Genomic DNA, 55,617 nt, shown 5'->3' on the forward strand with positions numbered 1-55,617 from the left:
ACGTAGCCGGCGTCCTCCAGCAATCCCGCCATGCGCTCCGAATCATGGACGTTCATCTGGCAGCCGAAGGTGCGGACCTGGTAGGTCCTGGGCTCAACGGAAGGGCTGGCGGGCGCTGTTGGGGAAGGAATGGTCAAACTCACTACTCAAGGGTACCGGCTTCGGCAAGCACCTCACCCACGATCCTGAACGCCAATGAGGGGGAGTAGCCCTTGCGCGCCAACATGGACGCCAGCCTGCGCGTGTGCTTGTCCCGCTCAGCCCGATCCGAAAGGTTCATGCCCGGGCGAAGCTTGCGCTCCACAAGATCGCGGGCAGTCGATTCTTCGTCCTGGTCACTGAGCTGCGAGAGCGCATCTTCTGCCGACTCGAGGCCGATGCCCTTGTCTGCCAATTCGCGACGAAGCGCACTCTTGGCGAGCTTCTTGCTCTGCGAGCGGCTTCGAACCCACATTCGGGCGAACTCAGCGTCATCAATCAGCTGAACCTCCTCAAAGCGGTCCAGCACTGCTTCCGCGACATCTTCGGGAACGTTGCGCTCGGCCAGTTTGCGGGACAGCTGCAGCCGGCTCCGTGGCGCCATCGTCAACTGCCGAAGGACGATGGCGCGCGCCACGGATTCGGGGTCGGGCTCGGAATCTGCAGCTATTGCAGATTCCGGGTCCGGCCCGGTTCTAGCCGTCAACGGCCTTCAGCTTCGGGGAGTCTTCCTCCGGCTTGACGCCGACGCCAAGCTTCTCCTTGATCAGGCGCTCCAGCTCCTGGGCGAGCTCAGGGTTGTCCCGCAGGAATCGCCGGGAGTTTTCCATGCCTTGGCCAAGCTGGTCGCCGTCGTAGGTGAACCATGAACCCGACTTCTTGATGATGCCGTGCTCAACGCCCATGTCGATGATGCCGCCCTCGCGGGAGATGCCTTGACCGTAGATGATGTCGAACTCAGCGATCTTGAAGGGCGGAGCCATCTTGTTTTTGACGATCTTGGCCTTGGTGCGGTTACCAACGGAATCCGCGCCCTCTTTCAGGGTCTGGATACGGCGGACGTCGATGCGGACGGATGCGTAGAACTTCAAGGCCTTACCACCGGTGGTGGTCTCCGGCGATCCGAAGAAGACGCCGATCTTCTCACGCAGCTGGTTGATGAAGATCGCGGTGGTCTTCGTCTGGCTCAATCGGCCCGTGATCTTACGCAGAGCCTGGCTCATGAGACGGGCCTGAAGGCCAACGTGGGAGTCGCCCATCTCGCCTTCGATTTCGGCGCGGGGAACCAGGGCAGCCACGGAGTCGATGACGATGATGTCCAGCGAACCGGAACCCACCAACATGTCCATGATTTCCAATGCCTGCTCACCGGTATCCGGCTGTGAGACAAGCAGGGCGTCGGTGTCTACGCCGAGCTTGGCGGCGTAGTCCGGGTCAAGCGCGTGCTCGGCGTCAATGAACGCCGCAATGCCGCCGGCGCGCTGTGCATTGGCTACGGCGTGCAGCGCAACGGTTGTCTTACCCGAGGATTCCGGGCCGTAGATTTCCACGACGCGGCCACGAGGCAGGCCACCTATGCCAAGGGCCACGTCCAGCGCAATGGACCCGGTGGGAATGACCTCGATGGGCGCACGGGTGTCGTCACCCAGGCGCATGATGGAGCCTTTGCCGAACTGCTTGTCGATCTGGGCAAGCGCTGCTTCGAGCGCCTTCTCACGATCCGGGGTTGCCGCCATGGTTCACACCTCTGATGCTTTCTCGCTGTGGAGTGGCCCGATAGGCCGCTTTCCTGTCATCTCAGACGCTATTACGGCGGCCTGACATTTTTAGTTGCCGACTACGGCTATGTGGATAACCTGGCTGCCGGAAGCTGGGGAATGCGTCCTACGGAATCAATTTTCCTCTCAAAGGAGCATATCCCTATCCGAACAGATATTCGAACAACGGTGCGGCGTGTCACCGCTTCCTGCAGCGTCAGCGCCGGTAGCTGTTCAGTTCGAAGCGGGCTTGATGTCCCTGCCCAGCCTGCGTTCGGGAGGCACGTCCTGGACCTCGCACACGGCCAGCCAGACCTCACGGGGATGATATCCGGCGGCCAAAGCCTCCACGGCCGTACGGCCGCCAACCCCGGCCAGAACCAACGAACTGGCCAGGACCCGGGAGTAGCCGGCCCCGAATTCGTCGTCCATCAGTCGCCAAAAGTCACTTGCCCTCACGGATAGAGTCTCTCATGGCAGTGGACTCTAGAATGGTTGCCATGAGCAATCCTCTCCAGAGCACGCCAGGTTCGGCCGTGCCAGGCGACGACGTCGACGACGCCCTTCAGCAGGTGGAACACCAGCTGAGCCTGCTCTGGCGCCGCGCCCGTTCGATCTCCCACCAGTTGTCCCGCCAGGTTCATCCGGACATGGAACCGGCTGCCTACGGCCTCCTGACGGTCATCCGCAGGGAAGGCCCCATCCGGTTGACGGACTTGGCCACCTGCATCGGCGTGGGCAAGCCCTCCGTGAGCCGCCAGATCGCTTTCCTCGAGAGCATTGGCCTGGTCTACAAAGAAGCGGATCCCCAGGACGGCCGGGCACAGTCCATCCGCCTGACGGAGAAGGGCGAGGAAAAGATGCACCTCGTCCAGGACGCGCGCCGCCAGGTGTTTCGGGAGCGGCTCGGCGAGTGGCCATTGGAGGATGTCCAGACACTGGCCGATTACATGGGACGCCTCAATGCAATCTACGGTGACGGTGCCCTCAAGGACCTGGGCTCCAAGGAACCCGGAATCGACACCGAGGACACGTCGGCCAGCGCGTGACCGCGCGTTAACCACCAAGTGGTCAGCGCCAAGAGAAAAGGTCCCCAGCCTGAGGCTGGGGACCTTCTTCATTGCCTGTAAAGGGCCGTCTACCGGGCTCCGGAGAGCATTCCCTGGGGGAAGTCGTCCGTGAGGTCCAGATCGCGGCCGTAACGCTGCGAGAATTCCTGGGGGACGGTGTCCGGAACAGCAACGCCTTCTGCGACGGCCACGCGGTCGCTGACTTCACGCAACATGTGGGACAACGGAACGTCCAAGGCTGTGCAGATAGAGGACAGGAGCTCGGAGGAAGCCTCCTTCTGGCCACGTTCCACTTCACTCAAGTAACCAAGTGAGACGCGGGCGCTGTGCGAAACCTCGCGAAGGGTACGGCCCTGACGCTGGCGGACATCGCGCAGTACATCACCGATCTCGTGGCGTAGTACAACCATTTTGCGCTCCTTCTGTTCGCTCTGTGCCTGATCAGCCAAGCCCACATCCTTCCAGCGGACAACGCCGTTTACGGATACGGGCTGCTTTACCATCTGTATCGCCATGCTCCCTCGTTGATCCGGTTCGCTGGGTGGCGGACCGGGTATGTTTTTACATCCTAGGCGCCTCGGCTCTTCCGAAGCGACACAATGACACAACTATTGGCAATGAGTTTTTGTTCCCGACTACTTTACGAACGGTAACCAGCGTCACCAAGCGCGGCAAGCAGACGCGCCAAGGCAGCCTCCCGGGCCTGTTCGCGGATGGACTGTCTGTCGCCGGCAAAGCTGTACTCGAACGACGCCGCACCCCGGGAAGTGGCGACACCGACGAACACGGTGCCTACGGCCTTGCCGTCGTGCGGGTCGGGTCCGGCAACACCAGTGGTTGATATTCCGATGTCGGCACCGCAAGCCCTTCGCGCGCCGTCGGCCATCGCCTCGGCGACGCCGCCGTCAACGGAACCAACCTCCGCGAGAAGAGTTTCCGGAACCCCCAGAACCGCGGCCTTGACGGAGTTCTGGTAAGCGATGACGCCGCCCTGCAACATGGCTGACGCACCCGGAGTGTTGGCGAGCGTTGCCGCCACAAGCCCGGCCGTCAACGACTCCGCCGTGGCAACCGTCAAACGGTTGCGGACAGCGATCCCTACCGCCGTCGTCGCAATCCCGGCCGCGGCGTCCCGGGACGTCACGGGCGACGTCCCGCCGCACGCAGCCTCATGGCCTGTATGACATATTCGACGCCGGTCCACAGCGTGATGGCCAGGGCCACCATCATGACCCAAAACGCAATGTCACCCAGCCAGGGCGCAATGGCTTTGAGTGGCAGCACGTAGAGGAAGATTGCCACGGTTTGAACCACGGTTTTGAGTTTTCCGCCGCGGGAGGCGGGCATGACACCGTAACGGATCACGACGAAACGCAGCGCCGTGATACCCCATTCGCGAACCAGGATGAGAACGGTGACCCACCATGGCAGCTCCCCCAGGATGGACAGCAGCACCAGGGCTGAACCGATGAGCAGCTTGTCGGCTATCGGATCGGCGATCTTGCCGAAGTTTGTAATGAGGCCGCGCGCCCGGGCGATGTCGCCGTCGAGCTTGTCGGTGTAGATCGCCACCGCGAAGGCCAGCACCGCAGCCCAGCGCCAGATCCCATATTGGCCGTTATCGGCCACCAGGAACCATACGAAGAAGGGCACCAGGACGATGCGCAGCATCGTCAGGATGTTCGGCAGGTTCCAGACATCGGAACTGCTGGAAGTAGCGTTGTCGCCCTCGGCTGTAGTCACCCCTCTAGGCTACCGTCTCGGCGTGAAGCTCTTGGGGCTACCGCCCGGTGAGCGACCACGCGTCCTCGCCGCCCTCGTCATCATCATCCGAGGCATCTGCACCGTCGTAGTAGTCAATGGCCTGCGTCCGGTTGTCCAGGTCCGCCTGCACCAGGTCCTCCGCATAACCGCCGACGGCGATGTTGGAGTTCGCGTTGTCGCTCAGGGCCGCGGTGTGGGCGTCAGGAGCAGCCGGTGACTCTTGGCCCTTCATCGCAGCGAGAACTGCGGCCAGATCATCCGGTTTCACCAGGACGTCGCGGGCTTTGGACCCTTCGGACGGACCCACCACGCCGCGGGACTCCAACAAGTCCATGAGGCGGCCGGCCTTGGCGAAGCCAACGCGCAGCTTGCGTTGCAGCATGGAGGTCGAGCCGAACTGCGTGGTCACCACAAGCTCGGTGGCCTGCAGGAGGACTTCGAGATCGTCTCCAATGTCGTCGTCGATCTGTTTCTTGGGGGCTTCGGCCGCGACATCGTCACGGTAGACAGCCTGCAGCTGGCCCTTGACGTGCTCCACGACCTTGTGAATTTCCGATTCCGAAACCCACGCGCCCTGGACACGCATGGCCTTGGAGGCACCCATTGGCAGGAACAATGCGTCACCTTGGCCAATGAGCTTCTCAGCGCCCGGCTGGTCCAACACAACTCGCGAGTCCGTGACCGATGAGGTGGCGAAAGCCATGCGGGAGGGCACGTTCGCCTTGATGAGACCGGTGACGACGTCCACGGATGGTCGCTGGGTGGCCAGCACCAGGTGGATACCAGCGGCACGGGCCAACTGGGTAATGCGGACAATCGAATCTTCGACATCGCGCGGTGCCACCATCATGAGGTCGGCAAGTTCGTCCACGATCACCAGCAAGTACGGGTAAGGCTTGATGACCCTCTTCGAATCCACCGGAGGCGTTACTTTGCCCGCGCGGACGGCCTTGTTGAAGTCATCGATGTGTTTGTAGCCGTAGTTGGCGAGGTCGTCGTAGCGGGCATCCATCTCCCGGACAACCCACTGCAGTGCTTCGGCGGCCTTCTTCGGGTTGGTGATGATGGGCGTGATGAGGTGCGGAACACCCTCGTAGGCCGTCAGTTCCACACGTTTGGGGTCCACCATGACCATCCGCACTTCATCCGGCGTGGACCGCATGAGGATGGAGGTGATCATGGAGTTCACAAAGCTCGACTTACCTGCACCGGTAGCACCGGCAACCAGGAGGTGGGGCATCTTGGCAAGGTTGGCTACGACGTAGCCACCCTCGACGTCCTTGCCCACGCCCATGACCATGGGGTGGTCCGTGCGCCGTGCGTTCTGGCTCCGGAGGACGTCGCCGAGGGACACGGTTTCACGGTCGGTGTTGGGGATCTCGATACCGATGGCGGACTTGCCCGGGATGGGACTAAGGATGCGGACATCGCTGGAAGCCACTGCATAGGAAATGTTCTTCGACAACGCCGTGACGCGTTCGACCTTGGTGCCAGGGGAAAGCTCGATCTCGTACCGGGTCACGGTGGGACCACGGCTGAAGCCGGTCACTTGCGCGTCGACGTTGAACTGCGTGAGGGTGTCCGTCAGGGCGGCAACGACGGCGTCATTGGCTTCCGTGCGTTCCTTCGGAATGGAGCCCGGCGTCAGGTAGTCCGAGGCCGGCAGGGTGTACGTGACGTCGCCGGCGAGTGACAACTGCTCCGTACGCTGCGGAATCGGCGTGGGGGGCGGCGGCGGGGTCGCAGGGCGCGCCGGGACCTGGGCCGCCACGGGCGCGGTCATTTCCGGCGTCAGGACGGGGATGGCTTCGGTGGGGTTGTCGATGCCGGGGTTTGCTCCAGCAAGGCCTTGGGCAGCCTTGATCTTCTCCACCGCGATTTCAGCCTGCGTCGGGCGTCGCACGCCGGGCGGGACGCGGGGCGCGGACGCGGCCGGAGGTTCGTCGTCGTCAACAATGGCGTGCTCGAACGCCTCGTCACCGACGTAACCTTCCAAACCGGCGTCGGGTTCTTCGTCCTTGCCGAAGAGGCGCATGCGCTTCTTCTTTTTTGGTGCGGAGGCGGATTCGTTGCCGTAAAGGTAGCTGCGGTCGTGCTGGTCTTTGCCGGTCTCCTCCATGAGGTCCACGCCCATGAGGTGTTCGTAGGCGCCCCGGATCCGGGCCGGAATCGCACCGAAAGGAGTGGCTGTGACGATGAGCAGGGAAACAAAGCCCAGCAGGCTGTAGATGATGACCGGAACGGCAACGTGGATGGCGGCAAGCGGGGCCGCCGCGAGGAAGCCCAGCATCCCGCCCGCCCGGCGCAATCCGTCAAAACCGTCGGCAACGGTGGGTTGCCCGCCGATGACTTGGGCCAGTCCGGAACCGGCCAGGGTCATGATCATGAAGCCGATGCCGACGCGGTTGTTCCCGCGGCCGTCCTGCGGCTTCCGGAACAAGCGGAACGCGCAGACAAAAAGCATGAAGGGAAGGATCAGGGACATCCAGCCAAAGGTCCCGTTGACCACGCTGTAGACGATGTCTGGGAGCCAGCCTGTGAGGCCCCACCAGGCGAACGTGGCGATGGCGACGCCCAGCACGAGATTGAACAGGGCAGCGCCGTCCCGGCGGTCCGCGGGGTCGAGATCGCTGACGTCGTAGCCGATGCGCCGGACACCGGCACCCACTACATGCCCTATCCCCTGCCAGGCACCGGACAGCACGCGAAGCGGCAGCGGAGCGTGGGGCTCGACGGCGGCCGCTTGCTTGGTGCGGGCAGTGCTGCCCCTACCGGTTTTGCTGGCCGCGGCGCTGGATTTGGATGCGGCTCCGCCCCGGCCGTTGCCGCCGGATTTACTGCTTGAGCTGCCTCGTGGCGTGGAGGTAGTACGGGTCGCCATACGTGCCACGCTACCCCAAGGGGGTCTGAAATCCGCGGATTTCAGACCCCCTTGGGTATTCATGTTGCCGGCGGGCTACGCCTCGAGGACCACTGGAATGATCATCGGACGGCGGCGGAGCTTACGGTTCACCCAGGTGCCAATGACCCTGCGCACCACTTGCTGAAGCTGATGGTTGGTGTGGTCTGCGTGATTGAGCACAGCCTCTTCGAGAGCGGCATTGATCTTAGGGATGATCTCGTCGAAAACGGAGTCATCTTCAGCCACGCCACGGGCATGGATCTCAGGGCCGGACACGATTTTTCCCGTGGCCCGGTTGATGACTGTGATGACGGAGATGAAGCCTTCGTCTCCCAGGACGCGGCGGTCCTTCAGGTCGGCGTCGGTAATTTCGCCAACGCTGGAACCATCCACGTAAACGAAACCGACTTCCACCTGACCCACGATGTTGGCCACGTGGTCCTTGAGGTCGATCACCGTGCCGTTGTCGCTGAGGATGATGCCATCGGAGGGCACACCTGATTCCAGAGCGATGTTGCCGTTGGCGATCAGGTGCCGTGTTTCACCGTGCACAGGCATGGCGTTAAGCGGCTCAAGGATGTTGTAGCAGTAAAGCAATTCCCCGGCCGCAGCGTGTCCGGATACATGCACTTTTGCGGTGCCCTTATGTATGACATCGGCGCCGAGTTTGAGCAGGCCGTTGATGATGCGGAACACGGCATTCTCGTTGCCCGGGATCAGGCTGGAGGCCAGGATGACGGTGTCGCCCTTGCCAACAATGACCCGGTGGTCGCCGTTGGCCATCCGCGACAGGGCCGCCATCGGTTCACCCTGGGACCCGGTGGACATGAGGACCACGCGGTCATCCGGCAGGTTGTCGATGTTCTTGATGTCCACCAGGATGTTGGCCGGCACCTCCAGGTATCCCAGCTTGGCCGCTATGGCCATGTTACGGACCATGGAGCGGCCGACGAAGGCCACCTGGCGGCCGTGCTTGGCCGCAGCGTCGAGAACCTGCTGGACACGGTGCACATGGGAAGAGAACGAAGCAACGATGATGCGTTTCTTCGCCTGTCCGAACAACCGGTCCAGGGTGGGCCCGATTTCCTTTTCGGCTGTGGTGAACCCGGGGACATCGGCGTTGGTGGAGTCCGCCATGAAGAGGTCCACGCCTTCTTCACCCAGGCGGGCGAAGTGTCGGAGGTCCGTAATGCGGCCGTCCAACGGCAGCTGGTCCATCTTGAAGTCGCCGGTGTGCAGGACAGTGCCGCCCTCAGTGCGTATGAACACTGCCAAGGCATCCGGGATGGAGTGGTTGACGGCAACAAATTCGCACTCGAAAGGACCGAACTGCTCCACCTGCCCCTCAGTGACGGTGAGCGTGTACGGCTTGATCCTGTGTTCCTGCAGCTTCGCTTCCACCAGGGCAAGGGTGAGCTGCGAACCGATCAGCGGAATGTCAGCCTTGAGGCGCAGCAGGTAAGGAACTGCGCCGATGTGATCCTCATGGCCGTGGGTGAGGACCACGCCCACGACGTCGTCCAGCCGGTTCTCGATGTATGAGAAATCGGGCAGGATCAAGTCGACGCCAGGTTGTGTTTCCTCGGGGAACAGCACCCCGCAGTCCACAATGAGCAACTTGCCGTTGATTTCGAAGACCGCCATGTTGCGGCCGATCTCTCCCAGTCCACCGAGCGGAACGATCCGCAGCGTGCCTTTGGGCAGTTTCGGCGGCGTAACCAGTCCGGGAAGGGCGGTTTGGGTCATATTGTGCTACTTTCCGGCGGAACCATCCTGGACACTGAAGTCCATTCCGGCTTCCGCCAAATCCCCGCGGATGATTTCGATCTCGGCCGCGTCCGGCTCCACGAGGGGCAAACGGACAACCGAGTTGGGCAGGACTCCCTGCCACTTGAGAATCTGCTTGGCGGCTACTGCGCCCTGGACCCGGGTCATGGTTCCACGCACCACGGGTTCCAATTCAAAGTTGATGGACCGCGCCGTGGCGAGGTCGTTGTTGTTGACGGCGTCGATCAGCTCGCGGAAGCGACGCGTGGCCACGTGGGTGGTGACGCCCACAAGGCCGACGGCGCCGAGGGCCATCCACTGCAGGGTAAGGCCGTCATCACCGGAGTAGAAGAGGAGGTCGGTCTCGGCCATGACGCGCGTGGCGGCGGCGAAATCAGCCTTCGCATCCTTGACTGCCACGATGTTCTGGTGCTTGGCCAGTTCGATCATGGTCTCCGGGGCAATGGCAATGGAGGAACGCCCCGGGATGTCATAGAGCATGACGGGCAAATCGGTGGACGAGGCAATGGTTTCGAAGTGCGCGCGAACGCCGGCCTGGCTGGGCTTGTTGTAGTAAGGGGTGACGATCAGCAGACCATCGACGCCCAGCTCCGCGGCGCGCTGCGAAAGGTGGACCGAGTGGGCAGTGTCGTTGGTGCCCGTACCGGCGATGATGGCAGCCTTGCCACCCACGGCTTCTTTGACCGCACGGAACATGCCCAGGTTTTCATCGTCCGTCAGCGTGGATGTCTCGCCGGTGGTGCCGGTGACGACCAGGCCGTCACAGCCGTCCTGGACAAGCTTTTCCGCCAGTGCTGCGGCTTGGTCGTAGTCCACCTTGCCGTCCTCGGTGAACGGGGTGACCATGGCGGTCAGCAGGGTACCAAGGGCGGGAATGGGCGTGCGAACGTCAGACATAGGAAAAACGTTACCCTGTCACGGCCTTGTTACAAGAATGAAGCCCGCGTGACGGTCCTCATTCCCGCCCCCAATCCCGGGCAAAGGGCACGCGCAGCCCGGACGGTTGAGACTCCAGGCCGTAGGGCTACGCGCCCCCCGGCGACTTGGCCGGTTGGCCAGTGCAGTACCGCCCCACGGCACGCTCTTTGAGCTGCTCCGCCCAGGCGACCAACCGCTGGGAGGCCCGAACATATTCGAATAGCTCCAGCGGCGTCAGCGACTCCACATCCGTTTCCGACAACCGACGGGCCAACTCTGCGCCGGGAGCCTGCTCAGCCAGCACCGTGCCCTCCCTGCGCCATTGCGTGTCTTCGGGAGGTTCACCGGTCACAAGTTGCCTGAAAAGGAAGTCGACAACTCCCGGGCTCATCGCTTTCATGGGACCGCCCGGACCGCCCGGCTGCAGTGGAACTTCGTTCATGCCGCCATGGTATTCGAACATATATTCGAACACAAGGGCAGGTGGCATTGCGCTGATCCAGTCCCACGCGCCAGGCTGGGAGGCCGGCTGTGAGACGATCGCTGCATGACTTCGCAAGAGACGGCGCCTCCGCGGAAAGCACCAGGTCAGGGTACGGCAACTCCCCGGCTCATCGGCGTTGACGCTGCCCGCGGAGCGGCTCTGCTTGGCATGATGGCCACCCACTTGATGCCGACGTTCGGCCCCGCGCCCCAGTGGGAGCCAACGATGGTTGGCCTGGTGTTCTCAGGCCGTTCCGCTGCCCTGTTTGCTGTACTGGCCGGAATCGGCTTGGCCCTGACCACCGGCAAGCAGCAGCCACGCAGCGGAGCGGAGCTGTGGTCCGCCCGGGGCGGCGTGGCCATGCGCGCCCTGGTGATCGCCGTCGTCGGGCTGACGCTCGGCGGCCTGGACGTCAACGTCGCGGTGATCCTTGTGCACTACGCGGTGTTGTTCCTGTGCATCCTGCCGTTCCTCGGCTTGCAGCTGAGGGCCTTGTGCTTCTGGGCCGCGGGATGGATCGTCGGCTCACCGGTCCTTGCGTACCTGATCCGCCCCATGCTGTTGGACGCGGAGCCGCCACTGCAGTTGGGGCACAATCCTGGCTGGGAGGACCTGGAATCGCCCGGTCGCATCCTCGCAGACCTGTTCTTCACTGGCTATTACCCCGTTTGCCAGTGGATCTCCTACCTTCTGGTCGGCCTGGTGATCGGGCGGCTGGCCCTGACGACGGCGAAGGTGCAGCTGATGCTGCTGACGTGCGGAATTGTCGCAGCGAGTGTCGCAAAAGTGCTGGGGACCCTGGCCATGGAAGCGTGGGGCGGCCGCGCTGCCCTGTCCGTGTTGCCCGGAACCAGGGGTTACCCGCTGGAAAGCATGCTCCAGGTCAATCTCACAGGGCTGCAGCAAGTGGATTCGTGGTGGTGGCTGGCCACGGCGTCACCCCACGCGGGCACCACCCTGGACCTGGTGCACACCAGCGGTGTTGCTGCCGCTGTTGTGGGCTTCTTCCTGCTCCTGGGCGGGGTGTCCGAACGCGTCGGAGTCAATGTCCTGATACTGCTCAGCGGTCCGGGCGCCATGACCCTGAGCCTGTATTCGGCACATGTATGGGTGGTTTCCAGCTTTACCAACCAACCCCTGCCGGCCGGGTGGACCGCCGAGGGAATGTACTGGGCGCAAGCGCTGTGCGCCATCAGCATCGGGGTTTGTTTTGCCGTTCTCGGGCGGCGCGGGCCACTGGAATGGGTGGCCCACCTGGCCTCAAGGCTGGGCAGTTACCGCCCCGCTGCCGTGGGCTGAGAGCGGAAGAGCTTCACGGCGTCCCGCATGGATGCCCGCGCACGTTTGCGGTCACCCGAGGCGTCGTAGGCGCAGCTCAGACGGAACCAGGAACGCCAATCATTGGGCGCCGCCTCAGCTTCGGCGCGGTACTTCTCAAACTCGGCATCGGCTGCTGCTCGCACAATCCGGCCACCTGGTGTCCGGGGCAGGTTGTCTTCGGGCAGTCCGCCTTCGGCCTCCAGGACCTTGGCCATCTGCTCCGTGCGGGCGCCGAAGAGAAGTTCGCGGATCAATGCCCACGCACCAATGATCGGAAGCACCAGATAGGCCGCTCCGATCCCCTTCGCTACCAGGTTGGGGTCACCGAGCAGCAGGAAAGAGCGCTGCACTGAGACCACCAGGTACAACACCAGCAGCAGGGTGATGGCTCCTACCCAGATCTTGGTGCGGTTTTTCTTCAGGGCTGACAGGAAACTCGCCACGACCTAGAGCCCCAGGTCCAGGTAGCCGTCCAGGCCGACCGTCAGTCCGGGGTTTGCTGCGACCTTGCGCAGCCCCAACAGGACACCTGGCATGAACGACGCACGGTCGAAGGAGTCGTGGCGCAAGGTCAGCTGCTCGCCGGGGCCACCGAAGAGCACTTCCTGATGGGCCACCAGCCCGCGGAGCCTGACGCTGTGGACCCGGACACCGTCCACGTCGCAACCCCGCGCGCCGTCCAGCGATGTCTCGGTGGCGTCCGGGCTGGCCGGGACACCTGCTTCCTGGCGGGCCTCCGCGATCAGCTGAGCTGTACGCACTGCAGTTCCCGAAGGCGCGTCCACCTTGTTGGGGTGGTGCAGCTCGATGATTTCCACGGATTCGAAGTACTGGGATGCCTTGGCCGCGAAAGCACTGGCAAGCACCGATCCAAGGGCGAAGTTCGGAGCGATCAGGACACCGGTGTCCGGCTTCTGCTCCAAGAGGGTCCGCAAGGATTCCAGTCGCTGGGCATCCCAGCCGGTGGTACCCACAACAGCGTGGATCCCATGCTCGACGGCAAACCGCACATTGGTTTCGGTGATGTCCGGAACGGTGAGGTCGACAACGTACTGTGCACCGGCGTCGAGCAGTTTCTCCAGGGAATCACCACGGCCGAGAGCGGCCACCAGAGTCATGTCCCCGGCTGCTTCAACGGCCTTCACGGCTTCGATTCCCATGCGCCCATGGGCGCCCAGCACTGCAACAGCAAGTTGTTCGGTCATGCCATTAACCCTACCGCCGGGCCGGGCCCGGGCAGGAACCGTGACTCCCGCCTACTCCCCTGCACCAACCCACTCAACGGTGCCATCGGAGAAGAACTGTTCCTTCCAAATGGGAACCTGCTGCTTGACCCGGTCCACAAGTTCGGAGCACACGGCAAACGCCTGTCCGCGGTGGGCAGCTGCCACAGCGCATACCAATGCGGGATCACCGATCTCCAGCATGCCGATCCTGTGGGCGGCCCAAATGCGGACGGGCTGGTCTGCTTCGCCCGAGTGTTCAGCGACGAGCTGCGCGACGACGTCGGACATGGCCTGGTGAGCCGTGGGGTGTGCACTGTAGCTCAACCGGTCCACTGGCTTGCCGCCGTCGTGGTTCCGCACCACGCCGCTGAAACTGACCACCGCGCCGGCAGTGTCCGATTCCACTGCCCTGATGGCTTGTTCCACCGAGATCGGCTCGGAGCTCAAGACAGCGCTGACAACCTCGAAGTCCGTTTCAGTGTCCATGGTTTCCTTCCAATTGCTCGCAGAGATGGCCGATGACGGGGTCAAGGACGGCCAGTCCGTCCATGACTCCCTTGGGCGATCCCGGCAGGTTGATGATGAATGTCTTCCCGGCAGCGCCTGCGTGGCCGCGGCTCAGCATAGCCATGGGGGTCTTGGCGGCGCCCGCGCGTCGGATGCCTTCCATGATTCCCGGGATTTCCCGGTCCAGCAGTGGCAGCGTCATTTCAGGTGTCTTGTCGTCCGGACTGAGGCCCGTTCCTCCGCTGGTGATGACAACCGCCGGTTCCTGGGTCAGAAGTGCCCTGAGCGCGGCACCCACAGGTTCGCCGTCAGGGACAACCATGGTGGGGAAGGTGTCGAAACCGTGTTCTTTGAGCCAGTCGAGAATCACCGGCCCTGTTTCGTCGCTGTACAGACCGGCTGCCGCCCGGGTGGAGGCAATCACGACGCCGGCCTTCCGGGAACCGTGCGCGTGGGGCTCGCACGCGCTCATGCGCCCGCCTCCCCGTTAAGGGAATCCCCGGAAACATCCCAGCTACCACTCTTGCCGCCACTCTTGGACAGGACGCGTATGTCGCTGAGCACCGCGTGTTTATCCACGGCCTTGATCATGTCGTAGACGCTCAATGCAGCCACGGAGGCCGCCGTCAAGGCTTCCATCTCGACGCCGGTCACACCCCGGGTCTTGACGGTGGCCAGGATTCCTACCGAGTCGGTGGACAGTTCGAAGTCCACAGTGACCTTTGAAATGGGCAAAGGATGGCACAGCGGGATCAACTCGGGGGTCTTCTTTGCCGCCATGATTCCGGCGACCCGCGCGACGGCGAGCGCATCGCCCTTGGGCAGTTCGCCCGCGCCCAACAGGGCCAAGACTTCAGCAGTAGAGCGGACCGTGGCCGTAGCTGTGGCTTCGCGGGTGGTCACGGCTTTGTCGGAGACATCCACCATCTGGGCGGTGCCGTCCTGCCGGAGATGGGTCAGGCCCGTGGTGCCTGCCGGGTTTTCGGGAGTGTGGTTCACAGCATCCATACTTCCACTTCGTCACCTTCGGCGAGTTCCGTGACGTCTTCCGGGATCTGCACCAAGGCATTGGCACGGGCGAGGGCATGGACCAGGTGGGAGCCGGCACCGCCTTCCATGCGCACCACACCGTCCACGGCGCTCCCCCGGCGCACCTGATGTTTGCCGCGCGGAGATGCGAGGCCCTCAGCGAGGCGCGCCTTCAACACTGGCCGGGGTGCAGGGGCCCCGGTCACTTGGGACAGGGCGGGGCGCAGGAACATCTCAAAGGAGACCAGGCAGCTAACGGGATTTCCGGGGAAGCCAATGAACGGTACCCCGTTGCAGGTCCCCAGTCCCTGGGGTCCGCCCGGTTGCATGGCGACATGGAGGAAGTCCACCGGTTGCCCTGCCATGGCAAGCCGTACGACTTCGTAGGCTCCTTTGCTGACTCCCCCGGTGGTGACAATGACGTCAACCGCGGTGCCGCCGTCGTTCCCGCCTGCGAGGTGACGGTCCAGGACCGCCAGCAGACCCTCCGGTTTGTCGTCCGAGATACCGGTGCGGACCACCTCCAGGCCGGCCTGCCGCATCGAGGTTTCCAGCAAAGTGCCGTTGGAGTCATAGATCTTGCCCGGTGACAGTTCCGCGCCCGGCTCGACGACCTCGTCCCCGGTAGTGAGCAGCAGGACACGTACGGGCTCGCGGACCTCCACCTCCACCATCCCCAAGGCTGCCAGCAGACCCAGCTGACCGGGACCCAGCAAAGTGCCGGCAGCAAGCGCCAGCGCACCCTTGTCGATGTCACTGCCACGTTGGCGGACGTACGTCCCGGGTTCGACCACCGGCAGCCCGACTTCCGCGTCCTGCACGGTCGGCGCCGGGAAGGTACTCGGCGTCGCCTTCTCAACAGGTACGACGGCGTCAGCGCCCTCAGGCATCATGGCTCCGGTCATGATGGGGACGGCATGGCCCGGCTTCAGGGGCGCAGGGGCGGCACCTGCCGGAACGGGCGCTGACACCGGGAGCTTCGCGCCGCCGTCGGGAATGTCCGCGGAACGGACGGCAAAGCCATCCATTTGGGAGTTGTCGAACGGCGGCAGGGACAGCGGTGCGTTGACGTCGACGGCGAGCGCCTTTCCGAGCGCGTCCACCAGCCGAAGCCGCAGTGTTCCCTTCCTGGCGGTGACGGCCGTCAGCAGTTCCACCACTGCCTGGCGATGGGCTGCAACAGATCGGGGCACGGGAATCCTCCTGGGGCACGTGGGGTTCCGGCAAACATCCGGACGTTCCCAGAGTAGATGCTCAGGCCACTTTGACGTTGATGGTGTGGTAGCCCGTGGCGCCGTCAGGGGCAACCGGAGCTTTGTCTTCGGTTTGGGGCTGGCCGCTCGAGTCCGTGGCCCGGACCTGGACTTCGTAATCGCCGGCGGTGAGATCGATCCCGATCTGCCACTGGTACCACGTGTCGGCGGAGATGGCGCTTGCCAGCTGTGCTTTCTGCCATGGCCCACGGTTGACGCGCACTTCAACCCGTTCCACGCCGCGATGCTGCGCCCAGGCAACGCCGCCGAACTGCACCTTTCCCGCTTGGACAGTCCGTCCATTCCGTGGCACGTCGATGCGGGACTGCGTCTTGATGGGCCCGTGGTCGCTCCACCCCCGCGTGGTCCAATACCCGGTATCGTCGGCAAAGCGGGTCACTTTGAGTTCAGTCAACCACTTCGTGGCGGAAACGAACCCGTAAAGTCCGGGCACGATCATCCGGACCGGGAAGCCGTGCTCCAAGGGCAGCGGTTCTCCGTTCATGCCGACTACCAGCAGCGCGTCACGGTCGTCGGTCAGCGCCTCCAACGGCGTGCTGGCGGTCCAGCCGTCATTGCTGGTGGACAGCACCATGTCCGCACCGGCCTTGGGCCCCGCCATGGCGAGCAGCTCACGCACTGGCCACCCCAGCCACAAGGCGTTGCCGATGAGGTCCCCACCCACGTTGTTCGAGACGCAGGCGATGGTGATGTGGCGTTCTGTCATGGGTTTGGCCAAAAGCCCGGCAAAATCCAGTTCGACTTCCCGTTCCACCATCCCCGTGACTTTCAGCTTCCACGCCGGCGGATCGATGGCAGGAACCGTCAGGGCGGTGTCGATCCTGTAGAAGTCGGCGTTCGGGGTCACCAAGGGACTGATACCCGGCACGGAAAGCGAGGCCCCCGCCGGAACGGTTTGTGGCGGTGTTGCCGGTGCCGGCAGCTTCAGTGAGCTACGAAACCCCGCGGCCACAGCGGTGGCCCGGGTGAATATCGCCGTCACCGTTCCTCCCACCACAGCGGCAAGTGCCGTTCCGGTCATGGCATTGAGGAAACTCCTTCTGGCCAGGGGCGCCTGCCCGCCCTCGCTCTCTGGAGCCGTGTTGCTCGCTCCCCGGGGAAACCAAGTGTTGAGCCGCCGGTTGAGCATCCTCAACAGCAGCATGGTGATGGCGGCGGCGACGATCGGCGCCAGTGCCGCCTGCGGGCTGGTTTGGGCACGGGTCACGACGGCGGTCAGTCCCGCGGCGCCCGCAAGTCCCGCCAGTGCCAGGCCAAGTCCGGGGCGTCGTCGTTCAAGGATGCCCGCGAGCGCGGCCAGGAACCCGGCGACCAGCACGATGGAGGCTACCAGGACAACTTTGTCGGCCGTACCGAAGAGCTGAACAGCAAGATCCTTCACCCCCGGGGGCACGGCGTCGATTACAGCCCCGCCGAGGGCCGTCACCGGGGAAACCAAGGGGCTGAGAAGCCCGGCAGTGAGCTCCCCTGCCGCAATCCCTGCCGCGCCTGCAACCAGCCCTGCCAGAGGCGCCCACAGCCGTGGGACGCCCTTAGGGCGCCCGGTTTTCATCGTGTTGCGTACCGGCGTACTCATGATGTGCCTCCACGGACAATGTTCGGTTCGGTCGTGCCCACGGTTTGACTCGTCACGGCAGCATTCGGAACTGAATCCGCCGGAAGTGATCCCGTCGGAAGGGATCCGGCCGGAAGCGTGAGCGCGAAGCGGCAACCGCCGTTGACATTGCCCACAGTCACCTCGCCGCCGTGCGCGGTGACGATGCCCGCCACCATGCTCAGTCCTATGCCGGCGCCGCTGTAGCTTCCCTGCAGGGCCGCCGCCGAGCCCCTGGACGGGTCTTTCTGCCACCCTGTTTCGAAAAGGTGCGGGAGGTCCTCTTCAGGGATACCCCCACATTGGTCCTGGACCGCGATAACGGCATTGCCGTTATCCCGGCCGACGCTGACATGGACATCGGTGTCCGGCCGGCTGTAGATAATGGCGTTGAGGAGGATGTTCCGGACTGCCCGCGCCAGGCTGGGTCCGTCGGCCACCGCCATGCACTCACGGGCGCCACCGCCGTCGAGCTTGATGCCCCGCTTCGCTGCCAAAGGTGCCAGATCGGACAGGGCGTCGCTGACGAGGTCGTAAAGATCAAGCGCTTCAGCCCGCAGCCGAAGGCTTCCTGCCTGGATCTTCGACAGTTCCAGGAGGTCGTTGACCATCGCGGTCATCTGCTCGGTCTGCCCGATGATTTTCCGGTAGTAGCCCTGGACGTCCGGGGCCATGCCGTCTTCGAGGGCCTCGGTCATGGCGCGCATGCTGGCCAGCGGTGTCCTTAGGTCATGCGAAATCCAGGACACCAGCTCACGCCTGGCCTTCTCGATGGCGGCTTCGCGTTCGCGGGATTCGGCGAGGCTCCGGCTGCTTGCCTCAAGTTCCTGCGCCAGTTCAGCCAGCTCCGATGTCATGGCCGGAGCGGCCCTCCGGCCCTCAGCACGGGAGTGCTCCAGCGTTTCGCCACGACCGATCCTTCGGGCCGCATCCACCAACCGTGCCGCGTTCCTGGACACGCCAGCCCCGAGCACGAGGGAAAGTGCGACAGCGACCGCCGACGCGGTCGCGAGGATGTACCACATGACTTCGAGGTCCCTGGCAGAGATGAACATCGCGTTGAAGGCGCTGACCATACCTGCCACCAACACGGCCACCGTGGCGACCACGACCAGGCAGATCTGAGCCAAAACTGAGGCCCGGCGAAGCATCCGCAGCAGGGCGAGGGTCGCGGCGCCGATGAGAACGGCCCAGAACAGGACCCAGGCCAGGATGGTCCAGAGTTCACTACCCTCCATGCCCGGCCTCCCGCCTACCTTCCGGGGACACGTCGAAGCGGTAGCCGACACCCCACACCGTCTTGATGAGTTCCGGCTTGGTGGGATTGATATCGATTTTCTCGCGCAGCCGGCGGACATGGACGGTAACGGTCGAGAGATCCCCGAAGTCCCATCCCCACACGGCCTTGATGAGTTCCTCCCGGCTGAACACCTGGTTTGGCCTGCGCATCAGAAAGGCAAGGAGGTCGAATTCACGGGCCGTCAGCGAGAGCAATTGCCCGTCCAGTGTGACGGTCCGCGACGCTGGATCAAGTTCAAGACCGGCTGCTTCGACCGATGGTTCCGGGGCGTATTCCTTGATGCTTCGCCGCAGCACCGATTTGACGCGCAGGACCAGCTCCCGGGGAGAGAAGGGCTTGGTCACGTAGTCGTCTGCCCCCATCTCCAGCCCGAGGATCCGGTCATCTTCGGTTCCCAGCGCTGTGACCATGATGACCGGCACGGTCATGGTTTGGCGCAGCCTTCGGCACACTTCGACCCCGTCCAGTCCCGGCAGCATGCGGTCCAGGATGACGAGGTCCGGCCTGCGCTGTGCCGCGAGGGTCAGGGCTTTGAAGCCATCGCCTGCCGTGTCCACCTGGAACCCCGCCATCACCAGGTAATCGCGGACGACATCGGCGATCGTCTGTTCGTCCTCGACCAGGAGGATACGCCGGTTTCCGGTTTCCGTTGATGATGCCGTATTCGTGGTCACGCTTTCAGCATAGATTTGCCAACGGTGCGCGGCACGCGATTCCAGCAGCATCGGCCCAACCGTAGGAATTCCGTAAGAACTCGATGACTGTAACCGGTGTCACTGATCCCGCCCGGGTGGCGTAGCCTGAATTCATGAGTGTTCAGTTGGGCATGCCAATGCCGCCTTCCAGTGGAGCCGTGGGCGGCACGGAAAGCGGTGCGGCAACGCCGCCGCCCCGCCCTGCCGGCACACCGGCAGGTTTGTGGGACCGCCATGGTCGTCGCGCCACTGACATGCGGCTATCCCTGACGGACAAATGCAATCTCCGGTGCACCTACTGCATGCCTGCAGAGGGCCTGGAATGGCTCTCCAAGCAGGCAGTGATGACCCGGGACGAAATCGTCAGGATCGTCCGGATCGGCGTCGATTCGCTCGGTGTCCGGGAACTGCGGCTCACTGGCGGCGAACCGCTGGTGCGTGCCGATCTGGCCGACATTATCTCCGGCATCCGAAGCGAACATCCGGACCTTCCCATCTCCATGACCACCAACGGTGTGGGCTTGGACAAGAAGGCAGCAGCTCTGAAAGCGGCCGGGCTGACCCGCATCAACGTCTCGCTTGACTCCCTCCACGAGGAAACCTTTGCCAAGCTCACCCGGCGTCCGTTCCTGGACCGTGTATTGGCCGGCGTCGATGCCGCCTGGGCTGCGGGCCTCGGCCCGGTGAAGCTCAACGCCGTCCTCATGCGCGGCATCAACGACACCGAGTCCCCGGATCTCCTGGCGTGGGCTTTGGACCGCGGTTACGAACTGCGTTTCATCGAGCAGATGCCGCTGGACGCCGACCACGGCTGGACCCGCCGCAACATGATCACCGCCTCGGAGATCCGGGAGCTCCTCTCCCGCGACTTCGTCCTCTCCCCCGACCCGCGCGAACGCGACGGCGCCCCTGCCGAGAGGTTTGAAGTACGACGCCGGGACACCGGTTCGGCTGAAGCGTCGGGTCCCGTCCTGGGAACGGTGGGCATCATCGCCTCGGTCACCGAGCCTTTCTGCTCCGACTGCCGGCGTACACGCATTACCGCCGAAGGCAAGATCATGAGCTGTCTGTTCTCGCGGGAGGAGTTCGACCTCCTGGGGCTCCTCCGCAGTGGGGCAACAGATTCCGAACTCGCCGAACGTTGGCAGGACGCCATGTGGATCAAGCCCAAGGCCCATGGCATGGACCACACCGGTCTCGGCGCAGCGGACTTCGTCCAGCCGGACCGCAGCATGAGCGCAATCGGAGGCTGAAAAACTTGTTGGTCCGTTACTTCGCTGCCGCGCGCGCGGCAGCGGGAGTCGAAGAAGAACTCCATGCACTTCCGGAAGGCACCAGTCTGGAAGCGCTCCTGGAAGCCGCCCTCGCCGTCGAACGTCCTGTGCCTCCGGAAGGCACACCGACGTTGGCCAGGATCGTGGCGCGCAGCAGCTTCCTCCGCAACGAAGTTGCGGTGCGGGACCACTCTGCGCCGCTCGGTGCCGACGACGTCATTGACGTTCTTCCGCCGTTCGCCGGAGGCTAGCGGACCGCAGGCACAGCCGTTTTCCTGAAGACGCTTTTCAACAGGGGGCTGAAGGCTGCGTGACCCTCCAACCGTAGATCGGCGGTGTGCACCAGCACACCGTCCTCAACACGGAAAGTGTGTCGTGCCACGCCGTCGGCCGTGCGCCGTTCCAGCGTCAGCATGCCGGCACTCCACGTCCCCCTGACCGGGGCGGCCGGCGGCTTTCCCATGCTGTCGACGTAGTACCACAGGGTGCCACCGTGATCCCGGTCAACCGTGAACATGCCATGTCCCTCGAAGTGGCTTCCGTCGGGCTCCCGGTGCTTGTAGCTCTGGACCACCGCGTGGCCACCGGCGGTCCCGGTGAAAACCACGTCGGCATCGGCTGTCCGAGCGGTCCCCCACGGCGAGGACGCGATTTCCGTAATGCCCGTCCAGTGGCCGAGGAACTCCCGCAGAATATCGACGGCACGACCGGTTGCGGGCAGGTCCATCACGTCTCCAAAGCCAACGGGGCAGCATCACCATCATGCTGCCTCTTTGAGGCCGGGCGCGTCCATAGCCGGAAGAAACCGGACAGGCCTCAGAGCCCGAAAGTCTCCGATTCTTCGAACGGTCCAACCACCGTGATGGTCCGGGGAGCCCCGGCCAGTTCGCGTGCGAGTTCCTGGACCTCCTCCACGGTGACCGCTTGGATACGAGCCAAGGTTTCGTCGATGTCCTGGAACTCCCCGGACACCAACTCTGCCCGGCCAAGCCGCGACATCCTGGAACCCGTGTCCTCCAGGGCAAGGACAATCCCGCCACTGAGCTGCCCTACGGCTTTCCTGAGTTCTTCTTCCGTAATGCCGTCCTTGGCGAGCTTGTCCAGCTCCACGCCCAGCAGCTCGAGCACTTGGCGGACCTTGGAGGGCGTGCACCCGGCATACATGCCAAAGTAACCGGCGTCGGCATAGGCGGCAGTGAAAGAGTATGTCGAATACACCAGTCCGCGCTTTTCGCGGATCTCCTGGAACAGCCGCGAGGACATCCCGCCGCCCAGCACGGCGTTGAGGACACTCATGACAAAGCGGCGGTCATCCGTGGCAACCATCGTCGGGCAACCCATGATGATGTTGGCCTGCTCCACAGGACGCTTGACCACGTGAAGCCCCGAGGTACCGGTGATCACGGCCCTGTCGGTACCGCGCCGGTTCACCGGAGCGGCATGGGGGTCAAGCTTCCAGCCTGCAGCGGTCAGGGCGTCGAGGACCAGCCCGCAGACGACGTCGTGATCCAATCCACCGGCAGCTGTGATGACCAGCTCCTCCGGACGGTAGTACCGCTGGTAGTGCTCCCAGACGGAATCGCGTGCGACGGCCTTGATGGCGTCCGGCGTTCCCCCGATGGGGCGGGCCAGCGGATGGTCGCCCAGCACGGCGGCCACGAACTTCTCATGGGCTACGTCCGTGGGGTCATCGCTGTCCATGGCGATTTCCTCGAGGATGACATCGCGTTCCTGCTCAAGCTCTGCGGGGTCCAGTACCGCGCCTGTGACCATATCCGCAATGACGTCGATGGCCATGGGAAGATCGGTGTCCAGTACCCGGGCGAAGTAGCAGGTGCTTTCCTTCGCCGTCGCCGCATTGGACTCGCCGCCCACCTCATCGAAAGCGGACGCTATTTCCAGTGCCGTGCGGCGCTTGGTGCCCTTGAACAAAAGGTGTTCAAGGAAGTGTGTTGACCCGTGCTGGCCCTCTGCCTCGTCGCGGGAACCTACTGCCACCCAGAACCCGATGGTGGCCGAACGCTGACCCGGCATCGCCTCGGTCAGGACCCGCACGCCGCCGGGAAGAACCGAACGCCGCACGACGGAACCGCCCTCGGCACCATGGATCAATTCGCCGCCGGGAAGGGTCTGCTCCAGCGGCAAGGGTACGACAGTCATCAAAGCCTTTCAGGTTTGCGGGTTAAGGCCGGAAGGGCCAGTGGACCTTTTCAAGTCCACCGGCCCCGCCGGGTGTACTGCTTACAGACTACTCTGCTGAAGCTTCAGCGGTTTCGGCCGGAGCTTCCTCTGCGGTTGCGCCTTCTTCTTCGGCAACAACCGGCGAGAGGGACAGCTTTCCGCGGTCATCGATCTTGGTGATCTCGACCTGGACCTTCTGGCCCACAGAGACGACATCTTCGACGTTGTCCACGCGCTTGCCGTTGGCCAGCTTGCGGAGCTCGGAGATGTGCAGCAGGCCGTCCTTGCCCGGGGTGAGGGAAACGAAGGCGCCGAAGGTGGTGGTCTTGACGACCGTACCCAGGTAGCGCTCACCGATTTCCGGTACCTGCGGGTTGGCGATGGCGTTGATGGCCGAACGTGCAGCGTCTGCGGACGGGCCGTTGGTTGCGCCGATGTAGACGGTGCCGTCATCTTCGATGGAGATGTCCGCGCCGGTGTCTTCCTGGATCTGGTTGATCATCTTGCCCTTGGGGCCGATGACCTCGCCGATCTTGTCCACGGGGATCTTGACGGCGATGACGCGCGGTGCGAACTCGGAGAGCTCGTCCGGGGTGTCGATCGCTGCGTTGATGACCTCGAGGATGTGGAGGCGGGCTTCGCGGGCCTGCTTCAGTGCTGCTGCCAGCACGGATGCGGGGATGCCGTCCAGCTTGGTGTCCAGCTGGATGGCCGTGACGAACTCTGACGTACCGGCGACCTTGAAGTCCATGTCACCGAAAGCGTCTTCGGCGCCGAGGATGTCGGTCAGGGCTGCGTAACGGGTCTGGCCGTCAACCTGGTCGGAAACCAGGCCCATGGCGATACCGGCGACGGGAGCCTTCAGCGGCACACCTGCGTTGAGCATGGAGAGCGTGGAGGCGCAGACGGAGCCCATGGACGTCGAACCGTTGGAACCGAGGGCCTCGGATACCTGGCGGATGGCGTACGGGAACTCTTCACGCGTGGGCAGGACCGGAACCAGTGCACGCTCTGCGAGGGCACCGTGACCGATTTCGCGGCGCTTCGGGGAACCGACGCGGCCTGTCTCGCCGGTGGAGTACGGCGGGAAGTTGTAGTTGTGCATGTAGCGCTTGCGCGTTACCGGCGACAACGAGTCGATCTGCTGCTCCATCTTGAGCATGTTCAGCGTGGTGACACCCATGATCTGGGTCTCGCCGCGTTCGAAGATGGCCGAGCCGTGAACGCGGGGAAGAACCTCGACCTCGGCGGTCAGCTGGCGGATGTCCGTCAGCCCACGACCATCGATGCGGATCTGGTCCTTGAGGATGCGCTGGCGCACGACGTGCTTGGTCACCGAGCGGAACGCTGCGGACAGTTCCTTCTCGCGGCCTTCGAACTCGCCGGCGAGTGCGCCAAGGACTTCGTCCTTGAGCTCATCGGAGGCGTTGTCGCGTTCCTGCTTGTCGGCGATCTGGAAGACAGCGGCGAGCTTGTCGGCCGCAGCGGCTTCAACTGCAGCGTAGACGTCGTCCTGGTAGTCCAGGAAGACCGGGAACTCGACAGTGGGCTTGGCAGCGCGGGCTGCCAGGTCTGCCTGGGCTTCGCACAGTGCCTTGATGAACGGCTTGGCAGCCTCAAGACCCTCGGAAACAACCTCTTCGGTGGGTGCCGTGGCGCCCTGTTCCTTGATGAGGCTCCAGGAGTTGTCCGTGGCTTCGGCTTCAACCATCATGATGGCGACGTCGTCACCGGCAACGCGGCCGGCGACAACCATGTTGAACACGGCGTTCTCAAGCTGGGAGTGCTTGGGGAAAGCAACCCACTGCGAACCCTGCTCATCGGCGATGAGTGCAACGCGGACGCCACCGATCGGGCCTGAGAAGGGGAGACCGGAAAGCTGCGTGGACATCGAGGACGCGTTGATGGCGACGACGTCGTAGAGCTCGTCCGGGTTGATCGCCAGAACTGTGACGACGATCTGGACTTCGTTGCGCAGGCCCTTGACGAAAGCGGGGCGCAGCGGACGGTCCATGAGGCGGCACGCCAGGATGGCTTCGGTGGACGGGCGGCCTTCGCGGCGGAAGAACGAACCCGGGATGCGGCCGGCAGCGTACATGCGCTCCTCGACGTCGACCGTCAGGGGGAAGAAGTCGAACCCTTCGCGCGGCTGCTTGCCGGCGGTGGTTGCGGAAAGAAGCGCAGTGTCGTCGTCGATGTAAACCATCGAAGCGCCGGCTGCCTGCTTGGCAAGGCGACCGGTTTCGAAGCGAATGACGCGCTTGCCGAACCGGCCGTTGTCGATGATGGCTTCGGAGAACTGGATTTCGGGACCCTCCATGGAGAGTCACCTCCGTTTCTGTTAGCGGAAGTCCACCGCATCAACCCAGGCCCCTTCTTTTTTACTGGCCTGTACTACACCCGGTCATCGATCGAGATCCACGGGCTGCACCTCCTGCGGTACACATCCCGGGAATCACTACCGAGGACCGCGAATGCGCGATGCGGTTGATTCCTGTGTTTAGTTGTTGGTGAAGAAGGCGGCCCGTTCCGCAAAGGACCGGGCCGCCAAAGACAGACTAGCGGCGCAGGCCGAGACGCTCGATGAGCGAACGGTAGCGGGCGATGTCGGTGTCCTTCAGGTAGGAAAGCATGCGCTTGCGACGACCAACCAGTGCGAGCAGACCGCGCTGGGTGTGGAAGTCGTGCTTGTGCGCCTTCATGTGCTCAGTCAGATCCTTGATCCGCTGGGTCAGGACTGCAACCTGGACCTCGGGCGAACCGGTGTCGCCTTCAGAGGTTGCGTATTCCTTGATGATGGACTGCTTTACAGCGGCGTCAAGTGCCACGTGAACTCCTAGAGTTGTGCCGTGCTTCCCGATGCAGCGCTTCGCTGCCGGGTTGCCCTTGGTGCGTCTCCACACACAAAAACAGGTCCAGCTGCCACGGACTGCGGCCAGAACCATTCACCAGTTTACCGGCAGGCCGCCAGTGTTGTCGAAATCCCCTACCTCGGGGCGAGCAGCTCACGCGCTTGGGCCACGTCGAGGCACATTTGTTCCACCAGCGCTTCTGGTCCACGGTATGCGACCATCCCCCGCAGGCGCCGGGTGAACTCGACCGCAACGGTTTGGCCGTAGAGGTCGAAGTCTTCAACGTTCTCTTCCGGACGGTCGATCACGTGTGCCTCAACCTGGCGGCTGACGCCATCAAACGTGGGGTTTGAACCCACGGAGATCGCGGCTGGCCAGCGCGTACCCGATTCGTCGATCAGCCAGCCGGCGTAGATGCCGTCGGCCGGGATGTACCCCGTCGACTCCGGGGAAAGGTTGGCCGTGGGGAATCCGAGGTCGCGCCCACGGGCAGCACCATGGACTACTTCGCCCCGCATCCGATGCGGCCGGCCGAGCACGGCCGCCGCCGTGACGACGTCGCCTTCGGACAAAGCCTCCCTCACCCACGTGGAGGAGCAGCGGCGGTCGGCGTCGCCATCGTGATGGAGCGGGGAGCCGCCTGCGCCATACTCGTTGACCACCTGCACACCAAAGCCCAGTTGTTCGCCCAGCTCCTGCATGGTGACAACGTCGCCCACGTTCCCGGCACCGAAGCGGAGATCGTGGCCTACAACCAGGTGCGCGGCGTGGAGCCCGTCCAGCAGAACATCCTGAACGAATTCAACCGGCGTCATCGCCGCAAGGTCCAGCGTGTACTTCATGACCAGGACGGCGTCGACGCCGGTCCCGGCCAACGCGTCCAGCTTGTCCTGGAGGCCCATGATCAGCTCAGGCGCAGCATCTGGCCGGTGGACCTGCGCCGGGTGCGGATCGAACGTCACCGCAACCGAGGGAATGCCGTACCGCTTCGCGGTGTCAGTCAGTTGCGCGAGGACATGCTGGTGGCCCCGATGGACACCGTCGAAATTGCCGATGGTGACAACGGTGGGTCCGAAGTCCTTGGGGACCTCAGTGGGATCGTTCCAGATGTGGACCATCAACCTCGCCTTTTACTGCAGATGTTCATTGCGTCCGGCAACCTCCCGGCTCCGGAACAATCTAAGGTTACCCGCAAGGGCAGACGGCTCAGGACGGCCGGCGCTTGTTGAGCCAGAGGAGCCCAAGGACCGGCAGCACCAACGGCACGAAGCCATAGCCGCGTCCGAACAGCGACCACACGGTGTCGTGCGGGAAAGCGACGGGATCAAAGAGGCTGATCGCGCCGACCACGAGCACGCCCACCAGTTCCGTCAGCACGGCAGCCAGCGAGACATTGAACCAAGTACGGCCCGGCTTCGCCAGCGAAACGGTCGCCACGATATAGACGACGGCGGCAAACGCCGAAAGGATGTGCGCCAGCGGAGCTTCGGCGAACTTGGTGGCAATCTGGTAGCCGGCGCGCGCCGTCGCCGACAAGGCGAACACTGCGTAGACCGCAATCAGCAGACGTCCCGGACCGGTGTTCCGGGTGTCTTTCTGCTTTGGCTGTTGGCCGGCGGGGTTGGTCTCGGTTCCTGTCACTTCGTGTTCTTCCTTCAAGGTCAGTACCAGATCTGGTTCATGCGGGCGCCCATTACGAGGACTGTCACGCCCACTGCCGCGAGGACGAAATTGCTCCAGCGGGTTCGTTCGAGAATTGCCCAGTACACCGCGCCCAAGGGGATGATCAGCGCGGTCAGCATATAGCCCCAGAATTCCCAGGGCTCGCCCGCGATCTGCTCGCCCAAGGCGACGCGGACAATCGACCCCACCAGATAGACCAGCAGCACCACTTCGACGGCCAGCACGGAGTAGATCGTGGGGTCGTTCGGGGCCTTCTTCATCAACCCGGCAACAATGCACATGATGGTCGAAACCAGGCCGACGATCAGGAGTGCATAGAAATATCCGTCCATGCCTACTCCGCCTCGCCCGTTCCGGAAACGGCGCCCGTTCCGGTTCCAGGGCCTGTCCCCGGTGCAAAGACCAGCACGGGCTTGGCGAAGGTGCCCGAATCTGCCAGCAACGCCACCAGCTCTCCCGACGGCGCGAACGCTGCAGCAGGTTTGTCGGCCGTGGCGGCGTCCGGAGTGCCGGCCCCCGGACCCGCCGCGATGCGGCGGCCGAACGATATCTCCGTGGTTTCTTCCTCACTCAACTCACGGTTTGGCATGAGGGCACGTGCGGCCAAGGACATGTCAAGGACTTCGAGTTCTTCTGCCAGTTCTTCGAGGGTCTTGGCCTGCTCGATCGAGTACGGGCCAACCTGGGTGCGTCGGAGGGCGGTCAGGTGTCCGCCAACCCCCAGCGCATTGCCGAGGTCGCGGGCCAAGGCCCGGATGTAGGTTCCGGAGGAGCATTCGACGGTGACGTCGACGTCGACTACCCTGCCGCCGTCGGGCCTGTTGACCGCATGGATGTCGAAACGGTGGATGGTGACCGGCCGGGCAGCGAGCTTGACCTCTTCGCCGGAACGGACGCGGGCGTAGGAACGTTCGCCGTTGACTTTGATGGCGCTGACGCTGCTGGGGACCTGTTGGATGGGGCCGGTCAGTGCAGCGACGCCGGCAGCAATGTCGTCATCGCTGACGGCGGCTGCGCTGCGGACTTCTGTGACCTCGCCCTCGGCGTCGTCCGTGATGGTGGCCTCACCCAGCCTGATGGTTGCGGTGTAGGTCTTGGACGTGCCCACAATGTAGGTCAGCAACCGTGTTGCCTTGTTAATGCCGATCACCAGCACCCCGGTGGCCATGGGATCCAGGGTTCCTGCATGCCCCACTTTCCGGGTGCCGGCCAGCCGCCGCATCCGTCCAACCACATCATGGCTGGTCCATCCCTGCGGTTTGTCAACGATTACCAGTCCAGAAAGCACGCTTACCAGTATATGGGTGGCTAGGATGGCTCCCATGCCTGAGCTTGCCGCGCACGTCCGCGACGTCCCCGTGAACCAGATCCGCGAAATCACAGAAGCCGCCTGGGCCACCCCCGGAGCGATTGTCCTGAGCATAGGTGAGCCAGGCTTCCCGCTTCCGCGCCACGTCCTGGATGCCGGGATCGCGTGCCTGGACCGGGATGAGACCAACTACACACCGAACGCGGGGATTCCGGTCCTCCGGGAAGCCTTCGCGGCGCGGTTTCGGGAGCAACAGGGCGTGGACATCGGCGCGGCGCGTGTCTACGTGGTGGACGGCGCGCAACAGGGGCTGCACTTCGCCATGAGCCTGCTCCTGTCCCCCGGTGATGAAATCCTCATCCCCAATCCGGGCTACCCCACGTTCGCCATGACCACCCGGCTCTTGCACGCAGTTCCCGTGCAATATCCCCTCTACCCGCACAACGACTTCCAGCCGCACATCGAGGACATTGAAGCCCTCATCACGCCCCGGACCAAGGTGTTGATGCTGAACTCGCCGTCAAATCCCCTGGGTGCGGTCATCAGCGAGGAAACTACCCGGCAACTGGTTGACCTTGCAGTCAAGCACGACTTGTGGATCATTTCGGACGAGTGCTACGAAGCCTTCACCTTCGACGTCCCGCACGTCAGTCCGGTCCGTTTTGACAGCGCCATACCCGGCGAGGCCAGGGTGTTCGCTTCCCTGACGCTCTCCAAGACATACGGCCTGACCGGCCTGCGTATCGGTGCTCTGGTCTGCCCGCCGGGGCTGGAGCAGAAGATGAATAACGTCATGGAATCGATCGTCTCGTGCGTGGCCTCACCGTCGCAGTACGCGGCCTTGGCGGCGCTGACCGGGCCGCAGGAGTATGTTTCCAACGCCCGCGAGCACTACCGGAGCAACCGCGACGCAGCCTCGGCCGTGCTGGCGGAGAAGAACATTCCCTTCCTGGGTGCGCAGGGAGCCTTCTACCTGTGGGCCGACGTTTCGCACGTGAGCGACGGCGATGTCCGCACCTGGGTGCGCAAATTCCTGGCGGACTCAGGCGTGTCGTTTGCACCGGGAACGGCGTTTGGATCGATCGGTGAGGGTTGGATCCGGATTGCGCTGTGCGGCGGCCAGCAGGAACTGCTCGACGGCGTCAGCCGCCTCCCAGCCCGGCCCGGCTCCGACGCATCCTGACAGGACCGCCCTAGTAGGCAGTGCGTCGGACGTGGCTCCGCCATGCTTCGAAGGGCTGGTCCGCGGCCGGGAGCTCGAAGTGTTCCACGGGGAGAAGCCCGGGCCTGGATCCGCTGAAGAACTCGTAGAACAATTCATCATCAAAGCCTGCCCGTGCCGCTCCGTGCCTGTCGGCCGCGAAGTAGACGTGCCCGATCCTGGCCCACAGTGTGGCCGAGAGGCAGAGCGGACACGGTTCACAGCTGGTGTAGAGTACCGAACCCGAGAGGTCGAACTTCCTGATGGCCGCGGCAGCCCGGCGGATCGCCACTACCTCGGCGTGTGCTGTGGGATCGTGGTCCCTGGTTACCCGGTTGACTCCCTCGTGGGCGGTTCCGTCCGGGGTGACCACAATGGCGCCAAATGGTCCGCCGCCGTCGGCCACATTCTGGACGGCCAGTTGGATGGCCCGGTTCAGATATTCATCACGTTCGTGATCACTGTGCACCGACATGCTCCGATCCTAACGAGTTTTTGTACAGCTAATGCCCCTAAAACACAGTCTTAGGGGCATTAGCTGTACAAAAACTCGAGGGGCTAGCGGGTGGAGTCCTCGTGGGATTCCTCGTCGTCGACGTCGTCTTCGTCGATGTCTTCCGGATCATCGCCCTTGTACGGATCCGCGTCGCCTGCGTGCTTGGCCCCGGCAGCCAAAGCGGCTACCTCGGCGTCGCGACGCTTGGCTTCGCGCAACAGTTCCTCAAGGTTCGAGGCGTTGACCGGGATCTGGTCTGCCACGAATTCGAGGGTGGGGGTGAGCCGGACAGTGATGTTGCGGCCAACTTCCTGGCGCAGAACGCCTTTTGCCTTCTCCAGCGCTTTCGCGGCATCGGAGTGGGCAACCTCGTCACCAAAAACCGTGTAGTAGATGGTGGCGTGCTGAAGGTCGTTGGTGACGCGGGCATCGGTGACCGTGATGGACTCGACGCGCGGATCCTTGACCCGGCGCCCGAGGGCCTCGGCGACGACGACCTTGATCCGCTGTGCCAGTTTGGCAGCGCGTGCGGGATCAGCCATGACTTCCTCCTGGAAAGTAGAAACGGGGACGGAACGGGTCCGCCGGGAATACCCGACGGACCCGTTCCCTGCGGAACCTAGACGCGCGGCTTTTCGCGCATCTCGAAGGTCTCGATGATGTCGCCTTCGCTGATGTCGTTGAAGGAGCCAAGACCGATACCACACTCGAAGTCGGTACGTACTTCGGTGGCGTCATCCTTGAAGCGCTTGAGCGTCTCAACGGTGAGGTTGTCACCGATGACCTTGCCATCGCGGCTGACACGTGCCTTGGTGTTACGGCGGATGATGCCCGAGCGGACGATCGAGCCGGCGATGTTACCGAACTTGGAAGAACGGAAGACTTCGCGGACCTCGGCGGTACCGAGCTGGACTTCCTCGTACTCCGGCTTGAGCATGCCCTTGAGAGCCATCTCGATGTCATCGATTGCTGCGTAGATGACCGAGTAGAAGCGCATGTCCACGCCTTCGCGGTCGGCCAGTTCAGCGACGCGCTCAGCCGGCTTGACGTTGAAGCCGATGATAATGGCGTTGTCCACCGTTGCCAGGTTGACGTCGTTCTGCGTAATGGCACCCACACCACGGTGGATGACACGGAGCTGAACGTCGTCGTCTCCGACATCGATCTTGAGCAAGGCGTCTTCGAGGGCTTCCACGGCACCGGACACGTCACCCTTGAGGATGAGGTTGAGGGTGTCGATCTTGCCTTCGGCAACTGCCTGGTCGAAGTCTTCCAGGCTGATGCGCTTGCGACGCTTGGCCAGGGCGGCGTTGCGGTCTGCTGCTTCACGCTTCTCAGCGATCTGGCGGGCCGTACGCTCGTCCGGGGTCACCAGGAAGGTGTCACCTGCACGCGGCACGTTGGACAAGCCGAGGACCTGGACCGGACGGGACGGCAGTGCGACATCGAGTGCCTCGCCGTTCTCGTCGAACATGGCACGGACGCGGCCGTGGGCCGTACCGGCAACGATCGTGTCACCAACAGCCAAAGTACCCGACTGCACCAGGACGGTGGCAACGGAGCCGCGGCCCTTGTCCAAGTTCGCTTCGATGGCAATGCCTCGAGCGTCCTTGTCCGGGTTGGCGCGCAGATCCAAAGCGGCGTCGGCGGTCAGCAGAACGGCATCGATCAGCTCATCGATGTTGAGGTTCTGGCGGGCAGAAACCTCAACGAACATGGTGTCGCCACCGTATTCTTCGGGAACCAGGCCGTACTCGGTGAGCTGGCCCTTGACCTTGTCCGGGTTGGCGCCTTCCTTGTCGATCTTGTTCACAGCGACAACGATCGGCACATTTGCCGCCTGGGCGTGGTTGAGTGCTTCAACCGTTTGCGGCATGACGCCGTCATCGGCTGCGACAACCAGGATCGCAATGTCGGTCACCTTCGCACCACGGGCACGCATGGCCGTGAAGGCCTCGTGACCGGGGGTGTCAATGAAGGTGATGTCGCGGGCCTGGCCCTCGTGGATGTGGCTGATCTGGTAAGCACCGATGTGCTGGGTGATGCCACCGTGCTCGCCGGCCACAACATTGGAGTTGCGGATGGCGTCAAGCAGGCGGGTCTTACCGTGGTCAACGTGACCCATGACGGTGACAACCGGCGGACGCGGCTCAAGTACGTCGTCGCCCTCGGCGTCCAGTTCGTCCTGGATGTTGATGTCGAACTGGTCCAGGAGCTCGCGCTCCTCGTCTTCGGGCGAAACAACCTGAAGCTTGTAGCCAAGTTCAGCACCGAGCAGGGCAAAGGTGTCTTCGTCCAGCGACTGGGTTGCCGTTGCCATCTCACCGAGGTGGAACAGTACGGTCACCAGCGACGCGGGGTTCGCATCGATCTTCTCGGCGAAGTCCGTGATGGACGAGCCGCGACGCAGGCGGATGATGGTCTCGCCGTCACCGCGGGGTACTGATACGCCACCCAGCGACGGAGCACTCATCTGCTCCAGTTCCTGGCGCTTTGCGCGCTTCGACTTGCGCTGCTTGCCACGACCGGCGCCGCCCTTGCCGAAGGCACCCTGGGTACCACCGCGGCCACGGCCGCCCTTGCCAAAGCCACCGCCGGCGGGAGCTCCGCCACCAGTGCCTGAACCTGGAGCGCCACCGGGACGACCAGGTCCGCCACCCGGACGGCCTGCGCCACCGGGACGGCCAGCGCCACCCGGAGCCGGACGCTCAGTGCGGTTGGGCATCATGCCCGGAGTCGGACGGTTTCCGCCGCCTGGACCACCGGCAGGACGCGGAGCGCCCGGACGGGGTGCGCCAGGACGCGGGGCACCCGGACGGGGACCACCGGTTCCTGCTGCGGGACGGGGACCACCGGTACCGGCCGCGGGGCGGGGACCACCGGGGCGTTCGCCATCATTGCGGCGTTCGCCACGGGGCATGCCCTGGGACGGTGCGAACGGGTTGTTGCCCGGACGCGGCGGACGGTCGCCATCGCCACCACGGCCGCGGGGCATGCCCTGCGACGTAGCGAACGGGTTGTTGCCGGGACGGGGACCACCCGGACGCGGTGCCTGGCCGCCTTGGCGCGCCGGGGCAGGAGTCTCTGCCTTGGGAGCAGGACGTGCGCCGGGCTTGGCCGAAACCGGGGTGGATGCGGCCGGAGCAGCGGGAGCTGCCGGGGCCGGTGCCGAGGGAGCCGGAGCTGCCGGGGCGGGAGCTGCAGCTGCCGGGGCCGGAGCCTTCGGCGTTGCAGGGCCCGGAGCCGGAGCAGCCGGACGGGATACGGGACGGCTGGCCGCGGGAGCGGCTGCGGGGGCGGCAGACTTGGCAGCGCCGGCACCCGGATAGGCGTCGCGAAGCTTCTTCACGACGGGGGCCTCAATGGTGGAAGAGGCGGAGCGAACGAATTCGCCCAATTCCTGCAGTTTGGTTACTGCATCTTTGGAAGTAATACCGAGCTCTTTGGCGAGCTCATGTACGCGGACCTTGGCCACATTTCTCCTGTCTCGGTCCGCACCGAGCCAGGCACGAACCGTCTACTTCTTACTGCGGGCCTTCGCCGCTTGCGCGCATGAAAGGCCCATTGCAAAGCGCAACAAAGTTGTCATCGTTACGCACTCATCGCTGGGAACTCATCGGGTTTCCATCAGTTTTCTGACCCGCTTTCAGGTTTGGACGGTTTTCCTGTGGGTGCCTCAGCCTCCACAAGTGGCGTACCCGGCATGAGGTAGCGTTCGACGGCGCCCGTTTCAGTTGCGCCCGCAAGGGCCCTTCCGAACGCGCGACGCTTGATCGCCAATGCCAAGCACTTCTCGCTGGGGTGCAGCCACGCACCCCTGCCGGTCATCCGGCGTCGAACATCGACGAGGACGGCGGATGAACCGCCGCCTTGGGCGACCAGCCGGACAAGCTCGGACCGGGAGCCTTGCTTCCGGCATCCAATGCACGTGCGAACAGGCCCTTGGACGCGTTCAAGCAGTTCAGCCACGACGTGTCCAACCTGCCTTACGCTACTGTCGCCCGGCGTCCAGGCCTGTCAATTAGGCCGTGGCACACCAAAACACATGGATACCGGACGTAAGCCCGGTTCCATCCATTCTAGCCCCCCGGTCCCTGAGTCCTGAAACCAAGGGCGCCAAAAGCGTGGCGTGGAACCGGGGGCCGAGGCCTCCCGGTTCCCCGCTATTCGGACTTGGCGGGGGCGGCGTCCGAAACGATATCGATCCGCCATCCCGTCAGCTTGGCCGCAAGCCGCGCGTTCTGGCCCTCTTTGCCGATCGCCAGCGAAAGCTGGTAGTCGGGGACCACGACGCGCGCAGAACGGGTTGCCTCGTCCGTGATTGTGACCGAATTCACCCTCGACGGCGACAACGAGTTCGCGATGAAGGTTGCCGGGTCCTCGCTGAAGTCGACGATGTCGATCTTTTCGTCGTTCAGTTCAGTCATGACAGCGCGGACGCGTGAGCCCATTTCACCGATGCAGGCACCCTTGGCATTGACGCCGGGAATGTTGGCCTTCACCGCGATCTTGGTGCGGTGACCGGCCTCGCGGGCCAGTGCCACGATCTCAACCGAGCGGTCCGCGATCTCCGGAACTTCCATTTCGAAGAGCTTGCGGACAAGGCCCGGGTGGGAGCGGGAGAGGGTGATGGAGGGACCTTTGGCGCCACGGTGGACGTCCACAACGAAGGCACGCAGACGGCTTCCGTGCAGGTACTTCTCGCCGGGAACCTGCTCGGGCGGCGGAAGCAGCGCTTCGATGGCCCCAAGATTGACCTGGATCATGTGCGGGTTGTTGCCCTGCTGGATCATTCCGGCCACGAGTTCGCCTTCACGGCCCTTGAACTCGCCCAGCACGTTGTCGTCCTCAACGTCGCGCAGGCGCTGAAGGATGATCTGGCGTGCGGTGCTTGCCGCGATGCGGCCGAAGCCTGCCGGGGTGTCTTCGAACTCGCCGATGGCCTCGCCGTCGTCGTCTATTTCCGTGGCCCAAATGGTGACGTGTCCGCTCTTGCGGTCCAGTTCGGCGCGGGCCTTTTCGTAGGCACCGGGCGTCTTGTGGTATGCCACCAGCAGAGCTTGTTCGATGGTGGGAATCAGGAGATCCAGCGGGATTTCACGCTCACGCTCCAGGAGTCTCAGTGCGCTCATGTCAATATCCATTAGGCCTCCTCGGAAGGTCCGTTGTGCTCGTCTTCCAGCGCAGCCTCATGGAGGTGGCTGAATTCAATCTCGACTTTTCCTTGGCGGATCCTGTCGAAAGGAATAGTGATGGGGTCACCCTGCTTGGGCTTCATGCCCTTCTTGACTTCGTGCTCGGGAATCAGCGTCACATCGTTCTCACCGACGGACGTGATGCGTCCCAGCACGTTCTCGCCCTGGATGACGTTGACCCGGACCAAACGGCCACGGGCCCGGTGCCAGTGGCGGGGCTCGGTCAGCGGGCGGCCAACACCCGGGGAGGAAACCTCGAGGTCATAGGGACGTCCGTCGTCGTGGGGGTCGTTGTCAAGGATATCCGACAGTCCCCGGGAGACATCGGCGATGGCGTCAAGACTGACGCCGCCGGTTTCCTCCTGCGGGAGGTCCACCACGACGTGGACGGTGCGGTGGGATCCGGCAACGTGGATGGAGACATCCTCGAGGTAGAGCCTGCTGGCAAGGACGGCCGGTTCGAGCAGCGCCTTGAGCCTGCTTTCTTCCGGGTTGTGGATGGTGGCCGTTGAGTTCGATTCAGAACGGTCTGTTGAAGTCGTGGCTTCCGAGTCACTCACGTTGCCCGCCGCCTCCCGATAGATGTTGTTGTGACTACTAGCCTAACGATTTTCCGGCGGTCATGGTGCACGGAGTCCCCCGCCCACGTGACACCATGGTGTGTTGTGAACGGGCAATCGAGCGAAAAACGACGAACACCGGCTTGGGGCCAGGTTGTGCTGGTTGCCGTGGTGGCCCTGCTGGTTGCGGGCACCGGAATGGTGCTGATTCCGCGCGATTCCGCCACTCCTGCGGCCGTTTCCTTCTCCGAGTCGGCCCGCGCCGGAGCCTCGGCCGATGCCTTGGGGCTGCTTGAAGCGGCTGGAGCCCTGTCCGAGGCCGAAGGTCCGGAGGCCAAAACCCCGGCTCTTGCAGGTGTTGTGACTTTGCTGACAACGCAGGCCCGGGCGTTGATGGTTCCCGGCGGGGTTTCGGGCAGCTCCACCCCGGCATCCACCGCCGCTGCGGGCACCGCGGCGACGACGCGTGCTTCGCTGCTGGAGCAGCTCTCCTCGAGCGGAAGGAAACGCCTGGCCGACGCGCGGGAGGCCGACGGCGGACTGGCCCGCCTGCTTGCCGCCGTCGGAACTGCCCAACTGATCCACTCCGAAACGCTTGCCGCTGCATGGCAGTTGCCCTTGCCCACGGACCCTTCCGCCCCTGCCAAGACCGGGGCCCCAACGACGGTACCCGCGGCAACGCCAACGGCGGCAGCCTGCCCGTCCGTCAGCCCGACGCCGAACCCGTCGTCGGCTACCACCGACTCGGCCCTCGCCGCAGCGGTCCGCTCGCAGCAGGAGGCCGTCTATGCCTACCAAGTGGCCCTGAAAAGGCTGGACGCCAGCGCTGCCACCGAGGCGGCCAAGGACCTGCAGGTGCACGCCCTCCTGCTCAGGCAGGCCGAGGCCTTGACGCGCGCCAACTGCGCCGACGTACCCCCAGCCTCCGCCGGCTATCAGCTGCCGGAGCTTTTCGCCAAGGACCCTGCCGCCGCTTTGGGTGCGCTTGAGGCGTCGTCCTTGCCAGGCTTCGCGGACCTTGTTGCCTTGTCCACCGGCGAAACCCGGGCCTGGGCCGTGGATGGCCTTCATGCGGCGGCCCGCAGGAGCGTCGCCTGGGGCGCCGCTCTTGCGGCCCTGCCCGGAATCACGTTCGACGCCGGGCAGTTGCCTGCGTTGCCGACGTCAAGTACTCCTTCCACCTCGGCACCGGCAACGAACGCGGGATAGGCCAGCCTAGCCATGCTGGTCAAGGCCGTCCACGGGTGCTTGGCTTGGAATATGGCCTCTACAGAAACTGCCACCACCCACGAGAACGAGCCACACCGCGACGACCTGGCGCACCGGCTGAACTGGCTACGGGCCGGGGTGCTGGGTGCCAACGACGGGATAGTATCGGTCGCCGCAATTGTCGTTGGGGTGGCCGGTGCCACCACGAACACAGGCAGCATTCTGGCCGCGGGGACAGCGGGGTTGGTGGGCGGAGCGATCTCCATGGCCTTGGGTGAATACGTGTCCGTCAGCAGCCAGAGCGACACGCAGAAAGCCCTGATCGAAAAGGAACGGCGCGAGCTCGCCGAGCAACCCGAGGACGAACTCAATGAGCTTGCCGCTATCTACGAATCCAAAGGGCTTAGTCCCAAGACGGCGAGGACCGTGGCCGAGGAACTGACCGAGCACGACGCCTTGGCTGCCCATCTCTCTGCCGAACTGAACATCCACGAAAACGACATCGTGAGCCCCTGGAACGCTGCCCTTGCCTCCGCAGTGGCGTTCACTTTGGGAGCAGTACTGCCGATGCTGGCAATCCTGCTTCCGCCAGCGGAGATGCGGGTGCCACTGACGTTCGTCGCCGTGCTTCTTGCACTGGCCATCACGGGAGCCGTCGGAGCCTGGATCGGCGGGGCCTCCCGCTTCCGGGCTGCTGTCCGGGTGGTGCTCGGCGGAGCCCTGGCGTTGGCCGCGACCTTCTCGATCGGAACGCTCTTGGGCGCCAGCGGCGTTTTCTAGGGGCCGGGCCTTGCCGCGGAGTTAGGCTGTTCGCGTGACCCTTCACGCGATGATTCCCATTCCGGGCGACCTTCACGCCCGTTACAACCGCGACTCCGCGGGCCGGGACTGGCTGGCCAGCCTGCCGGGACTCATCTCCGACGCACTGGAACGCTGGCAGCTCACCGTGGACCTGGCACCTGGCCACGAACCATGGAACGGCCACGGCGCCTTGGTGGTTCCGGTCCTGCAGGACGGGGCCGCCGCGGCCTTGAAAATTGCCTTTCCCCACGACGAAGCGAGGGTGGAGCGGCACGCCTTGGAACTGTGGGACGGCCGTGGCGCTGTCCGTCTCCTGGCGTCCGATGCTGCCAGCTGCTCCATGCTCCTGGAACGGCTCGATGCCTCACGTTGGCTGCAGGACGTTCCGATGGACCAGGCGGCGGACATCTGGGGCGGTATTGTCCGGAAGCTGTCCATACAGCCTGGCCAAGGATCCCAATGGCAGGCCTTTGACCACATCGCAGGGACTGCGGAGCGATGGAGTGATGAACTGCCTGCCGAGTGGGAACGCCTCGACCGGCCCTTTCCCCGGTGGTTGCTGGAGGCGGCCCTGGAAGTGTGCCAGACGCGTGGAGCCGTGGGCCGCCGTTCAGGCAAAGACGTGTTGGTGCACACGGATCTGCACTTCATGAACATCCTGGCCACGCGTGCAGACCAGCCTGGGCGCGGGAGCTATCTTGCCATCGATCCACAACCGCAGATCGGCGAGGCGGAGTTTTCCGTGGCACCACTGCTCTGGAACCGGATTCATGACCTCTCCCGGACGGACCCGGAGGCCGCGTTGCGTGAGCGCTGCGCGGACTTCAGCCTTGCCGCAGGCCTTGATCCGGAGATCGCCCGGCAGTGGAGCGTTGCCCGCGAAGTGGCGAACGCGTTGTGGTACGCCACAAAGCCCGGACACGATGGGGATCTGGCACGCTCCCTCTGGGTGGCCAGCACCATGGCTGGCCGGACGCTGGACCACTTGCCGCGCGCCCACGAACTTCCTGACCCAGGTACGTTCAAAAGCTGAGTGCGTTCACAAGCTGAGCAGCCGTAACACCTTAGGCGAAGTTTTCGTTCCAGACATCAACGCCCAGTTTGACGATCAAGGCCGCCACCACGAGGAGAAACACGAGGCGCACGAACTTGCTTCCCCTGGCCACGGCTGTTCTGGCGCCCAGATAGCCTCCTGCCATGTTGGCCAGTCCAAGGACCAGGCCCACTCCCCACAGCAATGAGCCGTGCGGCAGGAAAAAGATCAGTGCTCCGGCGTTGGTTGCCATGTTGACGATCTTGGCTTTGGCACTGGCCTCCAGGAACGCGTAGCCCATGGCCGAAACCAGGGCAATCACCAGAAACGAACCTGTGCCGGGGCCGATAAGACCGTCGTAGAAACCGATGAGACCACCAATGAGGCAGGCCACGACGTAATGTTTGTGGCCATCATGGCGCAAGGCCGTCAGTTCGCCTGCGCTGGGACGCAACGCGGTAAAGATCGCGACGGCGATCAGCGCGAGGACGATGATCGGCTTGAAAACACTGGCAGGCAGTGATGCTGCCAGGATTGCCCCGCCAAAGCTCCCCGCCAGCGCAATCACCGCCATGGGAATCGCGGTCTTCAGGTCCGGCCCAACGCGGCGATAGTACGTCACTGCACTGGTCGTGGTCCCGAAAATGGAACCCATTTTGTTGGTCGCCAGCGCTTGGACGGGCGTGATGCCGGGCACCAGCAGCAGGGCGGGGAGCTGGATCAGTCCCCCGCCCCCAACTACTGCGTCAATCCAGCCGGCTGCGAATCCAGCCACCACAATCAGGATGATCGTGGTGAGCTGGATGGATTCGAAGCCCGAAATCACCGGGAACGAACGGCGTTGACCACGTAATCCACGGCCTTGTCGACGGAGACGTTCTCGGCCTCGCCGCTGCGACGGTCCTTGATTTCGACAACGCCCTCCGCCAGACCGCGTCCAACGGCCAGGATGGTGGGCACACCCACAAGCTCGGCGTCGCCGAACTTGACGCCGGGAGATACCTTGGGCCGGTCATCGAAGATGACGTCCAGCCCGGCAGCCTCGAGCTCGCTGGAGAGCCTCTCGGCGGCCTCGAAGATCTCCTCGCCGCGTCCGACGGCCACGACGTGGACATCGGCCGGAGCAACCGAGCGGGGCCACACGATGCCGCGCTCGTCGTGGTTCGCTTCAGCCAGGGCGGCAACCGCACGGGTCACGCCTACGCCGTAGGAGCCCATGGTCACGACGACCTGCTTGCCGTTCTGGTCCAGGACCTTCAGGTCGAGGGCTTCGGCATACTTCCGGCCAAGCTGGAAAATGTGTCCCATCTCGATGCCGCGTGCGGTTTCCAAGGGGCCGGACCCGTCGGGGGCGGGATCGCCTGCGCGGACTTCGGTGCTCTCGATGACGCCGTCCCAGCCAAAGTCGCGGCCGGCCACCAGGCCGAAGACGTGCTTGCCCTCGGAGTTGGCACCGGTGATCCAGCTGGTGCCGGACACAACGCGGGGGTCGACCAGGAACAGCACCTTGGAGGAGCCTTCAAGTCCCAGGACAGGCTGGTCAAGGGACAGGCCAGGGCCGATGTATCCCTTGACGAGCCAAGGCAGCTTCTTAAGGTCTTCCTCATTTGCGGCCTCAAGTCCGATCTCGCCTGCGATGGGCAGGTGGGATCCGATGTTTGCTTCCACGCGCTTGAGGTCAACTGCACGGTCACCGGGAACACCGATCACGACGATCTGGCGCTCACCGGTGGGCAGCGTCACGGCGAGGACCACATTCTTGAGGGTGTCGGCGGCAGTCCACGCGCCGCCGTCGGACCCGTTGCGCGGAGCGAGCTGGTTCGCTGCGGTGACCAGGGTCTCGATGGTGGGCGTATTCGGCGTGTCCAAAACCTCCGCCGCAGGGGCGTTGCCGAAGTCGATGTCGTCCGGGACAACGGTGGTGACAGCTTCGACGTTGGCGTAGTAGCCGCCTGCGGAGCGAACGAATGTGTCCTCGCCAATCTCGGTGGGGAACAGGAATTCCTCGCTCTTGGAGCCTCCCATGGCACCGGCCGTGGCGGCAACGGGAATCACTTCAAGACCCAGCCGTTCGAAGATCTTCAGGTAGGCGGCCCGGTGGGCGGCGTAGCTGGCGTCCAGGCCGGCGTCATCGACGTCGAACGAGTAGGAGTCCTTCATGATGAACTCGCGGCCGCGGAGGAGGCCCGCGCGGGGACGGGCTTCATCGCGGTATTTGTTCTGAATCTGGTAGAGGCTCAGCGGCAGGTCTTTGTAGGACGAGTACAGATCCTTGACCAGCAGGGTGAACATTTCCTCGTGCGTAGGGGCGAGCAGGTAGTCGGCACCTTTGCGGTCCTGGAGGCGGAACAGGCCTTCGCCGTATTCGGTCCAGCGGTTGGTGGCCTCATAGGGTTCGCGCGGGAGCAAGGCCGGGAAGTGGACTTCCTGGGCTCCGATAGCGGCCATTTCCTGGCGGATGATCTCTTCGACCTTGCGCAGGACGCTCAGGCCCAGCGGCAGCCAGGTGTAGATACCGGGGGCGGCGCGGCGGATGTAGCCGGCGCGGACCAGGAGCTTGTGGCTGGCGACCTCGGCGTCGACGGGATCTTCACGCAAGGTGCGCAGGAACAACTGGGAAAGGCGAAGGACCACGGGTATGTATCCGTTTCTTTGGCAAATGTGGCAGAACAACTGCGTACTAATCTACCGGTTTGCAGCCTTACCCCTTTAACCCGGATTCACCCACGGCCTTGCCCTGAACGCGGAAGAGCCACGCCTTCGCGAGCGGAAGCCCCTGGCCGCCGTGGGCTGGTCATCCTGCGAGGGCGTGGCTCAACGGCCGGCCGGCCGCAAGCGTTATCCGTGGACTATTTGGTCTTGCCCTCCAGGGCGACCAGTACGCCTGCGACTGCGAAGAACTTATTGCTGCCGAGCTCGCGGATGGTGTCGATACCCAGGGAATCCTTCAAGGCCTTTGCCGTGGCATCCGTAACACCTGCCAACGCGGCCGGAGAAGCATCCAGGATTTCCTTGAGGCTCTTGTCCTCGTACGCCTTGTCCAGCGCTTTGGAAAGATCAACGCCAACTGCCATTTTCACGATTCCCCTCATTGACCACCCGCGCCCCAACGACACGGTTAGGGATGAACTTATGTGATGACGGACACGATTTCAAGGATTTTTGTACTTTCGATGGACAAGGAAAACCTTGACCTGCTTGGGAAGCAGTCTTACCTTTAATTCATCACTTGGTGAATTACTGGATGTTGGTGAGGCCGCCATGTCACACACTGCCCGTCACGCCGCTCCCCCGCCTGCCGCTGCCATCACCTCAGCGGGTCTGCACGTTACCCTGGGACGCACCCCGGTGCTGCGCGGTCTCGACTTTTCAGTGGAACCAGGCAGGATAGCGGGACTGCTGGGGCCGTCGGGAAGCGGAAAGACCACCCTCATGCGCGCTATCGTCGGAGTCCAGCGGATCACCCGGGGCTCCGTGACCGTGCTCGGTTTGCCGGCCGGCAGCGCGCCGTTGAGGCACGACGTCGGGTACGTCACCCAGGGCGCCAGTGTCTACGGCGACCTCAGCGTCGAAGCGAATGTCCGCTACTTTGGCGCCATGCACGGCGCGACGGCGACCGACGTCGCCGAGGCGATTGACGCCGTCGGACTTCAGGAATTTGCCGGGCAAAGAGCGTCCCGGCTCTCGGGTGGCCAGTTCAGCCGGGTGTCCTTGGCCTGCGCCTTGGTGTCCCACCCGAAATTGCTGGTTCTGGACGAGCCAACCGTGGGTTTGGATCCCGTGCTTCGTGCCGAGCTGTGGGAGCGCTTCGCCGCCATGGCTGAACAGGGAACCACCCTTTTGGTCTCCAGCCACGTCATGGAAGAGGCGTCCCATTGCTCCACCTTGCTGCTGTTGAGGGACGGGCTGTTGCTGGCCCAGCTGACCCCGGCCGAGCTGGCTGAGCGTGGACGCAGCGACGACCTCGAACGGGCCTTCCTGACCATGATCAAAGCGGCGGGCCGCGGGCAACAGGAAAGTCAGGTGGCCTAGTCATGAACCTCCGCATGACCATCGCAACCACCACCCGCGTCCTCGGCCAATTGCGGCACGATCACCGTAGCGTCGCCCTGATCCTCGTGGTACCGGCCCTCCTGCTGACGGCCGTGTATTTCCTCTACGAAAACGAAAACCTGCCGCCAGGAGTCCCCAGGACGTTTGATCGCGTGGGCTTGATGATGCTGGCGATCTTCCCATTCGTGGTGATGTTCCTGGTGACCTCCATCACCATGCTCCGGGAACGCACCTCCGGAACCTTGGAGCGGCTGCTCACCACACCCATCCATAAGGCCGACCTGTTATTCGGCTATGCCTTGGCCTTCTCGATCATGGCGGCCCTGCAGTCCCTGGTGGCTACCGGGGTGGCTTACTGGATTTTCAACCTCGACATCAAAGGAAGCCCTGGCCTGGTGGTACTGATCGCTGTGATCAACGCAGTGCTGGGGGTCGCCCTCGGCTTGCTGTGTTCGGCGTTCGCGAGGACGGAGTTCCAAGCCGTGCAGTTCATGCCGGTGGTTGTGGTCCCCCAGATCCTCCTTTGCGGCCTGTTCGTGGCACGGGAGCACATGAATGAGGTCCTGGAAGGTATTTCGGGCGTCCTTCCGTTGACTTTCTCGGTGGATGCCCTGAAGGAGATCGCAAGTAATTCCGAGGCAACCTCGGCAATGTGGCAGGACGCTTTGGTGATGGCTGCGATCGTAGTGGGCGTACTGGTCCTGGCATCACTGACCTTGCGGCGACAAACCCGATGAGCCTTCCCCAGCTGCGACGCGGCCGACGCAGTCCGGAAGACCACTCCCGGGAAGCCATAGTGGCCGCCGCCCGGACGCTCTTCGCGGAACAGGGGTTCGACGGGACAAGCCTGCGCCAAGTAGCCCGCGAGGCCAGCGTGGATCCGGCTATGGTGCACCACTTTTTCAAGGGAAAAGACGAGTTGTTTGCAGCAAGCGTTGAGCTGCCTGCGGACCCCGCGGCGGTCCTGTCCGACGTCGAAAACGTGGAGCCGACCGTGAGGGCAGAAGCCATTGTCCGTGTCGTCCTGGAGCTGTGGGAGGGCCCGGCACAGCACGCGTTAGTGGCTTTCGCCCGGGGCACCATCGGTTCAAAGGCCAAGACGGCACTCATGAAGGAAATGGTCAATAGGGCCGTCCTGCCACGGATTACGGCCGGATTGCCGGGCTCCGCAGAGGAAGTACGCCTTCGCGGCAACCTGGTGGCTACGCAAGTGGTGGGCCTCATGCTGGCGCGATACGTGATCCGGATCCAGCCGCTCGCGTCCGCCCCTCGCGATGAGGTGGTCCATTTGGTTGCCCCGAACATCCAGCGCTACCTCACAGGTAACCTGGACTCCCCCAAGTAGCTGGGACGTGCGCTAAAACAGGACCGTCGCGAACGTGCCAACCTGTTCAAAACCCACGCGCTCGTACGTGGCGCGGGCCTTGGTGTTGTAGTCGTTGACGTACAGGCTCGTCACGGGCGCAAAAGACCTTGAGAGATTGACGACGGCGGCCATGTAACCGGCGCTTTGGCCGCGACCACGCAGCTCCGGATTCATCCACACGCCCTGGACCTGGGTGACTTCCTTGGTGACAGCCCCGAGCTCGGCCTTGAAGACCACCGTTCCTGCAGCGTCGATATGAACCAGCGAATGGCCTTGCCGTATGAGGCCGGCTACCCGTTTGCTGTAGAACTCCTGGCCGCCCAGGAAGGGCGAGTAGCCAACTTCTTCCTCGAACATGGCGGCGCAGGCAGGGAGGATCCTGTCGAAATCCGCCATCGAGCCAAAGGTCAGGGCAGGATTGGCGGTGATGACGGGGCCACTGGAGATTGAGAGAAGTGGTTGCTCGGCGCGGACCTCGTGGGCGAGGTGGCCCAACTGCTCAAAACGCGAATAAAGTGCCAGCACGGTCTCGGCCGGTCCGAAAATCGAAGCGTAGCGGCGTCCGTTGTGATGGGCCGCGTTGGCCACGTAGCCGGCCAGCCCGGGATCCAGTTGGACGGGGACCAGATTGGCTCCGGCCCAGCAGGCACCCAGGAGGGTGTCGCCGTCGAAGACTCCGTACACGCTGGCGCCGCCACTGGTAGGCGCCGCGGTTCCAGTGCTTTCGAGGTGGGCGAGGATAAAGACGTTGGCCACCGCGTCCTCGTTTGCGAGCGCGCGAAGGGCCAGGGTGTCGGCACCGCCGAGCACCCTGACCCCTAATCCGTTCTCGTTACGAGACGCTAACCACGGGGCTACCCTTGACAGCATCTTCGCCATCGGCCTCCCCCATCTCTTCAGCGATACGCATGGCCTCTTCGATCAGTGTCTCAACAATTTCGCTCTCCGGCACAGTCTTAATGACTTCGCCCTTCACGAAAATCTGGCCCTTGCCGTTTCCGGAGGCCACACCGAGGTCCGCTTCGCGTGCTTCGCCCGGTCCGTTGACGACGCAGCCCATGACCGCAACGCGCAGCGGGATCTCCATGCCCTCCAGACCGGCAGTGACCTGCTCCGCGAGCGTGTAAACGTCTACTTGGGCGCGACCACAGGACGGGCAGGACACAATCTCAAGCTTGCGGGGGCGCAGGTTAAGGGACTGCAGGATCTGGTTGCCCACCTTGATCTCCTCCACCGGCGGGGCGGAGAGGGAAACGCGGATGGTGTCGCCGATGCCGCGGGAAAGGAGCGCTCCGAAGGCCGTGGCCGACTTGATGGTGCCTTGGAAGGCCGGTCCGGCTTCGGTCACTCCGAGGTGGAGCGGCCAGTCGCCTTTCTCTGCCAGCATCTCGTAGGCGGCCACCATGACCACGGGGTCGTTGTGCTTGACGGAGATCTTGAAATCGTGGAAGCCGTGCTCCTCGAACAGGGACGCCTCCCAGACAGCAGACTCAACGAGCGCCTCAGGAGTGGCCTTGCCGTACTTCTTCAGGATGCCAGGCTCAAGTGAACCCGCGTTGACGCCGATGCGGATGGACGTGCCGTGGTCGCGGGCAGCGGCGGCGATTTCCTTCACCTGGTCATCGAACTTACGGATGTTGCCGGGGTTCACCCGTACGGCGGCACATCCTGCTTCGATGGCGGCGAAGACGTACTTGGGCTGGAAGTGGATGTCGGCGATCACGGGGATCTGGGACTTCCGGGCGATGATGGGCAACGCTTCGGCATCGTCAGCGGAGGGGCAGGCAACGCGCACAATGTCGCAGCCGGACGCAGTAAGTTCGGCAATCTGCTGGAGGGTGGCGTTGATATCGGTGGTGGGCGTCGTGGTCATCGACTGAACACTGATGGGCGAGTCAGAGCCAACGCCAACGGAACCGACCTTGATTTGCCGCGTTTTACGTCGCGGGGCAAGGACGGGGGGTGGGGCTGCTGGCATTCCCAGGCTGACCGAGGTCACGTGGACTCCTTGGGTTGGGGTGGATCGTGGTGGTGGAAGAAGCCCGGGCTAGGAAGCGTGGGCTGCCAGGACGCCAATGATGGGGGACCATTCCGTGGTGCGGATGCCGGCGATAACTCCGGCTTCGGCGAATGGATCCTGCTTGAGGAGGTCATTGAGTTCTGCTTCTTCGGCGGACTTGAAGATCAGCAGTGCACCAGCACCGTCGCCGTACGGGCCGCTGGCGAGCAGCTTGTTGTCCTCTGCCAGTTCGGCGAGCCAGGCACGGTGTGCTGGGCGGGCTTCGTCGCGGAGGGCGTCGGAATCGGCGACGTATACATACTCAACAGCGAAAACAGTCATGGTGCTAGCCTATCCCCCTTGCCCGGCAGGAAATGTTCACAGTGGCTAGAATAGTCATGGCTCAGCCGAAGATGTTCACGGGCTTGACGATGTCCGCGTATATCAGGAGGACACTCATGCCAAGCAGCAGCGCCGCCACCACATAGGTCACCGGCAGCAGCTTCGCGATATCGAAAGCTCCCGGGTCCGGCTTGCCACGCAACTTGGCCACCCGGCGTCGTACTCCTTCGTACAGCGCACCGGCCACATGGCCGCCGTCGAGCGGCAGGAGCGGGATGAGATTGAAGATAGCCAGCGCGAAGTTCAGCCCCGCCAGCAACCCGATGAGGGTCCCGATCCTGGCCTGCAACGGCACTTGCTCCATTGCCGCGACTTCACCGGCCACCCGGCCAACGCCCACCACGCTGATGGGTCCGTTGGGATCCCGTGGCTCCTCGCTGAAGGCTGCCTTGGCGACCCCCACCACCCTTGCGGGCAGGTTGAAGATCACACCGGAAATCTGCTTGATGTTCTCCCCCGCCATGGGAAGAACGGCCGACGCCGGTTGGGGCACCAAGGCGCTTTGCGCGCCGATGCCCAGGAAGCCGACTTCCTGGTACTGCAATACGCCGTTGGCGTCCTGGGCCTGCCGGCCATCGGACCCGATGACAGGGCGCGATGAGAGTACAGGTGTCACTGTCGTCTCGACGGACGCACCGTTCCGTTCCACCGTGATGGGGACTTCCCTGCCGGCGGAGGCCCTGATCCAGCCGGTCAGCTCATCCCAGTTGGTGACGGTCTTGCCATCAAAGGAGGTGACGGTGTCATTGGGCTGGAGCCCGGCCGCCGCGGCCGGAGTCAATTTGCAGTCGGCGGAGTCGGGGTCGACGGTTTCTCCGGCCGCAACCTGGCATTTGGAAACATCGGCAATGGTGGTGGTTGCTTTGGCAACACCGAAGCCCATGAGGAGAACTGCCAACAGCACCAAACCAATGACCATGTTCATGGCCGGTCCGCCGAGCATGATGATGATCTTCTTCCACACGGGCAGCTTGTAGAAGACCCGTCCTTCGTCGCCGGGCCCCACTTCTTCATGGGCAACGGAGCGCGCCTCGGTGGCGAGCGTCTGGAACATGCCCGTGCTGGAAGGGCGGACGCCGCCGTCGTCCTTGTTGGGCGGGTACATGCCGATCATGGAAACGTAGCCACCCAAGGGCAGTGCCTTGAAGCCGTACTCCGTTTCGCCCTTCTTCCTGGACCAGAGCGTGGGCCCGAAACCGATCATGTACTTGGTGACGCGCACCTTGAAGAGTTTCGCCGGCACCAGGTGGCCTACCTCGTGCAGCGCAATGGAGACCGCAACGCCTATTGCGACGAAGATGACTCCAAGAATGAAGAGAAGGACGGGACTCATGCCGGTGGGACTGCTTCCGTAAGGGGTTTGGGGGGCTACAGGGCGCTGCTTGAAGCTAAACGATCGTGGGTTCGGGCTCGTGCCCACTTCTCAGCATCCAGCACGGACTCCACAGTCAGCTCAGAGGAACCTGAATGTTCGCTGAGGACAGATTCGACCGTATCCACGATGTCCGTGAAGCGGATGCGGCCCGCGTGGAAGGCTTCGACGGCTTCCTCGTTCGCCGCGTTGAACACAGCCGGGAACGTGCTGCCCTGCTTGGCTGCGTCCTTGGCGAGGTCGACGGCGGGAAAGGCCACCGCGTCCAACGGTTCGAACGTCCAGCTTGTGGCCTGCGTCCAATCGCAGGCCTTCGCAGCGTGCGGAACCCGGTCCGGCCACCCCAGTCCAAGGGCGATGGGAAGGCGCATGTCCGGCGGCGAGGCCTGGGCGATGATGGATCCATCCACGAACTGGACCATCGAATGGACCACGGACTGGGGATGGACCACCACTTCGATCCGGTCCAAGGGCACATCGAAAAGCAGGTGGGCTTCGATCACTTCCAGGCCCTTGTTGACCAGGCTGGCTGAGTTGGTGGTCACCATGAGCCCCATGTCCCAGGTGGGGTGTGCCAAGGCTTCCTGCGGGGTGACGTGGTGGAGCTGTTCGCGGGAGCGGCCACGGAAAGGACCTCCGGAAGCTGTCAGGATCAGCTTCTCGACTTCCTGCTCTGTCCCGGACCGCAGGCATTGGGCGATCGCGGAGTGCTCGGAGTCGACAGGAACGATCTGGCCCGGACGGGCTGCGGCTTTGACCAGGGCACCACCAACGATCAGCGACTCCTTGTTGGCGAGGGCAAGAGTCGCTCCGGTGCCGAGCGCAGCGAGCGTGGGGGCAAGTCCGATGGAGCCGGTGATGCCGTTGAGGACAACATCGCATTCGGTGGCGGCGATCTGTGTGGAGGCTTCGGGCCCGGCAACGATGTGCGGGGCAAAGTTTTTCACGCCGGCTTCAGCCGCTGCGGCCTCGATCAAGCGCTGCAGGACCGCGGGGTCCCCCTGCGCAATGCCCACCGCTTGGGCCCGGGTGTGGACCGCCTGCCTGGCCAGGAGGTCCAGGTTTCCTCCGCCGGCGCTCAGTGCCACAACCTCGAAACGGTGCGGGGCTGCGTCGACGACGTCAATCGCCTGTGTGCCGATGGAACCTGTGGACCCGAGGATGACGATCTTGCGCGGCTGCATGTCTTAAGTATCCCAGCCGGCACCGGGAGCGGCGAACGGGTGCGCCCGGACGGAAGGCCGCTTGGCTTGACCGCGGGACTCCCCTGCGTACCGTGGAATTGTGGAATGGCTGACCTGGTTTGATGCGTGGGACCACGAATTCGCCCGGCAAGTGCTGCAGCGCGGCACGGCGGCACTCTATGCCGTCGCCTTTCTGTCAACGTTGAACCAGTTCCCTGCCCTTTTGGGTGAGCGTGGACTGTTGCCGGTTCCGGATTACCTGGACCTGGCCCGTCGGATGGGAAGGCCCACCCTCTTCCGCCGCTACTACTCCGATGCCATGCTCCGGACAGTGTGCTGGGTGGGCATCTTTGTGGCCGCGCTGCTGTTGATCGGCCTCCCGCAGGCAGGTCCTCCGTGGCTGCCGATGCTGGCCTTTCTTGCCCTGTGGTTTCTCTACATGTCGATCGTCAACGTCGGCCAGACGTTCTATGGGTTCGGTTGGGAGATCCTGCTCCTCGAAACCGGATTTGTGGTGGCGTTCCTTGGCTCGGACCAAACGCCTCCGCCCACGCCCATCCTGATCCTGATCACCTGGCTGGTCTTCCGGTTGGAGTTCGGCGCGGGCATGATCAAGATCCGGGGCGGAAGGGAGTGGCGGGACATGACGGCAATGTTCTACCACCACGAGACACAGCCAATGCCCGGGCCACTGAGCAGGCAAGCGCACCTTCTTCCCCGGCCGCTGCACAAGGTCGAAGTGGTGGGAAACCACTTCGCGCAGCTCGTGGTGCCGTTCTTCCTCTTTGCACCCCAGCCGCTGGCCAGTGTCGCCGCGGGCATCATCATCGTCACCCAACTCTGGCTCGTGGCATCCGGGAACTTCGCCTGGCTGAACTGGGCGGCGATCGTGCTTGCTTTTGCCGCCGTAAGCGATCCCGTTGCCCACGCCGTCTTCCCGTTCATCCCGCTTGAATGGCACAAAGGCGCCGAAGCCCCGGCCTGGTGGCTCGCCGTCGTCGTCCTGGTGACCGGCTTGCTGCTGTTCCTGAGCTATCGGCCACTCCTGAACCTCTTTTCACGCCAGCAGCTCATGAACGCCAGTTTCAACCGGTGGCGCCTGGTCAACGCCTATGGGGCGTTCGGGACCGTCACCAAACAGCGCATCGAGATCGTGGTGGAAGGGACCATGGATGTGGAGCCGGACGCTCCCGATGACAACTGGCAGGAATACGGCTTCAAGGGCAAGCCCGGCAACGTTCGCCGCCTGCCCCGGCAATGGGCGCCGTACCATCTGCGGCTGGATTGGATGATGTGGTTCCTGCCGCTGCGGACCGTGCACGAGGATTGGTTTTACGCTTTCCTCAACAAACTGCTGGAGGCGGACGCGCCAACGCTTGGGCTGCTTCGCCGTGACCCGTTCGACGGCGAGCGCCCCCGTTGGGTGCGGGCGCGCAGCTACCTGTACCGCTTCGCCACCCGGGCCGAGTTCCGCAAAACCGGCGATCGCTGGGTGCGGGTGCTGCTCTACGAAGCCATTCCGCCGCTGGGGCTCCGCCCTGGTCGGCGACACTCTGCGTAGCGACCGAAGCGCCCCTTAAGTACCCACTTGTGCCGTTGAGGTGCCCTGTCCGCGCGGGGGCGCCGTGGACTCGCGGACAACAAGGTGCGTGGCCAGTTCGACCCGGCGGGAGTCGATTTCCTCGCCGCTCCTCTGGCGCAGGATGAAGTTCAGTGCCGACCGGCCCATGTCCTGCAGAGGTTGGGACACAGAGGTCAGCGGCGGCAGCGACTCTTCCGCTTGCGGGGTGCCATCGAAGCCGACCAGGCTCATGTCCTCAGGGATCCGGATGTTCTGCCGCCTGGCCTCAGCCAGTACGCCAAGGGCGATGCTGTCGCTGCCCGCGAAGATTGCCGTCGGCGGTTCCTCCAATGCCATCAGTGACTTCATTGCGGCAACTCCGTTCGTGGACCGGAAGGGGCCTGCTGAAATATATTCCTCCACGACCGGCACCCCCACCGCCATCAGCGCAGCCATGTAACCGTGCAAGCGGGCTTGGCTGCACTCGGCGCGGGCCGGACCCCCTATATAGGCGATGCGACGGTGTCCAAGGTCAAGCAGGTGCGTGGCTGCGGCCTTTCCGCCGGCCCAGTTGCTGGCTCCAACACTGAACACGTCTCCCGGCGGCGGGTTGAGCGGGTCGACCACTACAACCGGTATCCGGCGACGCTGGAACGCCTCCAGTTGCCCGGAACCAAAGGCTGACGTAACGACGATCATGCCGTTGCGGCCCTCGTCGAGCATGCGCTGTGCGCGTTCGTCGGGGCCCAGCGGTGAGCCCACCTGCCGGCTGGTAACAGAGAGGATGACCTCCATGTCCGAGGCTGCGGCCTGCTCCAGGATTCCGTTAAGCACTTCCACGGAATAGGCGGAGTTCAAGGAGTCGAAGACCACTTCCACAGCCTGCTGCGCCGGAGGGCTTTTCCGCTGGAGCGGGGATTTGTAGCCCGTCCTCTGTAATGCTGCGAGAACGCGGTTCCTGGTCTCCTCAGCAACATCCTGCCGACCGTTGACCACCTTCGAAACCGTCGGCGCCGAAACGCCAACTTCCCTGGCGACGGCGGCCAAGGTCAACTTTGGCGGACGGACTTCTCGAACCATGGTCCCCAACTTTCGAAATCTTTCGACGTGAAATTCAGTATGGATGCGTTTCCAGTCTTACGCAAACACTGACCAAACTGCCGCGACAACACTCTTGACGGACCGTAACCGAGGCTTTAGTTTAGACCGTGACCTAAATCATGGTCTCGAAATATTTCGAGAAATTTCGAAGCCGGTCACTCTTTTTCGGCAGTAAGCACCAAGGCTTGCTCGATGATGCGACTACCCCTGGAGAAGCAATGAAGCAGTTCCAATCAACCCGGCGTTCCTTCCTGGCCCTCGCGGCTGTTACTCCCTTCGCCGTCATGGCAACGAGCGCCTGCGGCACGTCCGGTCCAGGCGGTGCCAGCGGAGGAGGAGCCAGTATGTGGTTCCTCTCGGGTGAGCCGAACCAGACCACTATCCAGAAAGCCGTGGACGCTTTCGGATCGGCGAATCCCAATGACAAGATCGCCGTAACGTACTTCCAGAACGACGCGTTCAAAACCAAGATCAAGACCGCCATCGGCGCCGGCCAGGCTCCCACCATCATCTATGGCTGGGGCGGCGGCGGACTGAAGACCTACGCCGAGGCCAACCAGGTGGAAGACCTGACCAGTTGGTTCGACTCCAACCCGGACCTCAAAAACAAGTTCTTCCCCTCATCCTTCGGGGCAGCAACGGTCAACGGCAAAATCTACGCCCTTCCCAACCAGTACGTGGCACCGATCGTCCTCTTCTACAACAAGGAACTCTTCGACAAAGCCGGAGTCCAGCCGCCCAAGACCTGGGACGACCTGATGTCCCTGGTCAAGACCTTCAACGACATGGGCGTCGCCCCCTTGTCCCTGGGCGGCCAGTCCCGATGGACCTCCATGATGTGGCTTGAATACCTTCTGGACCGCATTGGGGGACCCGAAGTTTTCAAGGCAATCTTCGAGGGCAAACCCAACGCCTGGATGGATCCGGCCGTCATCGAGACGGGCACCAAGATCCAGGAGCTGGTTTCTGCGGACGGCTTCATCAAGGGCTTCTCTTCCATCACAGCAGATTCCAAGGCCGACCAGGCGCTGCTCTTCACGGGCAAGGCAGCCATGATGCTGCAGGGCTCCTGGACCTACGGCGCCATGAAGAAGGACGGGCAGAACTTCGTTCAGAACGGAAAACTCGGCTTCGCCAACTTCCCGACTGTTGCCGGCGGCAAGGGCGATCCCAAGAACGGCGTCGGCAACCCGGCCCAGTACATGTCGATCTCCTCCAAGGCCACGGACAAGGAGAAGGAGACTGCCAAGAAGTTCTTCAAGGACGGCATCATGACCGACACCGTCATCGATGCCTACATCAATTCGGGTTCGGTACCGATCGTCACCGGCATTGAAGACAAGCTTGATTCCTCCCCGGACAAGGACTTCCTGAAGTTCGTCTATGCCCTCGGCAAGGACGCCCCGAACTTCCAGCAGTCGTGGGACCAGGCCCTCAGCCCGACGGCCGCCGAAGCCCTGCTGAACAACATTGACCAGCTTTTCCTCAAGTCGATCACGCCGCAGCAGTTTGCCGAGAACATGAATGCCACCCTGGGCAAATGAGCGCAATAACTTCACACCGGGCACCCTCAACCAGGCAGAGGACCCAGGGAACGGCAGAGCGTAGGTCCGCGCTTCCCTGGCTGACCGTTCCGGCTCTGTTCTTCTTCGTCGTCTTCGCTGTCATACCCTTGGCAGGGGTACTGGTTCTGAGTTTTGCCAACTGGGACGGGATCGGTGCCATCGGCGCGGCCGGAATGGAGAACTGGACGTCGGTGTTGTCCGACCCCGAGCTCTACAACTCCTTGGGCCTGACCTTCATGATCATGATCGTTTCCTGGCTCGTCCAGACTCCCATCAGCCTCCTGTTGGGTGTCTTCACCGCTGGAACCCAGCGTTACAGGGCAGTCCTGGCCGTGCTGTACTTCCTGCCGCTGCTGCTCTCCTCGGCTGCTGTCGCCATCGCCTACAAAGCCCTTCTCGATCCGAACTTTGGACTGGCCATGGGCCTGGGCCTTCCGTTCCTCGCCCAAGACTGGTTGGGCGTCCCCCAACTCGCCCTTTCCTTGATCATTTTCGTGATTGCGTGGCAGTTCGTGCCATTCCACACGCTGATCTACCAAGGTGGCGTCCGACAAATCCCCAAGTCGCTCTACGAAGCGGCCCAGATCGACGGCGCGGGAACCATAAAACAGTTCTTCCACATCACCCTCCCGCAGTTGAAATACACCATCATCACGTCCTCAACGCTGATGGTCGTTGGATCACTGACGTACTTCGACCTCATCTTTGTCCTAACAGGCGGCGGTCCGGGCAACTCCACCCGCATCCTGGCACTCGACATGTATTTGCGCGGCTTCCGGGCCAACCTCATGGGTCCCGCCAGCGTCATCGCGGTGATTCTCGTCGTCATAGGCCTGGCGCTGGCTTTGTTCCTCCAACGCCTCGGAGGCAAAGACAACCAGGGCAGCCAATTGGAAGGTATGTAGCGTGAGTACAGTCCTCAAGAGTGATTCGAAACCCGGAACGCGCACTTCGGCTGCCCAACCCGCCAGGTCCAAGCAAGGCCTTGGCACACGGATCAGGCGGCTCAATATCCCCGGCGGCCTCGGCGGCTGGATATGGCTCGCCGTCATCATCATTCCGGTCTATTACATCGTCATCACCAGCCTGAAGACCTCAGAGGGATACTTCGGACAGAATCCGCTGGCCCCGCCGACGGCCCCTACGCTGGAGAACTACCAGATGGTCCTTGAGGCCAATTTCTCCACGTACTTCATGAACAGCGTCATCGTCACACTGGGCTCCGTGGTCCCGACAGTCCTCATAGCCTTCATGGCCGCCTTCGCGATCGTGCGGGGCCACGGCAGGTATCTGAAATTCGTCAACGGCCTGTTCCTCATGGGCCTTGCGATTCCCCTGCAGGCGACGATCATTCCGATCTACCTGATGATCATCCGCCTGAACCTCTACGACAGCCTCTTGGCCATCATGCTTCCGTCCATTGCGTTCGCCATACCCCTGACGGTCCTGATCCTGTCCAACTTCATCCGGGACGTTCCGAACGAGCTCTTCGAATCGATGCGCCTGGACGGCTGCAGCGAGTGGCAGACCATGTGGCGCTTGGCCCTGCCGCTGACCAAACCCGCGATCGTCACGGTGGCGATCTACAACGGCCTGCACGTCTGGAACGGATT

Annotated in this window: 58 protein-coding genes (2 of these 58 running past the window's edge); 15 read left to right on the forward strand and 43 right to left on the reverse strand. The window is 63.5% G+C overall.

Going from position 1 to position 55,617, the window contains the following annotated elements; all coding sequences use genetic code 11:
* From miaB to ACFVSI_RS13235, 4 genes are all read right to left on the reverse strand, one after another.
* On the reverse strand, positions 1-143 hold the start of the coding sequence (gene miaB / locus ACFVSI_RS13220) for a tRNA (N6-isopentenyl adenosine(37)-C2)-methylthiotransferase MiaB (protein ID WP_387824197.1). It extends 1,387 nt beyond the left edge of the window; the window shows 143 of its 1,530 coding nt (coding positions 1-143); it begins with the start codon at positions 141-143; its stop codon lies beyond the left edge, outside the window.
* Entirely contained in the window at positions 143-685 is a 543-nt protein-coding gene (locus tag ACFVSI_RS13225) for a regulatory protein RecX (protein ID WP_387824200.1), read from the reverse strand. The genes miaB and ACFVSI_RS13225 overlap by 1 nt, the downstream gene beginning before the upstream one ends.
* Complete coding sequence (gene recA, locus ACFVSI_RS13230) at positions 675-1,715, reverse strand: recombinase RecA (protein WP_018779075.1); 1,041 nt, start codon at positions 1,713-1,715, stop codon at positions 675-677. Before recA ends, ACFVSI_RS13225 begins: the two co-directional genes overlap by 11 nt.
* Before the next feature lie 255 nt (positions 1,716-1,970).
* Complete coding sequence (locus ACFVSI_RS13235; RefSeq protein WP_260842535.1) at positions 1,971-2,168, reverse strand: DUF3046 domain-containing protein; 198 nt, start codon at positions 2,166-2,168, stop codon at positions 1,971-1,973.
* Between the two features lie 68 nt (positions 2,169-2,236).
* Here ACFVSI_RS13235 and ACFVSI_RS13240 point away from each other — a divergent pair, with 68 nt between their 5' ends.
* Complete coding sequence (locus tag ACFVSI_RS13240) at positions 2,237-2,785, forward strand: MarR family winged helix-turn-helix transcriptional regulator (protein WP_387824203.1); 549 nt, start codon at positions 2,237-2,239, stop codon at positions 2,783-2,785.
* Between the two features lie 89 nt (positions 2,786-2,874).
* Here the strand turns inward: ACFVSI_RS13240 and ACFVSI_RS13245 are convergent, their stop codons facing one another.
* From ACFVSI_RS13245 to ACFVSI_RS13275, 7 genes are all read right to left on the reverse strand, one after another.
* Complete coding sequence (locus tag ACFVSI_RS13245) at positions 2,875-3,309, reverse strand: helix-turn-helix domain-containing protein (RefSeq protein ID WP_014921288.1); 435 nt, start codon at positions 3,307-3,309, stop codon at positions 2,875-2,877.
* A gap of 137 nt (positions 3,310-3,446) precedes the next feature.
* The gene (locus ACFVSI_RS13250) at positions 3,447-3,950 is read right to left on the reverse strand and encodes a CinA family protein (RefSeq protein WP_387824207.1); all 504 of its coding nucleotides are present in this window, start codon (positions 3,948-3,950) and stop codon (positions 3,447-3,449) included.
* Positions 3,947-4,549, reverse strand: coding sequence for a CDP-diacylglycerol--glycerol-3-phosphate 3-phosphatidyltransferase (pgsA, locus tag ACFVSI_RS13255; protein ID WP_387824210.1), 603 nt, complete (start codon positions 4,547-4,549; stop codon positions 3,947-3,949). The genes ACFVSI_RS13250 and pgsA overlap by 4 nt, the downstream gene beginning before the upstream one ends.
* A gap of 37 nt (positions 4,550-4,586) precedes the next feature.
* A complete protein-coding gene (locus ACFVSI_RS13260) occupies positions 4,587-7,451 on the reverse strand; it encodes a DNA translocase FtsK (RefSeq protein WP_387824213.1) in 2,865 nt (954 codons plus the stop codon).
* Positions 7,452-7,526: 75 nt separating this feature from the next.
* Positions 7,527-9,218, reverse strand: a complete 1,692-nt coding sequence (locus tag ACFVSI_RS13265) for a ribonuclease J (RefSeq protein WP_387824216.1) — start codon at positions 9,216-9,218, stop codon at positions 7,527-7,529.
* Between the two features lie 6 nt (positions 9,219-9,224).
* The gene (gene dapA, locus ACFVSI_RS13270) at positions 9,225-10,157 is read right to left on the reverse strand and encodes a 4-hydroxy-tetrahydrodipicolinate synthase (RefSeq protein ID WP_387824219.1); all 933 of its coding nucleotides are present in this window, start codon (positions 10,155-10,157) and stop codon (positions 9,225-9,227) included.
* Positions 10,158-10,284: 127 nt separating this feature from the next.
* Positions 10,285-10,620 carry a hypothetical protein gene (locus ACFVSI_RS13275; RefSeq protein WP_387824221.1) on the reverse strand — a complete coding sequence of 112 codons (336 nt, stop codon included), beginning with the start codon at positions 10,618-10,620 and terminating at the stop codon, positions 10,285-10,287.
* A 105-nt stretch (positions 10,621-10,725) separates the two neighbouring features.
* Between ACFVSI_RS13275 and ACFVSI_RS13280 the strand changes: the two genes are divergently transcribed.
* Entirely contained in the window at positions 10,726-11,961 is a 1,236-nt protein-coding gene (locus ACFVSI_RS13280) for a heparan-alpha-glucosaminide N-acetyltransferase domain-containing protein (protein WP_387824224.1), read from the forward strand.
* Here ACFVSI_RS13280 and ACFVSI_RS13285 read toward each other — a convergent pair.
* Genes ACFVSI_RS13285 through ACFVSI_RS13325 form a run of 9 tightly spaced genes read right to left on the reverse strand, consistent with a single transcriptional unit; the run spans position 11,937 to position 19,586 of the window.
* Entirely contained in the window at positions 11,937-12,425 is a 489-nt protein-coding gene (locus ACFVSI_RS13285) for a hypothetical protein (RefSeq protein ID WP_387824227.1), read from the reverse strand. The genes ACFVSI_RS13280 and ACFVSI_RS13285 overlap by 25 nt on opposite strands.
* 3 nt (positions 12,426-12,428) lie before the next feature.
* Positions 12,429-13,187 carry a 4-hydroxy-tetrahydrodipicolinate reductase gene (dapB, locus tag ACFVSI_RS13290; protein ID WP_144663035.1) on the reverse strand — a complete coding sequence of 253 codons (759 nt, stop codon included), beginning with the start codon at positions 13,185-13,187 and terminating at the stop codon, positions 12,429-12,431.
* A gap of 51 nt (positions 13,188-13,238) precedes the next feature.
* Positions 13,239-13,694: a molybdenum cofactor biosynthesis protein MoaE gene (locus ACFVSI_RS13295; protein WP_387824230.1), complete on the reverse strand. Its 456-nt coding sequence runs from the start codon at positions 13,692-13,694 to the stop codon at positions 13,239-13,241.
* Positions 13,684-14,187, reverse strand: coding sequence for a MogA/MoaB family molybdenum cofactor biosynthesis protein (locus ACFVSI_RS13300; protein ID WP_387824232.1), 504 nt, complete (start codon positions 14,185-14,187; stop codon positions 13,684-13,686). Before ACFVSI_RS13300 ends, ACFVSI_RS13295 begins: the two co-directional genes overlap by 11 nt.
* Complete coding sequence (moaC, locus tag ACFVSI_RS13305; RefSeq protein ID WP_387824234.1) at positions 14,184-14,723, reverse strand: cyclic pyranopterin monophosphate synthase MoaC; 540 nt, start codon at positions 14,721-14,723, stop codon at positions 14,184-14,186. Before moaC ends, ACFVSI_RS13300 begins: the two co-directional genes overlap by 4 nt.
* A complete protein-coding gene (gene glp / locus ACFVSI_RS13310) occupies positions 14,711-15,943 on the reverse strand; it encodes a gephyrin-like molybdotransferase Glp (protein ID WP_387824359.1) in 1,233 nt (410 codons plus the stop codon). The genes moaC and glp overlap by 13 nt, the downstream gene beginning before the upstream one ends.
* Positions 15,944-15,998: 55 nt before the next feature.
* Positions 15,999-17,594 (reverse strand): molybdopterin-dependent oxidoreductase, encoded by a 1,596-nt coding sequence (locus ACFVSI_RS13315; RefSeq protein WP_387824237.1) that lies wholly within the window; start codon positions 17,592-17,594, stop codon positions 15,999-16,001.
* A complete protein-coding gene (locus ACFVSI_RS13320; RefSeq protein ID WP_387824239.1) occupies positions 17,591-18,850 on the reverse strand; it encodes a sensor histidine kinase in 1,260 nt (419 codons plus the stop codon). The genes ACFVSI_RS13315 and ACFVSI_RS13320 overlap by 4 nt, the downstream gene beginning before the upstream one ends.
* Positions 18,840-19,586, reverse strand: a complete 747-nt coding sequence (locus ACFVSI_RS13325) for a response regulator transcription factor (RefSeq protein WP_387824241.1) — start codon at positions 19,584-19,586, stop codon at positions 18,840-18,842. Before ACFVSI_RS13325 ends, ACFVSI_RS13320 begins: the two co-directional genes overlap by 11 nt.
* A gap of 134 nt (positions 19,587-19,720) precedes the next feature.
* Here ACFVSI_RS13325 and moaA point away from each other — a divergent pair, with 134 nt between their 5' ends.
* The gene (gene moaA / locus ACFVSI_RS13330) at positions 19,721-20,860 is read left to right on the forward strand and encodes a GTP 3',8-cyclase MoaA (protein WP_387824244.1); all 1,140 of its coding nucleotides are present in this window, start codon (positions 19,721-19,723) and stop codon (positions 20,858-20,860) included.
* Positions 20,861-20,865: 5 nt separating this feature from the next.
* Positions 20,866-21,132: a MoaD/ThiS family protein gene (locus ACFVSI_RS13335; RefSeq protein ID WP_144663028.1), complete on the forward strand. Its 267-nt coding sequence runs from the start codon at positions 20,866-20,868 to the stop codon at positions 21,130-21,132.
* Here the strand turns inward: ACFVSI_RS13335 and ACFVSI_RS13340 are convergent.
* The 8 genes from ACFVSI_RS13340 to truB form a co-directional block, all read right to left on the reverse strand.
* Positions 21,129-21,608, reverse strand: a complete 480-nt coding sequence (locus ACFVSI_RS13340; RefSeq protein ID WP_387824249.1) for a DUF1579 domain-containing protein — start codon at positions 21,606-21,608, stop codon at positions 21,129-21,131. The two genes, ACFVSI_RS13335 and ACFVSI_RS13340, sit on opposite strands and share 4 nt — an antisense overlap.
* Positions 21,609-21,697: 89 nt before the next feature.
* Positions 21,698-23,041 carry a M16 family metallopeptidase gene (locus ACFVSI_RS13345; protein ID WP_387824252.1) on the reverse strand — a complete coding sequence of 448 codons (1,344 nt, stop codon included), beginning with the start codon at positions 23,039-23,041 and terminating at the stop codon, positions 21,698-21,700.
* Positions 23,042-23,129: 88 nt separating this feature from the next.
* Entirely contained in the window at positions 23,130-25,382 is a 2,253-nt protein-coding gene (locus ACFVSI_RS13350) for a polyribonucleotide nucleotidyltransferase (RefSeq protein WP_387824255.1), read from the reverse strand.
* A gap of 238 nt (positions 25,383-25,620) precedes the next feature.
* On the reverse strand, positions 25,621-25,890 hold the full coding sequence (gene rpsO / locus ACFVSI_RS13355) for a 30S ribosomal protein S15 (RefSeq protein ID WP_387433932.1): 270 nt from the start codon (positions 25,888-25,890) through the stop codon (positions 25,621-25,623).
* Between the two features lie 158 nt (positions 25,891-26,048).
* Positions 26,049-27,032: a bifunctional riboflavin kinase/FAD synthetase gene (locus tag ACFVSI_RS13360; RefSeq protein WP_387824258.1), complete on the reverse strand. Its 984-nt coding sequence runs from the start codon at positions 27,030-27,032 to the stop codon at positions 26,049-26,051.
* Between the two features lie 88 nt (positions 27,033-27,120).
* Positions 27,121-27,555: a hypothetical protein gene (locus ACFVSI_RS13365; protein ID WP_387824261.1), complete on the reverse strand. Its 435-nt coding sequence runs from the start codon at positions 27,553-27,555 to the stop codon at positions 27,121-27,123.
* 20 nt (positions 27,556-27,575) lie between these two features.
* Complete coding sequence (locus ACFVSI_RS13370) at positions 27,576-27,929, reverse strand: hypothetical protein (RefSeq protein WP_387824264.1); 354 nt, start codon at positions 27,927-27,929, stop codon at positions 27,576-27,578.
* Between the two features lie 2 nt (positions 27,930-27,931).
* On the reverse strand, positions 27,932-28,885 hold the full coding sequence (truB, locus tag ACFVSI_RS13375) for a tRNA pseudouridine(55) synthase TruB (RefSeq protein ID WP_387824267.1): 954 nt from the start codon (positions 28,883-28,885) through the stop codon (positions 27,932-27,934).
* Positions 28,886-28,919: 34 nt separating this feature from the next.
* Here truB and ACFVSI_RS13380 point away from each other — a divergent pair, with 34 nt between their 5' ends.
* Positions 28,920-30,089 carry a pyridoxal phosphate-dependent aminotransferase gene (locus tag ACFVSI_RS13380; RefSeq protein WP_387824269.1) on the forward strand — a complete coding sequence of 390 codons (1,170 nt, stop codon included), beginning with the start codon at positions 28,920-28,922 and terminating at the stop codon, positions 30,087-30,089.
* Positions 30,090-30,099: 10 nt separating this feature from the next.
* Here the strand turns inward: ACFVSI_RS13380 and ACFVSI_RS13385 are convergent, their stop codons facing one another.
* The 6 genes from ACFVSI_RS13385 to rimP all read right to left on the reverse strand — a co-directional run bounded on the left by ACFVSI_RS13385 (position 30,100) and on the right by rimP (position 36,358).
* Entirely contained in the window at positions 30,100-30,582 is a 483-nt protein-coding gene (locus tag ACFVSI_RS13385; protein WP_387824272.1) for a nucleoside deaminase, read from the reverse strand.
* A gap of 83 nt (positions 30,583-30,665) precedes the next feature.
* Entirely contained in the window at positions 30,666-31,145 is a 480-nt protein-coding gene (rbfA, locus tag ACFVSI_RS13390; protein ID WP_387824276.1) for a 30S ribosome-binding factor RbfA, read from the reverse strand.
* Positions 31,146-31,222: 77 nt separating this feature from the next.
* Complete coding sequence (gene infB / locus ACFVSI_RS13395) at positions 31,223-34,078, reverse strand: translation initiation factor IF-2 (protein WP_387824279.1); 2,856 nt, start codon at positions 34,076-34,078, stop codon at positions 31,223-31,225.
* Positions 34,079-34,230: 152 nt separating this feature from the next.
* Positions 34,231-34,572, reverse strand: coding sequence for a YlxR family protein (locus ACFVSI_RS13400; RefSeq protein ID WP_387824282.1), 342 nt, complete (start codon positions 34,570-34,572; stop codon positions 34,231-34,233).
* 194 nt (positions 34,573-34,766) lie between these two features.
* Positions 34,767-35,747, reverse strand: a complete 981-nt coding sequence (gene nusA, locus ACFVSI_RS13405; RefSeq protein ID WP_144663014.1) for a transcription termination factor NusA — start codon at positions 35,745-35,747, stop codon at positions 34,767-34,769.
* The gene (rimP, locus tag ACFVSI_RS13410; protein ID WP_387824286.1) at positions 35,747-36,358 is read right to left on the reverse strand and encodes a ribosome maturation factor RimP; all 612 of its coding nucleotides are present in this window, start codon (positions 36,356-36,358) and stop codon (positions 35,747-35,749) included. The genes nusA and rimP overlap by 1 nt, the downstream gene beginning before the upstream one ends.
* 105 nt (positions 36,359-36,463) lie before the next feature.
* Between rimP and ACFVSI_RS13415 the strand changes: the two genes are divergently transcribed.
* Genes ACFVSI_RS13415 through ACFVSI_RS13425 form a run of 3 tightly spaced genes read left to right on the forward strand, consistent with a single transcriptional unit; the run spans position 36,464 to position 39,401 of the window.
* Positions 36,464-37,567, forward strand: a complete 1,104-nt coding sequence (locus ACFVSI_RS13415; RefSeq protein ID WP_387824287.1) for a DUF4439 domain-containing protein — start codon at positions 36,464-36,466, stop codon at positions 37,565-37,567.
* A 51-nt stretch (positions 37,568-37,618) separates the two neighbouring features.
* Positions 37,619-38,347, forward strand: coding sequence for a VIT family protein (locus ACFVSI_RS13420; RefSeq protein WP_387824288.1), 729 nt, complete (start codon positions 37,619-37,621; stop codon positions 38,345-38,347).
* A 49-nt stretch (positions 38,348-38,396) separates the two neighbouring features.
* Positions 38,397-39,401 carry an aminoglycoside phosphotransferase family protein gene (locus ACFVSI_RS13425; protein ID WP_387824362.1) on the forward strand — a complete coding sequence of 335 codons (1,005 nt, stop codon included), beginning with the start codon at positions 38,397-38,399 and terminating at the stop codon, positions 39,399-39,401.
* Between the two features lie 31 nt (positions 39,402-39,432).
* Here ACFVSI_RS13425 and ACFVSI_RS13430 read toward each other — a convergent pair whose 3' ends face one another.
* The 3 genes from ACFVSI_RS13430 to ACFVSI_RS13440 form a co-directional block, all read right to left on the reverse strand.
* A complete protein-coding gene (locus ACFVSI_RS13430; protein ID WP_387824289.1) occupies positions 39,433-40,227 on the reverse strand; it encodes a sulfite exporter TauE/SafE family protein in 795 nt (264 codons plus the stop codon).
* Positions 40,224-42,035, reverse strand: coding sequence for a proline--tRNA ligase (locus ACFVSI_RS13435; protein WP_387824290.1), 1,812 nt, complete (start codon positions 42,033-42,035; stop codon positions 40,224-40,226). Before ACFVSI_RS13435 ends, ACFVSI_RS13430 begins: the two co-directional genes overlap by 4 nt.
* Before the next feature lie 215 nt (positions 42,036-42,250).
* Positions 42,251-42,475: a hypothetical protein gene (locus ACFVSI_RS13440; RefSeq protein WP_262278536.1), complete on the reverse strand. Its 225-nt coding sequence runs from the start codon at positions 42,473-42,475 to the stop codon at positions 42,251-42,253.
* 187 nt (positions 42,476-42,662) lie between these two features.
* Between ACFVSI_RS13440 and ACFVSI_RS13445 the strand changes: the two genes are divergently transcribed.
* The 3 genes from ACFVSI_RS13445 to ACFVSI_RS13455 are packed head-to-tail and all read left to right on the forward strand — an operon-like array spanning position 42,663 to position 44,799.
* Positions 42,663-43,433 (forward strand): ABC transporter ATP-binding protein, encoded by a 771-nt coding sequence (locus ACFVSI_RS13445; RefSeq protein WP_387824292.1) that lies wholly within the window; start codon positions 42,663-42,665, stop codon positions 43,431-43,433.
* Between the two features lie 14 nt (positions 43,434-43,447).
* Positions 43,448-44,191, forward strand: coding sequence for an ABC transporter permease (locus tag ACFVSI_RS13450; RefSeq protein ID WP_387824294.1), 744 nt, complete (start codon positions 43,448-43,450; stop codon positions 44,189-44,191).
* On the forward strand, positions 44,188-44,799 hold the full coding sequence (locus ACFVSI_RS13455) for a TetR family transcriptional regulator (protein ID WP_387824295.1): 612 nt from the start codon (positions 44,188-44,190) through the stop codon (positions 44,797-44,799). Before ACFVSI_RS13450 ends, ACFVSI_RS13455 begins: the two co-directional genes overlap by 4 nt.
* Positions 44,800-44,811: 12 nt before the next feature.
* Here the strand turns inward: ACFVSI_RS13455 and ACFVSI_RS13460 are convergent, their stop codons facing one another.
* From ACFVSI_RS13460 to dxr, 5 genes are all read right to left on the reverse strand, one after another.
* Complete coding sequence (locus ACFVSI_RS13460; RefSeq protein ID WP_387824366.1) at positions 44,812-45,690, reverse strand: GNAT family N-acetyltransferase; 879 nt, start codon at positions 45,688-45,690, stop codon at positions 44,812-44,814.
* Entirely contained in the window at positions 45,653-46,819 is a 1,167-nt protein-coding gene (gene ispG / locus ACFVSI_RS13465; protein ID WP_144663005.1) for a flavodoxin-dependent (E)-4-hydroxy-3-methylbut-2-enyl-diphosphate synthase, read from the reverse strand. Before ispG ends, ACFVSI_RS13460 begins: the two co-directional genes overlap by 38 nt.
* Positions 46,820-46,867: 48 nt before the next feature.
* A complete protein-coding gene (locus tag ACFVSI_RS13470; protein WP_387824298.1) occupies positions 46,868-47,161 on the reverse strand; it encodes a YciI family protein in 294 nt (97 codons plus the stop codon).
* A gap of 61 nt (positions 47,162-47,222) precedes the next feature.
* On the reverse strand, positions 47,223-48,554 hold the full coding sequence (locus tag ACFVSI_RS13475; protein WP_387824301.1) for a M50 family metallopeptidase: 1,332 nt from the start codon (positions 48,552-48,554) through the stop codon (positions 47,223-47,225).
* Between the two features lie 35 nt (positions 48,555-48,589).
* Positions 48,590-49,777 (reverse strand): 1-deoxy-D-xylulose-5-phosphate reductoisomerase, encoded by a 1,188-nt coding sequence (gene dxr / locus ACFVSI_RS13480; protein WP_387824303.1) that lies wholly within the window; start codon positions 49,775-49,777, stop codon positions 48,590-48,592.
* 100 nt (positions 49,778-49,877) lie between these two features.
* Here dxr and ACFVSI_RS13485 point away from each other — a divergent pair, with 100 nt between their 5' ends.
* Positions 49,878-51,338 (forward strand): lipase maturation factor family protein, encoded by a 1,461-nt coding sequence (locus ACFVSI_RS13485; RefSeq protein WP_387824306.1) that lies wholly within the window; start codon positions 49,878-49,880, stop codon positions 51,336-51,338.
* 15 nt (positions 51,339-51,353) lie between these two features.
* Here the strand turns inward: ACFVSI_RS13485 and ACFVSI_RS13490 are convergent, their stop codons facing one another.
* Entirely contained in the window at positions 51,354-52,418 is a 1,065-nt protein-coding gene (locus ACFVSI_RS13490; RefSeq protein ID WP_387824309.1) for a LacI family DNA-binding transcriptional regulator, read from the reverse strand.
* 239 nt (positions 52,419-52,657) lie between these two features.
* Here ACFVSI_RS13490 and ACFVSI_RS13495 point away from each other — a divergent pair, with 239 nt between their 5' ends.
* The 3 genes in view from ACFVSI_RS13495 to ACFVSI_RS13505 are tightly spaced (at most 1 nt apart) and all read left to right on the forward strand, a layout consistent with a single transcriptional unit that may run on beyond the window.
* Positions 52,658-53,983, forward strand: coding sequence for an extracellular solute-binding protein (locus tag ACFVSI_RS13495; RefSeq protein ID WP_387824312.1), 1,326 nt, complete (start codon positions 52,658-52,660; stop codon positions 53,981-53,983).
* Positions 53,980-54,909 carry a carbohydrate ABC transporter permease gene (locus tag ACFVSI_RS13500; protein ID WP_387824315.1) on the forward strand — a complete coding sequence of 310 codons (930 nt, stop codon included), beginning with the start codon at positions 53,980-53,982 and terminating at the stop codon, positions 54,907-54,909. Before ACFVSI_RS13495 ends, ACFVSI_RS13500 begins: the two co-directional genes overlap by 4 nt.
* Position 54,910: 1 nt before the next feature.
* Positions 54,911-55,617, forward strand: partial view of a carbohydrate ABC transporter permease gene (locus tag ACFVSI_RS13505; RefSeq protein WP_387824318.1) — the 5' portion only. Its footprint extends 199 nt past the window's final position; 707 of the gene's 906 nt are visible here — the first part of the coding sequence; the start codon lies at positions 54,911-54,913; its stop codon lies off the right edge, out of view.

The organism is Paenarthrobacter sp. NPDC057981 (assembly GCF_042886835.1).
In the GTDB taxonomy this organism is placed as follows: domain Bacteria; phylum Actinomycetota; class Actinomycetes; order Actinomycetales; family Micrococcaceae; genus Arthrobacter.

Excerpts from the sequence above, each read along its gene's own strand:
- recA (WP_018779075.1), bottom strand. The coding sequence starts at position 1,715 with ATGGCGGCAACCCCGGATCGTGAGAAGGCGCTCGAAGCAGCGCTTGCC.
- ACFVSI_RS13460 (WP_387824366.1), bottom strand. The coding sequence starts at position 45,690 with ATGCTGTCAAGGGTAGCCCCGTGGTTAGCGTCTCGTAACGAGAACGGA.
- nusA (WP_144663014.1), bottom strand. The coding sequence starts at position 35,747 with ATGGATATTGACATGAGCGCACTGAGACTCCTGGAGCGTGAGCGTGAA.
- ACFVSI_RS13440 (WP_262278536.1), bottom strand. The coding sequence starts at position 42,475 with ATGGCAGTTGGCGTTGATCTTTCCAAAGCGCTGGACAAGGCGTACGAG.
- ACFVSI_RS13420 (WP_387824288.1), top strand. The coding sequence starts at position 37,619 with ATGGCCTCTACAGAAACTGCCACCACCCACGAGAACGAGCCACACCGC.
- ACFVSI_RS13280 (WP_387824224.1), top strand. The coding sequence starts at position 10,726 with ATGACTTCGCAAGAGACGGCGCCTCCGCGGAAAGCACCAGGTCAGGGT.
- ACFVSI_RS13265 (WP_387824216.1), bottom strand. The coding sequence starts at position 9,218 with ATGACCCAAACCGCCCTTCCCGGACTGGTTACGCCGCCGAAACTGCCC.
- ACFVSI_RS13275 (WP_387824221.1), bottom strand. The coding sequence starts at position 10,620 with ATGAACGAAGTTCCACTGCAGCCGGGCGGTCCGGGCGGTCCCATGAAA.
- dxr (WP_387824303.1), bottom strand. The coding sequence starts at position 49,777 with ATGCAGCCGCGCAAGATCGTCATCCTCGGGTCCACAGGTTCCATCGGC.
- dapB (WP_144663035.1), bottom strand. The coding sequence starts at position 13,187 with ATGACCGAACAACTTGCTGTTGCAGTGCTGGGCGCCCATGGGCGCATG.
- ACFVSI_RS13475 (WP_387824301.1), bottom strand. The coding sequence starts at position 48,554 with ATGAGTCCCGTCCTTCTCTTCATTCTTGGAGTCATCTTCGTCGCAATA.
- moaA (WP_387824244.1), top strand. The coding sequence starts at position 19,721 with ATGAGTGTTCAGTTGGGCATGCCAATGCCGCCTTCCAGTGGAGCCGTG.
- ACFVSI_RS13235 (WP_260842535.1), bottom strand. The coding sequence starts at position 2,168 with ATGGACGACGAATTCGGGGCCGGCTACTCCCGGGTCCTGGCCAGTTCG.
- ACFVSI_RS13295 (WP_387824230.1), bottom strand. The coding sequence starts at position 13,694 with ATGGACACTGAAACGGACTTCGAGGTTGTCAGCGCTGTCTTGAGCTCC.
- ACFVSI_RS13425 (WP_387824362.1), top strand. The coding sequence starts at position 38,397 with ATGATTCCCATTCCGGGCGACCTTCACGCCCGTTACAACCGCGACTCC.
- ACFVSI_RS13315 (WP_387824237.1), bottom strand. The coding sequence starts at position 17,594 with ATGAGTACGCCGGTACGCAACACGATGAAAACCGGGCGCCCTAAGGGC.
- ACFVSI_RS13340 (WP_387824249.1), bottom strand. The coding sequence starts at position 21,608 with ATGGACCTGCCCGCAACCGGTCGTGCCGTCGATATTCTGCGGGAGTTC.
- ACFVSI_RS13350 (WP_387824255.1), bottom strand. The coding sequence starts at position 25,382 with ATGGAGGGTCCCGAAATCCAGTTCTCCGAAGCCATCATCGACAACGGC.
- ACFVSI_RS13260 (WP_387824213.1), bottom strand. The coding sequence starts at position 7,451 with ATGGCGACCCGTACTACCTCCACGCCACGAGGCAGCTCAAGCAGTAAA.
- ACFVSI_RS13490 (WP_387824309.1), bottom strand. The coding sequence starts at position 52,418 with ATGGTTCGAGAAGTCCGTCCGCCAAAGTTGACCTTGGCCGCCGTCGCC.
- ACFVSI_RS13345 (WP_387824252.1), bottom strand. The coding sequence starts at position 23,041 with ATGACTGTCGTACCCTTGCCGCTGGAGCAGACCCTTCCCGGCGGCGAA.
- moaC (WP_387824234.1), bottom strand. The coding sequence starts at position 14,723 with ATGGATGCTGTGAACCACACTCCCGAAAACCCGGCAGGCACCACGGGC.
- ACFVSI_RS13300 (WP_387824232.1), bottom strand. The coding sequence starts at position 14,187 with ATGAGCGCGTGCGAGCCCCACGCGCACGGTTCCCGGAAGGCCGGCGTC.
- ACFVSI_RS13320 (WP_387824239.1), bottom strand. The coding sequence starts at position 18,850 with ATGGAGGGTAGTGAACTCTGGACCATCCTGGCCTGGGTCCTGTTCTGG.
- dapA (WP_387824219.1), bottom strand. The coding sequence starts at position 10,157 with ATGTCTGACGTTCGCACGCCCATTCCCGCCCTTGGTACCCTGCTGACC.
- ACFVSI_RS13470 (WP_387824298.1), bottom strand. The coding sequence starts at position 47,161 with ATGACTGTTTTCGCTGTTGAGTATGTATACGTCGCCGATTCCGACGCC.
- ACFVSI_RS13370 (WP_387824264.1), bottom strand. The coding sequence starts at position 27,929 with ATGGACGGATATTTCTATGCACTCCTGATCGTCGGCCTGGTTTCGACC.
- ACFVSI_RS13360 (WP_387824258.1), bottom strand. The coding sequence starts at position 27,032 with ATGGTCCACATCTGGAACGATCCCACTGAGGTCCCCAAGGACTTCGGA.
- ACFVSI_RS13380 (WP_387824269.1), top strand. The coding sequence starts at position 28,920 with ATGCCTGAGCTTGCCGCGCACGTCCGCGACGTCCCCGTGAACCAGATC.
- ACFVSI_RS13495 (WP_387824312.1), top strand. The coding sequence starts at position 52,658 with ATGAAGCAGTTCCAATCAACCCGGCGTTCCTTCCTGGCCCTCGCGGCT.
- ACFVSI_RS13500 (WP_387824315.1), top strand. The coding sequence starts at position 53,980 with ATGAGCGCAATAACTTCACACCGGGCACCCTCAACCAGGCAGAGGACC.
- ACFVSI_RS13245 (WP_014921288.1), bottom strand. The coding sequence starts at position 3,309 with ATGGTAAAGCAGCCCGTATCCGTAAACGGCGTTGTCCGCTGGAAGGAT.
- ACFVSI_RS13450 (WP_387824294.1), top strand. The coding sequence starts at position 43,448 with ATGACCATCGCAACCACCACCCGCGTCCTCGGCCAATTGCGGCACGAT.
- ACFVSI_RS13455 (WP_387824295.1), top strand. The coding sequence starts at position 44,188 with ATGAGCCTTCCCCAGCTGCGACGCGGCCGACGCAGTCCGGAAGACCAC.
- ACFVSI_RS13240 (WP_387824203.1), top strand. The coding sequence starts at position 2,237 with ATGAGCAATCCTCTCCAGAGCACGCCAGGTTCGGCCGTGCCAGGCGAC.
- ACFVSI_RS13445 (WP_387824292.1), top strand. The coding sequence starts at position 42,663 with ATGTCACACACTGCCCGTCACGCCGCTCCCCCGCCTGCCGCTGCCATC.
- rbfA (WP_387824276.1), bottom strand. The coding sequence starts at position 31,145 with ATGGCTGATCCCGCACGCGCTGCCAAACTGGCACAGCGGATCAAGGTC.
- ACFVSI_RS13385 (WP_387824272.1), bottom strand. The coding sequence starts at position 30,582 with ATGTCGGTGCACAGTGATCACGAACGTGATGAATATCTGAACCGGGCC.